Genomic DNA, 45312 nt, shown 5'->3' on the forward strand with positions numbered 1-45312 from the left:
TGCTCAATTACTACTTCTTTCGATAATGCAAAGGTTTACAAAAACCGTAAGCACTTTCAAAAACTACTGGATTTTTTTGAACAGTCTGGAATCGCCTATGAACTAATTTCAGTCGAAAATAAAGGGTAATCTTGTGGCTAAAGGAATATCTCTACCTAAACAAGTAGAGAGTCTTAAATCAGACGTTGGGCTTCTTACTCAGCAACTTGCTAATGCTTCAATTGCTCTCAAGTTCTTAAAAGATATTGGTGTTAGCGAACACGCTGAGAAGTATATTGACGACATTCTAGAGCTATCAGAAAAAACGTTAGCTCAAACAGATAAATCGAAATACATCTAAGTAGAGGCAAAAACAAGCTGCTAAAGTCTGGATTTTTCCAGACTTCAAGTACAAGTAAACCAGTAATGGATAATGAATAAAACCAAAAATACTTAAGAACCAGTTTATTTTACGCAGGTTTTAAGCTGGCTTCTCTGAATACTCGTTCACATTTTTTTGAAATCTCATCTAAAACTTCAAAGCTTGTTAAAGCTGACAAACGGATCGAAAGGAGTTCACGACGTAATGACTCTAACCCTTCTGTATCCAGGTTAACCTTTCGGTTTCCTTGGCCATTGTTTGATACCGGTATGATGGAATCTATATTCAGCGTCCAATCGTAATTAGCGATATCTAACCCTGGGGTGACGGCAATATCGCCTTTGAAGTAAGCGGTACATTCCCTTAGCGATAACATAGTTTCAAATTGTAATTCAATATGGTCGACTTCGGCCTGAATGTGTTCCAAACCAGTGAAGTTAAACTTCAAAATAATGAATTTTTCACTCATAACTTCCTCTCAAATATTTTTACCATCCAATCGCTCGAAGTCTGGATGGTATGGTTAGCAAGCTTAATAAGCCGTTTGCGATCCATCATTAACGTTGTCTTTGTGATGGGCTTTAACTGTTGATGGCCGTTAAGTGCTTGCTCGATTTCCAATAAGCCAATAGTTAACTGCAGGTGGTCCGTGATTATATTGAGCCCAATTATATTGAACTGTCTCAAGGGTACGATTTTGATATGTATCTCTTCAGATAATAATGTTAGCTTATTCCGGCACTCTGCAGATTCGCTCAGTAAATTTTCAATTGACTTCATTTAACCTGCCCTTTTAATCTCTTTCCATGTTCATAGATGAAAATTGATGATGTGCTCGTTCTGCATCGGCTTGAGCATTTGATTGTCGCTGATCCGTTAAATCTCTTAAGTTACTGTCGACTGAATGAGAAATAGCTGCATTGAAGTGTGAGGTAACTACACTGTTGAATTGCTTACTATTTGATGAGTACAGGTGGTTTTTCTCTTTACTGCATCGAATAGTGGACTTGGTGATATCATGCAACTGATTGCTAGTCACTGCACACGCTTCTATTTTAGAGAGCGCGTGATGATAAGCCGGAATATCTAGGCTAGGATCTAACTCAATGATCAACTCCGCTATTGGGGTATCACTCATGGTTGAAAATGCGGGACCCATCATTGATTGAACCAGATTAATTTGCTCCACACCTTTCTTTGAAACAAAACAGTCTATGATTTGCAGCTGTGAATACAGCGGCGCGAGTTTTAAGTTCGGTTTGTTATTCACACTGAAAACACCTTAAATTATACTTACTTTAAACTATATAGTATTTTTCAGAATAGTTCGAATTAGCTTTTAATTACTGATGGTTAAACGACATGTCTACTAAGTGAAAAATTAGTGAACTTGAGACTGCATAATGGCGGAGAAATCATCGACAGATAAGCCTTTGTAGTCTTTACCCGGTGTTATGGTTGAAAAGCCCGTAAATTTAGTACCATCATGGTTAAGCATCGCCCAAGCTAGTTCACTGTCCCTGTATGCTAATTTTGACGGCAACCCATCATACATCGCACTAAAAGCTCTAACCACTTCATCTGCCACATTCGTAACGCTTGTCATATCTGAATCAAAGTTGGTGGATAGGTCAACAATGATGCCAAGGTCATTATTAACTATGTTGTGATAGAAGCTTGTTACTTTTGTTGGGATGGATTTCTTGATGACTTCCAAAGTGGCAACATTTTCATGATTTTGTAGGTAAATGGACATGGGCGACCTCTAATGATTATTGAGAGGTCTTTATATCACATGAGTTATCGTCGATTGGGCGTTTAGAGAGTCTATTTTCCAGAATGGAAATAAAAGTAAAATGAATTAAATACAAACAAATGACCCACCATTATTGCCAACGATCATGCCATCATACAACATGCTATCTGCGTCATTGCCCTCTGCGGCGATATAATGACGACTCACGGTAACGGCATTGCCGCTTACAGAGTATTCTAAATTTGTTTTACGGTAGTTGTAGACTAATTCCGACCTTTGTTTCGCATCTGGCACTTGGGCTACTATTGAAAACAATGTTCGTCCGTCAGCTATAGCTCTATTTGAATTGGCTTCGAATGACACGGTAGGGCGTCGGATAGTAATGATGTAATTGTAATTATGGGGATTGTAATTCATGCCTTCATCGATAAACCCTGTTGAGGTTAATTTTGCTACCGATGTTGGTGGCACTATTCCGTTTTTAGAGCATGCTATTTGAAAGTATTGGTCTAGTCCTTTAAATAAATGCTCTTGTGAATTAACAATGGATTTGTATTGCTTAGCGAAAATTTTACGCTTTTCAACTTCAAGCCACATTGACAAGATAACGGTCAATGAAGCTAGGGCGGCCGCAAAAAACAAAGAAGTGATAAATCCTCTTTGTCGTGATCTCAACATTAAATTACGGTTCGCCCCATATGCCATAGTTTATGGCCCTTCCATCGAGAATGTAGTGCCTGATACCGTGAATTGATGTGGTTTAAAGGAAGACTTAACACGTTCAAGGATACGTACATTAGGGATAGAAATCGTTGTATTGAACTTCGTTGTATCAGTAGCAACGTCTATACCATAGTTCTGACCATTTGCCGCTCTTTGAGAAAAACCTTCAGGTAATAAATTGGTTAAATCTGCAAACTTTATGCCTGTAAAATCTGATACTCGTCCATACTTCGATTTAAACGCAGCTTCATTGATAGTATTCAGTCCAGCAATGATTTCTGTTGCTTCGGACTGTTCATTCATGGATTTAATGGCTGGTAAAAAGAACAAAGTCGCTAGGCCCAATACCCCGACAACGATTACTGTGTACTCCAAAATCCCAAAGCCCATAAAGCCGCCTTGTTTCTTTTTCATGTTTACATTTCGAAAACTAACATTCATAAATTGATCCTCAATAAACCTAAAACTCATTTAAACTACTAATTATAAACCAAGAGCAACTTTACTTGATTTAAATTCATTACTCAACTCGATTACCATTAAATCCCAAGGCTTGCTTGAAATAAAAAAGCTGATGCTGCTCCTACCATCAAAGCTGTCAACCCCGAAATAAATGCACACACAACCAGTATAAAAGTTGACGTATAACTCAACGCTTTCAGAATTAAACTGCGTCCACCTGCGTTAACTACCTCTAACGCTTCTCGAACACCCGTTGCCCCGCCTTCACCTGCAATTTGAAGGGTAAGTCTTAATTGTTTAGGTAATAAACCAGTATCAAGTTGTTCGGTACCTCTTCTACCCTCAGAGAGTCTGTCACTCATAAGTTGGAGGTGGTAGCGTTCGTACTTGGTTGCCGCTGCTCCCAAGACTTTTATCGCATCACTGGATTCATATTGAACGTAACTAATCAGAAGTGTTAAACCTGAAAACACGTTCAAACCGGAAATGTATTTGTAAATAATGAATGGAGGAAAGAACTGGTCCCACTCCATTCGTTTCTCATTAACCCAGTTTTCATTTAACCAGCGGATCGTTAAGTAGGCACTAATGATTATGGCAAGTGACAAATAGGAATAATCAACCACAAAATTCCCTAAGAGATATACATTGTGTGGAATGTCGATGAATCGGTCGATTTCTGGATTTTCCGCCTTTAGAGCAAGGTAATATTCTGAACCTTTTTTTGCTGCCACCATTGAACCCCATAGGCTTAAAATGGAAGCTACCATTTTAAATCTAACACTGCGCTGAACCTTAGCTACTTCTATCGCACTAAACGTCGCTTGTTTAATTGCAATATTAAGGTTTTCTTGGGCGTCAGCTGACTCCGATTGTGATGTAGATGCAGCCGCTCTAATGATCATAGTAAAGCTAGATGAAAAGATATCAGCCATCGCTCTATGTAGTTGTAACCCCTCTTTAGTTCTTTCCAGTAATAATTTCGATACTGCTATAAGTCGTGCTACCCCTATCGCATCTGAATCTTGATACAACCTGTTCATGATGGTCAAAACTTCTACGTTCTCTTTTTTATCTTTCTGTCCTTGGATAGAAAGAAAATGCATTAAAAACTGTGCTTGCTGCTTTTGTGAAAAACCGCGCCTAATTGAGAAAGCTTCGCGTAAAGTGAGCACGCTAGTTATCGACAATGCCGCAGGGATTTTCTTTGCCTTAAAATCACCGTCTAACCAGGATTCGAATTTATCTAACATGCTTCACCTCAAGAATAGTAAGAATAGATGTCGTGGAAGTGAGGATCATATTCTTCTTCTTCCAATAGCCCATCAATTTCACTTGCCGCCATGAAAATATCGATTTCACCCTTTTTGGCTTTAAAAATTGCTACATCTTTCATTGATACCCAGCCTCTCTCTCGTAACCATGTTTCCAACCCTGTCGTTTTGTTTTTACGAATGAAATCTGTCATTGCAAGAGTCGGCTTGATGAACTCAGTGATCCCCACCATGCCTTTTACACCATTAGTGCAAACACAAGCTTTCGGCTGTTGGCTTGCCAAACATGGCGTTTGCTCAATGTTGGCAAATCGGAGCTGGCTATAGTCTTTAAGATCGCCCATCACTTGCTTGACGATTGCTTGACGTTCAGCGGATATTTCCTCGAATACAAGCGCACATTTCTGGCAAGTTTTGGGGGCCAATCGAGTAGCTACCAGTAATTCCAATAACTTCGGTGTTGTTAAATCTTCGAGAGGTACACCAATATCCAACAATCGATCTATGATTCCAATGGCAGAATTGGTGTGTAACGTTGATACGGTAATGTGACCAGTCATTGTGGCTTGTATTAATGTTTCAGCTTGCATTAATGTACGTGTTTCACCAAGCATGATGAGCTTTGGTGCCAAACGTAAAATAGAGGATAGGAATTCATCCCACTTCTCTTTAGGTTGGCTCATCTGCATTATGTTTGGGTTAATTTCGTTGAGTTTCAATTCCACAGGATCTTCTAGAGTTCGTGCGGTTAAATCTTGCGGGAAGTAATATAGAGCTCCACCTAATAAAGTGGTTTTGCCTGAAGAGGTCGGCCCAGTAACCAGAGTCATACCTTGAGGTTTGTTGAAAGCTTTTTTGAACGCGGATTTTACTGGTGCGTCTGCATTCAGCTGGTCTAGCGTCAACGGTGTTTCAGTTTTTACCATTCGAATTACTAGACCTAAAGCATTCTCGACGCCATCTATAACAATAGGCACTTTTTCAGCACGGAGTTGGATTCGCTTTGTATGGTTGTCTTTATCTTTCACATTTGCTTTAAAAGGGATAGATTGAGGTGAGTCATAGTTAATATCACCGCCGCCCTTATTGGTATTGATCGCTTGTGAAATCAGGCGATCACCCATCTCTTGTCCTTTAACAATACGCAAATTTGATCGTACCCGCTTATCGACAATATAATTCACGACAAGATCATGACCGAGTACAAATTGAATATCACTTGCGTTTACGTCATAACCTTTTTGTACTATTTTTTCGAATTCACGCTTTGCAACAGCTGTAGTTTCTTCAGAGTTTCGATTGACGCTATGAATGGCCTTGCTTTCTTCTGCCGTTGTCATTAACGCATCAAAGTCTTCCTGTGTAACAATTTTAAATTTTGCTTTAGTTTGGCCACTTTCGATTAATTCAAGTTTTAATTTTCGTGCAATGTCATTGTGCAGCTTAAGGCTTTCTTTCGTCATAACTAGCACGGCTGATCTAAGCGGTATAATCGGAATTTCATCCGCAGCAAAAGTCAAGTACTTTGCCATATCAATATCCGATAAGGCATAGGTTGTTTCAAGTTTGCTTTTTAGTTCAAGCATTCGGGTGTCAATAGGTTGCTGTTCGGGTCCCAAATTGGAAATTGTCTTTTCTGCAGCGTTAGGTTCTATTAACCAGTCTTTAGACTCAGTGATTAATGCTTCTTCGGCGTCTGGTTCTAAGTTATTGATGGCTTCAAATTGGTCAAAACTAATTGCTTCTTCGACTGGGATATCATTAGACAATGGATCTATATATTCATTGAACACAGCTGGCAATTTCTCTACTTTGGAACTTGTATCTGTCATGTATATTCCCTCTTAATTCCAACAAAGTTTTGCTAATTCAGGTGAGTCCAATTGCTCAAATTGGCCATCTCGTACCATAACGCAGCGCTCATCATGGTCTATAGACATCAGCATAAATCGTCCTGCAAAAGTATGTCCGACTTTGACGTTTTTATAAGGTTCCCCACCAACAGTAATATAAATATATTGATCGATGATGCTTTTAACTCTTAAATCAGAAAAGCCCAACACTTCAGCTTCAGTTACGGATTCAATTCTGAAGCCGTTAGAGTCTGACAAGTCTAGGTCGCCATTATTTGTGTAGTCGCTTAGCGAGCCGCTATTGCTTGGATTTAATGTTTTTTCTGCGTTACCATTATTGGTAACCTCACCATTTTGATAGCGTTTAGTATCAACACTTGCTTTTACTGCTTGGTAATTGTCATTGTTGATGTCTTTTTGAAGGCTTACCTCCATTGCTCGTAAGCGTTTCGCGTGAATCGATAATCTTTGAATACCAAATAAGGTAGCTGCATCTTCATCTTCACTTTTGACTCGTTTTGCTAATAAATGAAGATTGGCTAGATCGTCGTGAGCTACAGCGGTAAGAATTGGTACTTCATTTAGCTTAGGTTGATTAGTAACCGGTTTTTTCGGTATGTTCGTACTTACCCCTGACTGAACTTTCGGGTTAAGTTCTGCTTTAGAAAATACAGATTCGACCTCTGAATTAACAGAAGCAAAATCACTGCTCAGTCCAAAAATTTGTAGCTCGCTTTCAACTCGATATCCTACAAAACAAAGGAATAATAATAGACAGACTAAGGCTGCATTCCGCTTTCTTGAGTCAACCTTATTTGAGGTTTTTTTAGTCGACTTGCTTTGTTCTTTTTTCATCTTCTATTCCTTTATTTGGAGCCGAATACTTTGATTAATATATTCCCGGTGTAGCCAAAATCGCATCCACCTTTTGCTTCTGAAGTTATGTACGTTTCTTCATTTCCAAACGACTCTTGGGTGGATGGGTCCACAGGTTCACTCTTAATAAATTTCGGATTGATTGCTGATACTGAATGAAGCGCGTAATTGCGTTTGGCGAATTGTGTGCTTGCATACAGAAAGTCTTCAGCCATCCAACAATTGAATTCCAACTTTACGAGGTGTACGTAATATTGCCCTTTTCCGTTCCCATTCACTAATGAGTTAGAAGTGGACATTTTAATATCATCAAACATCCAATTCATTGCATCGTGTATGTAATTTTTTTCTTCGGTAACTGACGTTAAATACACACTTTCATTAATTGGCATTTCTTGAAACAGAGCGTCTATCTGTGTTCCTTTATCGCTGTTCCAGTGTCTAAGCTTCATTCTGTCGGAAAATTCGTTCAACCGTTGGTTTGTGCCTCCTGTAGATGTTGGATATAGCTGAATTAAGTTATTCGACATTTCAAACTCCGCGATAGCCCATCCAAGGCTTCGACCATTGAAGTTGGTGTTGGCCGAATTAAACCCTTTAAGGATCGCAGAAACTCTCTGCAACCCGTATTCAAGTTGAAAGTTTTTGTTCTTTGTTATTTCTTCTCTATAGGCACGCCAAGGTGATTCAATTTTAACTTGATTGGCTTTAAGAGCTTCTTGTTCAGCAATTATTTTCTGTTGCTGATGGAATGAAAATAATTGATACGCCCCAAACGCAGCAAACACGCAAAGTGAGTAAACAAACTTGGTTTGGATGCTTCGATTGACGCTATATTTAGCACCGTTCGTACGGCAAAATAGCCCAAAGTCAACATACAAATCCTGAGTCTTATTTATAGAGAGATCGGTTAATATGGCGAAGTGACTTTTAATGGTTGCTGGTGGCCTATTCTCTGAAGGATCGTTATCGGCTTCATCATGAATCGCGTCAAAATCCAATTTAGCCTCACCAAAAGAGATTACATTGCCATCAAGCTTTAACTCGCCATCATTCGCTGTAGAAAGTAGTCCTTTTGTCGCGTCTGAAACTGTGCTGTTATCAGCATTTTCATAGACAAACCGATTTAGAACGGCATTACCATCAACTAGGTATACCGGCATTAGTTCATAATCGACAGCTTGTAGAGACATTTCAATTTCGATAAACGCTGACATAGCGTCATTAATGTCTTCAAGAGTGAAATACTGATCAAAAGCTAACAAACCCGACGAATCAAAAATGGTTACCTGGACCGTGTTACCAAGGAATTCTATATAAGAAAATCCTTGATTCAATTTTGCTTTACCTAACACGGATTTTTTTATCAGTTGAGGTAGGATGAATCCACTTTCTTTAGAGTAGTAACTGTTCGTCGGCTTCTTTAGCAGAATACGCCAGTGTTGAGGGTTCTCTATGTGGCAATGGATATATCCGTCAGTACACATATTCTTTATCTTCCCTGCCCCGAGAGGCTTGGAATCAAAGTGCTTATATTGTTTATAAGTGAGTATTTCTTCGTAGAATGCAAACATAGCTAACCCTTACGAGCGTGGGCGGAAAATATATGGTGTAACGGTAATTATTGTTTCAATACGCTCACTGTTACCATATTCACTGCTTGCTAGGAGTTCAGACACACCTTTACCACGTCGTATAGACTTTGTTTCACGACTTAACCCTGAAAGAACAAGAGTATCGCCTTGTGTGACAGTGAATTTAGAGTAGAAATCTTTTTTGGATGTTCGAGGAGATTCTACGTAGCTTGCCTTAGTGTCTGTTTCTCCAGATTGCTGTGTTGTCGTATCACCATTACGAGTAAGCTCAACAAGAGAACTTATATTGGTAGCCATGCGCATTGTTACGTCATCTTCAAATATGGTAGGCATGACATAAAGTGAGAAACCTACATCCAAGTTATCTTGCGTTATAGAACCTTCGGTACCTACATTTGCCGTGCTTTCCGATTTACGCTCTTTGATGAAGTAGATGTTTTCAAAATCAGCTAACTTAGATGCTGTGTTTGGTTGCATTGTCTGACGTGGCATTGTTCTGTTGGATACTTTCCCGTAAAACGAAAGAGCTTCGGCTAATAGTTTAGAGCCCGCAGCTTTACCTCTAGTTAGTTCAGCAGAGATAATATTTGTTGGAAGTGATGTGGAAGCTCGGCCGATTTGGGCTGCAGCTTTACCCGCTTTCACGCCACTGTTAAAAGCGACACCGCCAAGGTCAGCAATAACCGCCGCGACATCAAATGCTTGTTGACCTTCATTCGTCATTTTTACTTCAATGATATCGATCTCTACGTAAACATTCGTTCTGAACATGTCATTACGTTCATCTACAATAATTTGCATTTCATCTAAGACAGCAGGGGTATCTCTAACCGTTATCGTCGAGGTTGCTTGATTGAGGTAGATAGGGATATCTTTTACATCAATCTCCCCAGCTTCTTTATCCTCTGCTTTACTAGTTTGTGTGATATCTTTGTCTAGGTCGGGAAGATCTTCGATGTCCTGAACGCTATTTTTAGTGAGAGTTGCCGATGTGCGGAAACTTGAATATGTTAGAAGTTCTTCGTAAACACTTTTCAGAGACTCAATTTCACCATCTGCATTCACGTATTCAGTATTCGAGTTGATCGTCGCATCATCTGTATTTGATTCCCCTTTACCTTTACCTTGACCGAAGTAATCACGCCCAGGCCCAGTTGCAATCTGGAAAGTACGAGTTTCGTACATGCTCCAAATTATTTTGTTCGGTTTTGGTATCTGGAAGGAATAGCCTGATGCGGCCGAAATTGATTCAATAGCGTCACCAATAGTTTTGCCTTTGAATGACACTTTAAAATTCTTATCGACATTGCGACCCAGCGATACGTTAACACCGCTTGCGTCCTTGATAAGCACCATGCCTAAAGCGTCTTTTAGTGGTATATCAGAGCCCACAAGCCCTTTTACTGGTTCAAACCACCATACCGGTTTTTTCTGCTCACTCTCTTTGATTGGAGAGACAAACAATGAATCAGAGATCACTACATTACGATAGAGGGGTTTGTCTTTTCTGAGTTTATCAAGAAGGCGTATTTCTTTAGAAACTTCCGCTTCGACACGCGATTGGGTTTCCTCTATTTCGTTATATGATGAGCAGCCCGACAATATAGATATTGTTAAAGCACTTAGTAAAAAATGTTTAATATTCATGAGGACCCTGCTTAGTTTTTAATTCGAAATTCAACAACGTTATTAATGTGTGTTTTTACCCACAATTGATGACTGCTTTCCCAAGGGCGAATCATTTGGTCTATTAGCATTAGAACGTTTTCACCCTTGATATCGAACGAGTTATACATTCGAATTGAGGCAGGGAATTGTTCAGGGAAATAAGAGATCCCTCTATCGGTGTGGCTAAGTAAATGTTTAACATTTTCTTCCAGTGTACCAGCGGTCAGGGTGTATTTTATTTGCCCGTTTGGTAGCACTTTGAGTCGCATGCTTCGCGTTGTGGTAAGTTTCAAATATTCAGGGTATTCATTATCCATGTGAAATTTATATTGCTTGGAGTTCGCGAACTGTAGTCGGTCGTATTCTTCACTGGAAATGCCAGGTTTCTTAGTTGCGTCACCCGCTTCAAAATTTGAAGAATTAGCTGTATGTTCTTGCGCACCTAGCGTGCCGGGAACAGCCGTAGTTTTTTGTACAGGTTCGATTTTCGACGATATTTCCTCAACCTGTGCTAATGAGCTGGAAGAAATTACGCTTCCTAAAAAGGATAATGTAAGTATCGAAAGAGGTTTGAGCATGTGTTCAACTTCCCTATTGTTAGTAGCACTGGCTAATTAGTTGCTGTCGTAGGTCTTCACTTGTTTGGTGAAGTTGCATAAAAATAATACGACTGTCTGGATCAATTTCTGTATAGAAACTTAAGTGAGGGGTATCTCTCGTTAGAGTGCAGGCTATAATCGAGACATCACGTCTTAAATCAGCATCTTTAATGGAGTCACTAAAGCGAATAGGTTGGTTTATTCGTAGTGACTTAAGTGAATCTTCAACAACCAATTCATCTGACCAATTTAATCGGTAATCCCAATGCCTCAAGAGATAATTTGCAATTGAGGTTGCCGCTTTACCGCTTGGTACATAACGCTTTGAGTCTGGAAAATACTTTTGTTGAAGTTCGGCGGCTTGAGCGTTTTTCTCGGTATGTTCGATAAGAGCTGTGTACTCTGCTTTTTTAATCTCAGCCGCTCGTTTCTGTTCTTCAAGGGCAGAGGTTTTGGCTTTGTGTTCTTTATCGATTTGCATCTGACGTTTATTCAAGATCTCGATACGGCGAGCGTGATCTCGTTCGTTTTTAGTCAGGCTGTTAAGTAGGGTTTGATTGTTTTTGGCGATAGTATCTTTTGTTAATTGATCATTCTTAGCTATCTTTTGAGTGGTCAATTTTTTGTTCTGTTCGATAATTCGATTCGTCAGCTCGTTATTCTTAGCAACCTCAGTGTCATATTTATTTTTGTGGTAATTGCGGCTCCAAGTAACTCTTGATTCGATTTCTCTGCGAGTCTCCTTTACCTCTGCAGCTTTGCGTAGGTCAGCTTCGAATTCGATATCGTACTGATGCTGTGAAAGTTCAAGATTGGCTTGTGCAAGTAAATCGTGCCAATTGTAACGATTTTGCTGTTCTAAAATGCGAGGCTGTACGTAATGAATACCAGAATTGATAATTCCGTCATTGGCGCGAGTAATGATTAATTGCTCGTTTTCCATATCCACTAAATACGCTAATCCATAACGCAGTCCTGCGTCATCTATAATCTCACTCCATCTAGGTTTTACTTTTGATTCATTGAAGTGGATGTTTAAATCGCGGTACTTTGAGTCGGTAAATTTTACATCCCACCCGCGCATTAGGTCACGGTTGAGGTTTTCCATCTGGATAGTAGATGCTAAAGCACCACTACTTGCGACGATTAATAAAGCTGTCACAAGCTTTCTCGTAATTTCCATTTAAAAAGGACTCCACAAACACAAAGGCATTAATGGTTTACACTATATATTATTTTTAGGTGTTTTTTAACGATATTTACCGCTTTGTTGCCATTTTTTTAGCCCTTGCCATGTGCTTTCTAAATCTTCCCAAATGACCCTTTATGCTTTTCTTATATTTTTCATGTAGTTGAGGATTATTACCCTTGTAGTGGTAATGATAGTTCGCTGCGGCCACCAGCCATATATTTTCGTTTGGCTTACCTTGAATTCGTAGTTCTTTTAAATACTCTTTTTTTATTAAATATGCTGTCGCGTAAATTGAAAAGCATGGGTCTTCCATTAACTTCTCTGGCGTTACAATAGTCAGGCCATCGCTATGAAAATCTTCAATTCGCAAGTCGTTAATACAACCTACTCCGTAGTCTTTAGACCCATTTGAGTTTTCTAAGTAGCCGTGCAGTGGCCCACTTTCTTGCCTTAGAACCGCTAACAGTATCCATTCGGGGATCTTGTACTTCTTGGCGGAATCCGTACCACACTTCATGTATGGTGTGAGCTGTTCCAATTCTTTCTCGTAAATTAGCGAGCGAATCCCCATTCCATATGCTTTGTTAAAAGTAAGAGTAACAATCAATAATAATCCGATTGTTAAACATTGATTGACGCTTAACATAGGCGGTATTCGTGACCAAAGTGGCCTATAGGACTAATCAGGCGTGGTGGTAAAATAGGTTCTTCAGATAGGTTTAATGATTCCCACATCTTCTTTGTCTTTAACAAGCTCCGCTCTCTTACTGCATCACACTGCCCAGTATCGACATTAATGTAGACCGTTTCTTTAGGTTCATTGATCGATATGTCGACTTGGTACCCTCTTGATAGCTGGGTTAAAATAATTTGCATTGGTTCGCCATTTGCTCGCCAATTAATTTTCATTTCTTTCAGTTCAGGATTAACAAACTCAACGTCCATTTTGTTGTGCGTAATATTCTTCAGTGCCGATTCTAAACGCTGTGACCTTGCTCTTCCTTCTATCAAGCCCAACTCTGGCTTGTTTGGGTTGATTTGCACTTCTTTTGCTATAGCTGGAGGTGCCTGATGTATATGTAAAGCAGCCTGTAAGTACGAACTTAATAGAGAAGTTCCAAGGCCAATCGTTAACAATAATGTTTTTTTCATATATCCCTACTTTTGTTCAAATCCAGTAGATGCTGTCCATATTCTTTGCTTTCTTATGGTTAGCGCTCTTCTTTTGTTTCTTTTTCGCTCCTGGTAGTAAAACCAAGCTTTGAGTATTGGGATGTTCATTTTTTTAAATAACATCCAAACCAGCAGTTCGATGCAGACTAAGAAGATATAAGCTGCAAATGAAGCGGGGATCAAAACAAAAAACAATTGCACCACTATGAGCAAAAAAAGTGGGTATGGGATCATTAATACCGAACCAACATATTTAGTGTTGTCACAGTACGTGTTGCCCTCAACTGGTTTGAACCCCAGCTTATTCATTTCTTCTTGTGCTGTTCCCATTACATAACTCCTTTAGTGGGAAAGAACTGCCATGTTGTACGTTGTTTTAGTAATTAGACCTTCGCTGAGCGCCTTACTAGCACTTTGTTTGAAAGGCTGACCATATTTTTCGACGGCAAGGTTAATGCCTTGAATTAAGTCTTCATTCTGAAGAGAAAGTAATTCATTTTTCAATTCAGCAGAAAACACGAGAATTTCCTGTATAGGGGTCACTTTGCCATCGACCGTCGGTGCTAACCATTGGTAAACCCCCATATGCATGTACTGGAGAGTTTGTCGGATAATTCCGTACATCTGGCTAGGGTCTACTTCATTTCCGATTCGAGTAAATATATTGGCAATGGATTTGGCGTGCATAGTAGTTAGCCCGTGATGACCGGATTCTGAAATTTTTGGTAAAGTTTCGAATGTTTCCTTTTCACGACTTTCACCAAGAAAAATTGATTCCGGTGAGCAACGAAGTGCATTTTTCAACCCTTCATGAAACGTTTTGAAATCACCAAATTCACCAATGGTGTGTTGCCAAATAGGATTGATGCCAGAAATAACATCAAATTGAAATTCAATTGGTCTTTCATAGCTTAATATCACTCTAGGATCTTCATTGTTTTCTTTCATTTCACGTAAGATAGAAGCGCATAGAGTGGTTTTACCGCTACCCGTTTGACCACAAATGACGACTAAACCTTGAACCGGAGCTGCATTCTTTCTGATAATTTCAGGAACATTAAGATCTTCGTAACTTGGCGGTATTACAGGTAAATCTCGTAGCGTTATTTTTAACCCTCGCCCTTTCATCGAATTCATGGTGCAAACATTGACACGATTTCGAAACGGAAGTTCTTCATTACTTGGGTCATCCACCACGTACGCATCGTCTATTTCATGCCCGGGTTCAAACGCATATGACCTCATTTCAGCGCTAAACATATGCTCAGTTATCTCACTTACTTCAGCTTGTGAAATGGGACGTTTTAACAGAGGCATTATAACGGAGTGTTTCTTTCTAAGAATAAATGAATCACTAGCGATGATCAGGTCTGCGTAACCTCCGTGACGATGCAGAATACGGATCAACTCATCGATATCGTTTCCGGTTATTCGATCTAATTTAGCGATGCTTAAATACCCTTCGTCCTGGTAAATTGTTTGGTCGTGTAGTTTTTTGGGTACGTGTGCAAGTTGCCAAGGAATAGATATAGCTTCCGGCATTAGGTTACTGGTGTTTTGTACATCCAAACCAACTTTTTTAAGGAGATCCAAGGTAATACCTATTTAATTCTATTGATCAAATCGTAAACAGATCTTGGTAATAAATTATCAAGTGGTGGGAGTTGTGGTATTGCTCGCCAATTGGTTGGGTCATGAATCATGCGTGGCTCTACTTGAATGGAAATAGAACCACCAAACAACTCTAATTTATCTTTTGTGCCAGATACAGGAAGTGAACTTTCATGGTAAATAGGAGCTGATATTAAACCTGAATCTCTAAGCATTACGTAAGTGATAACACCTTGTACATCATATAAGCCGCGTGTCAGCTGATACTTTGCGTTCTGAATGGCAATTTGGATACCATCATCCCAGCCGCTATGAAACTCTTCTTCCCAGACTTCGATTTCATCACTGGTTTCGGGTAGTAGCTTTTGGCTGCGAATGGTAGGAGATTTTCCATTAAAGCGAACGTAATCTCGCCATGATGGAGGCGAATCAATAAAATAGGGGTAAGATTGGATATAGTAAGTTTTATCAGCGTATGTAAAAGCAGTTTTCGTATTATCCAGGTATGTTTTTCTACCATCAATTTCCGTTACAATCGCTGGCATTACAAGGTAACTCTTGTATGTCATTAAATACGGAGATAGATCATAGATATCATCTAGATATTTTGAGCTGTCTTCTAGAATTTTTTTAATTTGAGACTCTGCATATACAATGCCGGCTTCCACCCCATAGCTTTTTGCTTCTAAAGCCATGCTTCGTGAGATGATGTCTAGCTGGTCTGTCTTGTCAATTATCCAATTGTTTGATTCTGCTGTTTGGAGTGAATCTCCACGACGTAGATTTTTAAAGTAATCGTAAATTTTAGGATTGGTCTGTGCTTGAGCTATTGGAAGTCCGGTGGTCAACAAAGCTCCACACATCAATATCGCTTTTATCACAACCCACCACCATAATTTATCATTATCACGCCTTTCTTATGTTCGTTGGGCGTTTCCCAAACATGAACATCAACACCTCTGTTGTCGATTTGATTTGAGATATCATCAACTATGTCAATCGCACTGCGTGAGTTAGCTTGAAGCTTCACCCAGAGGGTTTCTGTGTTATTTTTAGCTCCAAATTCTTTGTATTCGTAATCTGTTAATTGGGCTATTAGTTGGAGTGGTTCTTCTGCTTTCCCGTAGAACGCATTCATCGGTATGATTCGTTCCAAACCTTCAGGTACATTGAGATTTGGCGTGTATTTCTTAGCTTGAGGGTTTAGTCGGGCCATAGCTACTGTATGAGCTTGAGCAATCTTCTTCGAGGCCACGGCTTTTTCTGCCAATACTGCGAGTGTCGTTTCAAGTTCTTTTGAAATGTATGCTTTATCATCACTGTTACCACTCACAGATGTAGACTGACAACCAGACATTACCATTGAGAATATTAAAACCTGAAGAATCCTTCTCATTTCACCGTTCCAATTACCAAAATATGCGTTTATATTATATAACTTAATCGGCAAGTTCAATTGTATCAAGGCGACTAATCATGGGTGACACTAACGAATTTAAAACATGCCCAATAATTACGGCGTTTGTAGACAAGGGAGAAGTGACTTCATTTGATGGTGGGTATTTCATAAAACCCATGAGTAATTACAATTTAGAAAGGCTAAATGCGATCCTTACTGGGTTCAGTAAGGAGGTGGGATTTAATTCAACCTCATTAGCAATTTGGCGTGAAATTATTACATACACCCTTAAAAATCATGCAGTTAATGTTAAATCCTCAACTTGGAAGCGTTACCGTATCAGTCTCAATAACGTCCTAAACACTGCTCTTTCTAATGATCTTGCCCCTGCTACATTTTTGCGTAACTTACTCGCTGATATTTCTCTTGTGAAAGTCGATGAAGTGGTTTCAAAAAAAAATGAAAAATCAGAACGAATATTTTCGAATGACATCTATAAGTTGAGAATGGCAGCCAAGTCTCATATAGAAAGAATGGCCGTTCAGTGGCTTGAAGTTGGAATATTAACCAACATCCGTCCCAATGAACTTGATGGAGCGGAAATCAATTATGATGGAGATTCCCCTACCCTTGACGTTCTCAATACTATAAAAAGTGATCAATCAAAAAAAATGATTCAATCTGGCTTAATGGCGACGACTCGAAGTATCAACTTAAGTCATCTTTCATTATTGGATATGTTAATGTTAGAAAAGTTTATTATAGAAAGTGGTCGAATTATTACGGCTGGTGGCTACGAAGCCTTTTATGAAGGTATTAGACAAAAGCTTTTCGCTCTATCGAATAAACATCTTGGCTATTCTCTATCTTTATCTGTAGGCCGCACTCAGTATGCCGCTAACCATCGAGCAATGAACCCAGGCTGCAATCGAGAACTTGCAGACCAAATGGGACATACAGATGTAATGAGAGCTTCTAGGAGTTATGGTAAGAAAGCGAATGGTTATGCTAAGATCGCAATTATTCCAAGCGAGGAAGTTGAGAAAATTGAAGGATTGCTAGGTAGTGATCAATACGAATGATGTATGCCTGCAATCAAAAGCCAATCCCCCTACCACTGGTTCGAAACTTAGTACAGTTGTGGCATTATATTCGTTGCACTTTTCATTTCCTTGATACTCTCATCAGATGTTTCAGGAGCTGCTCCATATGCGATCCCATGCTCTTTTATGTGTTTTAAGTTTCGCTCAACTATCGCTAGACCCGTTTCTATACAGTCACACCAGCGTCCTCTCGTTTTGATTTCTACAGGAATATTTTTCACCATCTTCTTGACGGCTACATTCATATTATTCATCACTTCATCGAACACAGACAATGCTCTCTCTTTTGGTATATTAAAGTGGCCCGTAGCGAGTTCAACAATATCCATCTTGCTCGGAAAGTGAGTGCCATTTATGGACAATGCTGAACGGTAAATACCTTTTTGAGTTTCTACGTTTAAGTTACCGGTAATGACTAGCGGCGTTAGTATCACATCATAAATTGGGCTCACTTTATATGCATACGTGCCATCTTCCTGTTGGTTACCTAAAACGGTAATATTTTTTAGGTGCAAATCATTATTATGAAGTAAATACGAACCTATGATTTGCTTATAGATATCATTGAAGACCTCATTGGTAACTTTTTCTGAGAAGCGCTTTTTAACATTGGAAGCTACGTCTTCAAATGAGAGTTCATATTTTTGGGATGAAGTGGTCATGCAGACTGCACCTAAATCTAATGAAATCGTTTTTTGAGGGTTTTCATCAGAAGCGTAGGGAATATCAAAGCGTTCCGAAATAAGAAACGGTACGCTTTGCGAGTTGTCTATAACCTCGGTAACCTGATTAACAGCCGTGGTTAAACTCGACTGCAAATTATCAAAGAAGGCCGTTTCATCCACAAAGTCATCTCCTAGGCTTTGGTTGTTTATCGTCGCTTCGCTGATCGACTTTTCATTAATCAAAGATTCTTCGCCTGTGTATGACACCATTTCATTTTCATAACTCACCATCTGAAATTTACTTACGTTTAGGCCTGACTCTTTAAGAAGTGTTAACCCCAGCCATTCAGCAAGTGTGATCTGGTCAAAATCCGGCATAGGCATTTTAGCAATGTGAGTAAAACCATCGTTACCTCGTTGTCTTTCAATGTGTTTTTCACCATTTTTTTCATAAAGAGTTATCGGTAATTTAAATTGAGCCCCTGAAAGTTTCGCGCTTTTCTCTCCTTGCATAAGATTAACCATGTCACTCTTGAAGTTTTCTTTATCGATATGAGGGATACCTTCAAAGAACCCTTTAAATATTACGGCATCATCGATAGTAGTTGAATGTAAGCTTGTTGAACCACCAACAAACATGGGACTCGATGGCATTTTCCATTCTTTCTCCAATGCATGAATGGAGTCGCTAGGGAACTTCATTCTTGGCGCAATAGCGGTAATAGGAATGCGTTGTATGTTGACGTTACCGATAAGCATTGTTGCATTGGTAATTTTATTCATCGGATTTCTATCTATTCGACCTGCATCTTCAGGGAGTAAGCTATCAAAGAATGAGTTTTCGATAGATTTGACCATTGATGAATTGGTGTATGAAGCCCAGTCGTCAGGTCTGACTTTTATCATTCCGTTATTAGTGACTACCACATCGAATAGGGATTTGTTGTAGTGAGTCAGGCTGAATGCATCTTTTGTGAATGCTCGTAGGTGGTTGACTTCAAGTTCAATATTTAATTGCAGTACGCTCCTTTGATCACTGTTCAAATACGATTTTAATTTAGACAGGTTATCTAGCGTATGACTCAGATTTGGGAAGTGAGCTTTCATCTTAGTGATGTGCGAAGCTGACCGTAAAACAATCGTATCAAGGTCTGTAATTGAGTTTAGACCTTCGATGTTACGAACAGCATTGATAACGATCTTCTCTAACCCTTTCTCTGTTCGATACATTTCTGCTGGAAAAGTTGCTAAGTGCGACAATGGGGTGGGTTTGTAATTATGTAGTGCGGCAAGGCTTCCTCTAACCTTCTCTATATTTTCGCTAGAACTTATTGAGCTAAAGTACTTAAACGCCGACCTGCTAAAAAACTGATGTCTTAATTGATTCTTACTTTCAACAAGCATGGACAACTCTTGCTTGTTGATCAGTTCACTTTCAATTGTAAAAATCACATTCTCGTGGCCATCTGTTAGGGGCGATGTCGAAATATGAATAGTATCCGTATTGTTGAGCGAATAACCTTTGATCGAAGGTTTAGCCGTGCCGGTTTGGGTAAATTGCCCCAATTCATTACTTAATGGTTCCATTAACGATTCAAATCGTTGTTGTGGTGATGGCCACAGTTGAAGCATTTTGAAAATGAGTGGCATTTCTCTTCTAAGAGTATATTCGATCAGGTTGGCGTTAGATGTGTTATTTAAGCTAGTTTGACTGTCAATATACAAACGTGTTGTTTTACCGTTAGCCATTATCGGGAGCACCTCCCCTGTAGCTGTTAGTCTATCCAACTTGACTTGTGAAGCGGTAACTCCAGAAATGTAAATATTGGCATTCATATTCGTCACTCTAAATTAAATTTCTCATTTACAGTATATATTATATTTAAGATATCGATTCTGCAATCAAAGGTGAAACCAGCGCCCGCCTTGGTATCTTAGCTTTTTCGCTCCATTCGATAAGTGTGAAGTTAGCAGCCTTTAATTTGACCTTTCCTGAAGTCTTTTCTAGGGCATATTCTATCGCAGTGTCTTTGTTGCCTATTAAACAGAAAGACCCAGTTTCACTCTCGACTCCTTCTGTGTTAAAAATGGCCACTAAATATCGATTATCTTCTTGTTTCATGTCTTAGTTCCATCTACTTAATTTTTGATATCTTGTAAGGAGTTGGGTGTTATTACTGAAATTCGCGAGGTCTTCCTTTGTAACCAACCCTAACGTTTGTTTCTGATGTAAGAGTTGAGTCGACAATGATTATCACCAAACCATTGCTTCGCCTTTCCCGTATATGAATTGTAATAAGTGTTTTTTCACCTGACTTATTATACTTTTATACAATGGCCAATCGACAGCTTGGCCAAGTATCGCACTCGCCAAATTGATTGAATTCATATTCAAATCAAACTCTTCAGGAACACCCATTATTTCTGCTTCTAGTTCCAAAGATGGCATTAAATATCGCCCTTGGTACTCAATATATATTGCATCTTTAGTCTGTTTTCTTTGGCTTCTTGTTAGTGACGGAGCGTGCAGCGACGACTCGGAGATAGTTCTGATTCTCCCTGTTTCAATTCCTTTCTTAACGCTACTCGTATCCGTTACATCCCTAAGCTGACCATACATTGTCACAGGCTTGTTTCTGATTATTTTGGTTACCGGCTCTCGAATGTACTTGGCCACCAGTTGATCCCATACAGTCGTTGTGGTGCGTGGGGTTGGCTTAGGGAATTCAAATTTTGTTGGGAGTAATGTTGAAAAGTGGAACAGACGAGCACGACTGCTTACCCCACCGTATTCTCTTGCGTCTAAAACTGCCGTTTTAGTCTTATACCCCATTTGGCGCAGTCTTAAATCCCATAGCTTATATAAATCTGAATCTTTGAATCCGGGAACTTGCTCCATTAATACTACTGGGAATTTAAGGCCATCTATAATTCTCAATCCGTCATAAACCATTGATAGGCTACTGTTGCCCGACTGAAACGATGCCTCCCGTTCGGATGCGGATTTAAGGCGGCTAAACTCAGAACACTCTAATGATATTGTAAATAATGAGCTTGGTTTTTCAGCGTAATATTTCTTAAGCATATCAATACTGACATGGGTAATATCTTCATTGAACACGTTACCGACTTCGACATTTGATATTGCAGATAAGATTCCTGACTCTGAAAAATCAGCATTTTTGTCCGATGCATTACGCGGTCTATATTCGAGCACATGGTCTATTTTAAAACCTTCGCTTGCTGCTGCATGGCAATCGATTCCAGCTGTGCAAGCTGAAAAGCACGATAGCGGTTTTTTACTTGTTAAAACCTGCATCAAGCGCTCAGCTAGTTGATTAACAATAGGAACGACTCTAAATTCTCCGTAGGATATGGATACATGTACTTTATCGGTCGCTTCTGGAATGGAATTGAGTATCGCTTTGGATGATGTCTCAAACGTCAATTCAAATGGGTTGTTTTTCCTACCGCTCTTATAGGTCCTAGAATAAATTCTTTTTACTTTGCTTAGTAACGGCAGTTTTTCGCTTAACTTCACGACGTAACCTAGCCCATCACCGAGGTTTTGCTCTACGACTTTACTTCCTTTCTTAAAGCCCATTAGCGCCAAGATATTTGTAGATAGTTGCACCTTACGTTTACCGCAACTGTATCTGGTAATCGTTAATTGCTTGGTGAACACTCCGGCTGGAGCTGTAGCAGACATGGTAATGGCAGACATACTAAATTTCCTGATGGGTAGTACAGTTAGTTGTTGGTATCGTACTACCCGTTAGTTCATAAATACGTCGGAATCATAGAAAAGCAGTGTTTAACTGTATTTCTGCTTAATTAGTTCGGAGTCTTCGATAACTTCAGTACCAAATTGCAAAGTATTCATCGCAACAATTGATTTGTCATAAATTTGTTCTTCAATGCCTTTTTCCATTTGTTCTGCGGCTATATTGGATTCTCGCAAGCTTTGTACTAAGCCATTTCGATAGTTTTCCATAGAGCCGGACGGGAAGGCTTTGCATAAACCCTTAAGCCAGGGTTTACCAGCATGCTCATTCTCCAATCTAAGTTTGTGTGGCAAGTCCTTAGCAGAGGTGTTCAGCCCCCAAAGCATTGAACCTTTGCACAAGAATTCGACTTTTGCTGAACCACGAATACTATTCATATTTGGAAGGTTGACAGTATATAGCCATAGCATTTGAGAACCTTGCTTTCCATTAGGGCCATGTAAAGAAGTCAGAGCTTTAACTTGTGTTTCGCTTAAGCTGAAGTCTTTCTTTAGGGTGTCTATCTCTTTACCTGTAGTGCCGGAGTATATAAACACATTTGTCGCTTTTTCTTTCATCGTAGATGTAAAATCAGAAGCGGAATGACTAGCTTGGTTAATGTTAAGTCTCCACTTAGGCGCTTCTTTTACAAGCCATTCAATATACATTGCTCCCGCAACAGGAACCGAAATCGAATCGCCTCGATCATTATTCATTTTCACGGTTAATGCGTGCCACTCATCGAGGTTCAGGCATTTGTCTACGTTTCGATATTGGTTTATGCCTTTCTTCCAATAGGCGTGATACAAATCATCCATACCATTAAGGATCGTTTCATTGATAAAGAATTTTTTCATGCCAATGTTCATTGCCAGCAAGTATTCAGCAAAAAGTCGGATGCGAGACTCGTTATCAGTCGATTCGCTCACTATTGGCTTTAAGTCAAAGCTGATCACATGCGCGTCGGCAAAGTCCAAGGTCGTATTGGATGTTAAATGCGGCATTAGCGTTATGTGAGCTCTTAACTTGAATGCTATAGTTTCTATACCTTCAGGATAGATTCGTTGGTAACGTTTTTTTATAGCTGCGTCTGTCGTTAAAGTTTGGATTAAATCATCGATCGTTGGCATCGCCATTCGATGTGCAAGTGATGCCCCCTCAATCGAACCTTTCTGAAAGAGTTCATCTCTAATTTCAAAGTAGGATTTATATAAAATGGTTTCCGAGTTAATGGAAGACGTTTTACTTACCACTATTCCATATTTTTTCGTGAGACTTTGGAGTTCAGGGCTTATGGCTGCATTGAATTTTTTACTTTCATTACGTTGCGCTAAGCGTAGGAACGTTGCCTCAATAATACCTTGTAAAATATCTTTGCCACCTTTGCATGGAAAACCTGTTTCCGGTTCAGCGCAGACAGAGGCATAAAAGTTGATAATGAATTGAAACTCCTGATTCGTTGGCACCTTACGTCCCAGTCTTATATCCAGTGGGTTTACTTTCCAATTATCACTAGATGGGTCCCATCTTTGGCAAACGATGAGTCTCTTTGTTTGATCAGAACCGTATTTCTTCTCCATCATAAGGCGTAGATATTGAAAAGCTCCCTCTGAAGATGGACCGATATCCATAGATACAACTAAAGGCATGTGAGTTACACCCTCTGGCATCATCGAAGCTATGGACTTGGCATTCATTGTTAATGACTTCCCCTGTCTTGGACGCGCAATATACAACGTGTAATCATAATCTTGATAAATGTTGTTGGGATTAAGTAGGCAAACCTTGCCACTTTCATGGCGCATAACAATCGGACCATACTCATTTATGGAACTTTCAGATTGATGGGGTAGAATATCGGCCAATTTATCCGCGCCAATTAGAAATCCGTCGCTGTGACTGGCGTTATTAACACCAGCAATAGATGAGAAATACGTCTGGAATGGACTAATGTTATCAAAAGTAACTCTTGCCCCCCCCCAATCCGTCATAGCTTGTTGCAAGCTTTCACCATGTCGATTGATATCTTGCTCAGATTCACCCCAGGTCGTGATTAGGATTTGAACATTGACAGGCGGTGCATCAAACTCTTGATGGAATGAGTCCATCAGAATCATTTTTTGGTAATATTCTCTGTTCTTTTGCGTTAAGCCACCAATGGTTCTATTGATGCTTTCATTTAACTTTGACCACATATCTTTCGATTTCGGCTTCATGATAAATGTAATTCGGCAAGGAACGCCTTTGAGTCGTTTTAGTAGAATATTAAAAGGTATGTTTTGTTTCGGAGGTACATCTACCGTATGCGTTCCAAAATAGCGATTTCCTATCTTGAGAACGCCATCGATACCATCTTCTACGATGGTTTTACGTGCCATTTGAGCAGACAACGGTTCTGCAAGGAACGCTCCAATATTAAGTTGGTTTGTATCGGGGTTAAGTATCCACGCCCCAGGGGTGGGAGTACCTATCCGCTTATCGTCGATAAAATTGAGTTGAGTGTATTTGGGATGAGTCGGATTTATGCGTGTTAGCATCCACTGTGCTGCTTCTTTCGATTCTATTTTGTCACAAATGATATCCGCATTTCGAAGCTGTTGTAGTATGACCTTTACATTGTTTGAGTGTATTTCAACGGCTTGACTATCTGAAAGAAAAGGATTGGACGCGCCTTGAAATAAAGTTTTGTGCATATTGCTAAGTTGCATTTCTTCAGTTTGGACAGGAACAACCTTACCATCAACATATTCCATCTGTGTTGTCGGCGTCGTCCAAATTGCAATCACATTGTCTTGAGCCATGCTGATTTCAGCATTCGCACCGTTCAGTTCTTGATACATTTCTTCGACATCAATCCCTAGCTTTTCACCAGCAATACGTGAAGGTCGCGTAACCTCATTGATAAGGTCTTTAGAGAAATTGGGATCTTGTTCGTACATCCAGGCGACACACACTTTGTCCGAATTAAAATAGCTTTTTAGAATGCTTAAGACATTATTGTATGCCAACGCATATTCCTGCGACTTTGCATCTCCGAGTATGTTCATTGACCCATTCAGGCGAACAAGCGATAACCTAACCCCTTGTGTAGTTAAGATGGTCGCAGGGTCGATGAGACAAGGCGCTTCAAGGTCTATGTATCGAGCACATTCGTCTTGAAGTTTTTTATTTCCTCTCAGCTTGTTAAAAAAATCAAAGAATATCATTGTTATTGCTTCCCTGTATTTGACGTGTCAGAGTCGTTTTTTTCAATTACCGAGGTGAGATAATTAATTCGTAAAGCTGGGGTTGAGTAATCGACAATTCCATCGAGCTGTTCGAGTAATTCAGGCGATAGAATTTCAACTTCACACAGGCTTTGCGCTATTGCGCAGGAGTTAAATTGAGGATGACGATAAGGGTTCATAATTCACCTGATCTTCTGATTTCTTAATATGTTCGTCTTGATGCTGTTTCTGCTTAATTGCTATATATTCTTGCTGGAATTCAGCGTCATATTCCTTTTCTTCCACTTTTAGTACTGCTGCTTTCATTTTGAATACTTCGCACAGCTGGGCAACTTCTCCGGCCCAACAAAAGAAGCTGACGTAGCCATTGCCAAAGCCAGTTGCAATGATTTGATGTGAACGCTGAACTTCACCAATTATTGTTATCCAATTCGCACGCTCTACACATTTCCACCAAACACTTGTCCAGGTTCCTTTGTATTCGTTAACTAAATTTCTTGTTGCTATCCCATGAGTAACGGACAACTGCAGCGTGTCGTCTTCTACCCAATTACTTTGGATATGTTGAACTGCCTTTGAGTCGACAGTGAATACATCTTCAATGGTAAATTTCAGCTTGCTGTCCAAATTACTGATGGCATTCAGTTCAACATTTGACATCCACGTACTTTGTTTTTCAGGCCAATCTAACTTTACGGTCGTACGAGTTACATTAACGAGGACAAACGCAATTTGCTCCACAAGCAATATACGTTTGGGGTCCTTACGGCACACCTTAATGAGAGCTGGATTACGTTTAGGTTCTTGAAGCAACAACCCTTGCTTTAATAATTCAGTCCAGTGTGTAGGAGCCCACCTTTGACAGAATACTTGCTTATCCATGACGACCCCTTGCGGGTAAAGTCGTATGCTTTCCCTTTCAAGCCATCGCCCTAAGAAAGCATGGTTGCCAGTTGGTTTTGGGAGAGCATTTGGGTGTTGGGTTTCACGACGCAGCATATTGAGGTGTCGGTCATATTTGATTAGCCATTTAATAAGGCTGTTATTTCCTTTGATGGCAAAGTTGTCTTGTGAGCTATCTAGTAGTACTGAGTCATCATTTGAGTCTGGATTCCAAATAGACAAGACTGAAAAAAGACTTCTGTATTCGTAGGGCGTCAGCGATAAGCAGTGAAAGCTGCAGCCATCTATTTCCTGCAGTGTGGTTTCGTCGACATTGCAATAGAATCTACCATTGCTTCTACGTCTTAATGATTCTTCCATAGCTAATTTGCTATGGAAGCGACTGACCTTGCCACTTACAGTTATTATCAACCAGTGATCTAGTCGACCTGTTGGGTTAAGCTTCCAAATTAGAACTGGTTCTTTTTTTTGATCGCGTTGTCGTGATGAGTTGAGTCCTGAATCCATCGTTCCCTCTTCGGTAGATACTATGCTTTCAGGCTAGACAGGTTTAGACATCGACTGTAGAGCATTTCGACGTGACCATTGAGAGATACAAAGTTTTCCTTTGAATATATCTTATTGAGTTCATCTGCTAACTCGGTATCCACGAGATAGCGGATAGGTTCGAAAAATTTCATTCGTTTTTCATAAGCATCCTCTGGCATTTCAAACAGCATGGTAACCAATGTTTTTTGATCGTGCAGATTGGCATGTCGATAAGCGTTGGTAACCATTGACACTCTTTGCTCTAACTCGCCAAGGAAAGCTTCAACATGGGTTGAGAAATCGATTAGGCCTTGCTCCTGCTCCGTCATATCCGTTTCTTTCTTATGAATCATTGGGATGTCTGGATGAGACTGATAGTAATGCATGAGTCGCTGCAGGTTGTTTAAGTCGGGTTGAGATATTTCGGGTAGATATACGAAAGTGATCTTATTGTCGAATAATGCGGCGTGGCCAAGTCGTTGCCCTAGAAAGCAAAAAGGGCAAACTGTTACCATATTATCTAAAGTAAAATCACTGTCTTTATAGCAACCATTTTTGGTCACCACTTGCTGCATCTTGGATGCAGAAAAATCGCACAGAAAACATTTTTTATTATCTCTAGCTAATACTTTCTTCGCCAGAGACAAAAATAATGGGTTTTCTTGTTCTAATAAACGATCAACGCATTCAGTACGATTTATAGCAAGTGGTTTCATAAATTGCCTATTTTGTTGTTTGACCCTGATTTAAATTAAGCATATCACTTGTAGATAAGCCCTTTTCGCCGCCCATCATAAAATTGATTACTTCTGTAGTACCGAAAAATGAAACTATGAACATAACTATCAGAGCTGGAGCGCCGATTAGACACAGACCTTTTAAAAAGTCGATTCCAATGTCTTTGCTTGCATTCGGATCTTGCTGTGGCCCTTTAAGTTTGTCCAAGCTGTAACCCACACTTAGCCATTTCATCGCCCCCACACCTATTGATATAATGAATGCGATACCAACGAAAAATGCGATAACACGCACTATGTTAGTGCCTATGACTTCAATTCCTGTTGCTGCAAAAGCCGATGGCGAGGTTACGACGATGCCAGCCGTAATTAACGCCAACAATACAGACTTTTTATTTGTCTCTTGAGTGATATTTTTCATTGTTTTTCCTTATCGAGTTTCTAGCTATTTATTCGTTTAAAAAGGCCATTAAGATAAGACAAATCTGCATAATAACTTTCTGCTAGATTCATCCAAAATTCTGGAAATATAAAAATACAGCCACACACCAAACCCCATATAGCCCTTAAGCGAGCTGACTTTCTTACTTGCTCTTGAGGGTGTCCGGCATATTGCCCGTGCTTAAGACCTACGGTTAAGGCAAAACCACCCATACACCTTGATATAGTGAGTACAAACAAGGCTAACTTCAGTTCTGCGTCTGATGGTACCGCTCCATTCATGTAACCAAGTTGAGCGTAGGGGTCTTTAATGAACTGGCCATCAACCCCTATGGAAGTTGCCAGCATCATGGATACGGTATTTATGGTGATTAACATCAAGCCAAACAATAAACGTACCATTATGTTTGTTACGTTTGTCTCTTGCTGCATTGTTTGTTGATTGGATGTCTTTAATTTATCTAAGCTATGAAACACGCTTAAAATGATCATCAACCCACTTGCGATAGCAAAGAAGTAAATAAAGTACGTAAAATATGATAATAATGAAATAAACGAACTAAGCATGATATAAGAACTCTTTATGGGCAGAAGCCGTTAACAGGTTGATATTGCTTACCATCTTTAAACCGTATGCAACCATATGGGTCAACCGCTAACACCTCTCCTCTTCCTATTAAATTTTCGCCGGTTTGTAACGTGAGCAATTCTCCATATGGCTCCCCGTCTTTAACTTTGAAAAATTTGCCCACTCCATTTGAAACATTGACAAAAAGCAGATGGCGCAATTTTTTATGTGCATCGCGAGAGTTTTTTTCGTCGATAACATTTTTGAATTCTGTTTGGAGTTGGCCAAGAGATTGATTTATATCCATGAGTTCTTTCGAGCGTGAATTAACCAATTCTACATAGCGATTTTCTGCTACAAGTCTAGCTTCCTTCTCTCTTTTAGATATGCGCTTTTCAGCTTCAACATCGATAGATAGCTGCGTATTTATCGATGTTAAGTTAGAAATTTTCGTTACTTTGGAAGTTATATCTTTGTTTAGCCACTTGATATCTAATTTGAGTTTTTCTATCTCATCATTAGCTTTGCTTAATTTTGAAATGGTTAATTCTTTATCACTTAAAACTTGGCGATAGTCTTTTTGTGACTGCTGAAGAGACTCTTTAGTTACACTAAGGTCGCTTTTTAATTGTAAGTTTTCGTTTTCTAACGTCAGAATGGTTTTACGTGTAATAGGGTCTGAGTCTGTATAGTCTCGGTCTTCTAGAGTTTCGCCAACTGCTAAACCATTAAATAATTGATCGACGCCAGATTTTGTAAGGTCGGTTCCGCCTTCTAAAGATGGTTGTTCTCTAACCAGGCTTTGATTGAATGGTTGAGCATTTGCTTGTTGTGGAGATTTGATTGCCCCTTCAGAGGCCGACATAAATGAGTAAATCACCCCTAAAATCATGACCGAGATAATCGAAAGCATGATAATGAGAATAAACCACTTACGGAGGTAGATTGGGGCCTTGTACGATTCTTCCTCCACCATGTTGTCTTGTTCTGAATCAACCTCTTCAATTGATTCTGCTTCAACGTCTTGGCTGGGAGTTTCAAATGTTAGTTGTGATTGAAGCATCTCCATAGCTTGATCTGAACTAAAGGCTTCAGGCGCCTCAAAACCCTTATCAAGTTCTACATTCTCAGTCTGAGTGTGGTTTGACTCTTGGCTTGGCTGGCCAAACATTGCCATTGCACTTTCCGCATCGTCTACGTTAACTTTCTCTTGATCTGATTCAGCATGAAAAGTATCGGAAATATCAAAAGTAGAATCGACCTCAGTCTGTTCTGGCTTAACCTCAGTCATTAAGTTATGCGTATCATCACTCATTTTAGAGTTGGATTGACTATGACTCATAGCCAGTGATAAAGCATCAAATTCGTTATTAGTCCCTATTTGAGACTCAGAGTTAGATTCATGTAGAGAGTTGAGAGCTTCTTGTTGTTCTTGAGCGTAAATTTCATTTAATAGAGCATCTTCGGTCGCGGAGTTCGAATCCTGCATCCCGCTAGAGTCTTCGCTAATGCTTTCCATTTCGCTCAATGCGTTTATGTTTTCATGGGACTCATTATGCGTTCCAGCGGTCATATAAACTTCCTAAAAATAATACTATGTATAAACTAATGATAGCGAGTAAACATATTCCAATCAACCTATTTTAAATGGTGCCATTATTCATAGATGGATTGCTGATTCTTAGGGATAAACGGGAACCACGCAGGGTTAAAATCTTCTGTGATCATAATGCCTACAATATCACCGTTATCCACCCAGACAGTCGGAGGTGTCGCTATTTCTTTTTGAATTAACTCCCTACTTTCATCGACTACGCTACCCGCTCCAACGGCGAGAGCTTCCTTCCATTTAAATTCTCGACCTTCAACAACGGTCGTTTCGTTACCAACAGACACAGCGCCCCCTAACTGACCTATATACTCTTTCGCGCCTGAAGCAAAACCTGCAGCAAGCATCATCGTGACTCTATAAAAAGTATGGTAATCAACGCCACTTCGGTACCCGTTAGCTAAATTTTCATCCGGTGTTACAACAACGCTTTGCAATGTCCCTTTAAACTCATTGAAATTGACACGATCGCTTGCAAATACATAGTTGTCATACTCTAATGTTGGGTTGAACGGGATAATCGCTCCCTTTAATGGTGGCGTTAATATTTCAACCATCATATATTGCGATTTAGATGACGATCTTAGGCTGTTATTAACTTTCCCTAACATGAAATCCCCAAGCCTTAATCCTCGACCTCGCCCTTGGTTTAGACCGTCATCTGTTACTTTTTCACTGGATGGCTTGGTGTCATACTCAAACTCCTCAGAACCATCGTATGACATATCCAATTCGTTACCATTGGTAAATCCGCCCTTCGTCGATGCGACTTGGCTATAGGAGTCCATTTCTAAATTAACAGCTTTGAATCTAGTGTGACTGGGGGGCTCTCCACCAGCAGTAACATCTATTGGCTTCGAGAATTCTTCAAATTGCGCAAGGATATTCTCTCGCTTCACGTCCGATACAGACGAAGTGCCACCACTACCGTTCGTATGATTTCCAGCGTCACTTCGTTGTGACCTTGTGTTAACTCTTGAAGGGCTTACGTGGGGTTTACCACCGTCATCGGCACCTTCAAATGCGTCGTAATGGGCTTCGTTTTCCGTTTCTGCTTCTGGCTGTTCTTCGGCAGAAGTACCGGCTATTTGAGGGGCGCTCTCTAAAGGGGTAATTTCACTTGAAAATGTAGAGATATTTAATGCATCTGAACCTACATATGACGTATAAGAATCTTCGGCTTTTTTTTGTCTCTGTTTTTCGGCCCCGTCCACAGCATTTATTTGCTCTTGGGAAACATTGTCATCGCTTATTGGTATAGAACCTATTGTCGTACTGCTCTTAAATGAATCATTCGATTCATCTTCATTGTCAGAAAACACTGTGACTACAATTAAGGTACTGAAAACCACTACAGAGATAGTAGCTGATATTTTAAATATCATGCTCCCACCCTTAGTCATACTAAGCTTTTTTTTCTCCTTAACTGGCGTTACAGATTCAGGAGTTTTAGTTGTTCCTATTGATTCAGATTTTTCAGGCAACGGAGTCTGTTCGATGTCTTTCACTGTGCGCTACCTCTGTACATAATTGTGATAATCTGGAATGAATAAATTGACTGTTTCACCACTGCGATTTAACGGAACAATTGAGTTCAAAGTAGATGAAATAAAGACTTTCATCTCCCCCTCAGAACTAACCATCCTGTCGAATGAATACAATTGGTTTGGTGTTCTTACTATAAAGTTCCCGTTGTAGAACCAAACCGTTGCTATGCTAGGGTCAGACACCATTACAGGTATTGCCTCCTGTTTTAATTTTGTTTTATCTCTAAATCTACCTGTTGAGGCGAGGTAAGAGAGCTCTCTGCTGTCTAGTTGCTCACGAATTGTGATCTGCCCGTCTTCTTTTGAAGCTGTTGAAATTTCCAAATCAAAGTTCGTATTCGAAGGTGCTTTGTTTACATTTGGGTTTATTGGGCTGATGAAGGGTAATTTAAACGATGCGAAACCATGCCTCTTGTCATTGGAGTATCGAATGTTAAATTGGATAGGAGCACTATATTCACTCAAACTTACAAATAGACTGGTTTTCACATGCTTTACTAACGGGTTAATCCAGAGCATGTTTAATTCACCTTTTCTAGTTTCTAGTGATTTTGTCGGTGAAAAATCAAATATTGGCCAAGGGTGACCCGTGACATCTAGAAACTCCAATAGCGTTTCTCCTGAATCATGTACATAAATGTCATACATCTTAAAGCGGTCAGTGTGATCGACTGAGTATTGGTCATTGATAATTTCCGTTTCAAGCAAGGGGCTATTCTTAGCTCGTTGTAATTCATCGGCCACTAATCGAAGTAAAAATATATCGTTGAACGAGTTGGACAATGGACCTTCTGCTATCAAAGTTTCAAGTATTGATTTAGGGTCATCCGTTTGAGACAGTATCTTTGTTAATATTTCACGCTTCTTGTCATACTCAGCCGTGGAGTACCCATCTTCGTTGATACTTCGAATAAAGTGATTTGCCTGCTTTTTATCTCGTTTTTTTTCGTTTTGTGTCTTATCGCTTTTCATCACTTCAGCTTCAGACACTTCATTATCCTTACTAACTTCGGGAATCGCTTGCTCACTAATAGTTTGAGCTAACAACGAATCAATATCGCCGGATTTTAAATCTTCGTTAGCGAAGGCATTTAGCGTTACAACTAAACCTAGCAGCGCCATTTTGACATATTTAGACATGTCTAAACCCTTACCTAGATGATGAAAGTGAGTAGCTATCGATTGATACGCCATATTCAAATGCGGGGTTATTAGTTCGACTCATAATAACTTTAGCAACCTTTGTGCTAGTGCCGCTTCCCTTTAAACCTTCTTGCTTTCTCAATAATATAGAAAAAGTTAGCTCCCATCGTTTTATAGATTCGCCTGTTTCGCCGTCAGTTATAGGTTGAATTTCACGCAAACGGCCTGGTGATTTAGGGGAGGCATTTAGTGTTACTTCATCTTCTATGATCATGCCGAGTTCAGAGTCGGCATAAATTTCGGAATTATTACTGAAGCTAATCGTCCGATCAGATGTTCCAGCCAAGAGCCAGTTTTGGTAGCTTTTTTTTCCTTGATCACTAAAGCAAGAATTGAGGATTTTATTAATTCGATTGAGGGTGTTAATGAAAGACAAATCTAAAGAGTCGATTACGCATGTCTCTGCCCATATGCGAATGTTCGTAAGGTGTACATCATTCTTATTTAAAGGAACTAAATTATAAAAATGACCGTTTTTGTCTCTACCATAGACCTGAGCTTCAGGCATTTCTCTTGTCGCAGCTACAACCAACCCTATCGATAGTACGATCACGCTCAGAATTAACATTTTGATTGTTTTTCGTTGGCTAGTAATGGTTTCAGCCTGGAACAAAAGAGATTGAATCAATGCTTGTTGAGTGTACTGAATGAACTTGATTGTATCATTTGCTCTTGCGGCTACTTTTTCCGCATTTTTCGCTATTTTTTTAGGGTCGGCCATTTTTCACTCTCAGTTCGCAATTATCTTTTACACTATACATTGTTTTTTGATGTTTTTACGAATCGATTTTAGGTAAATAGCATTTTAACTGTGAGTTTTTTTTTGAAAATTTTTCTTATTTCGCCCGTTTCTTTTGCTTAGCCATGTTAAAATCGCGTAAAGATTTGGCTCTCCGGTTCTCACTTTGTTCACGGAGTTAGCCTGTTGAAATAGGATTAAATAATGACCAACGTTGCTGAATATTACCTCGCAATCCGTAGTGCTCAAATTGCTAAAAAGCAGCATAACCTACAAAATCAGCTGCTAACTGAAACACTACGCATTGAGCAAGAACGAAAACTTCATGCCGAACAGTTAGCTTTAGGGCGTACTGAGCATCTAAATAAGCTGGCCAATGAGCGTCGTGAGCAGCTAAACCAAGTTGAAGTTAATCGTCTTAATAAATTGGCGCTTGAAACTAATTTGTTAATCCGAAAGCAAGACTTAACTAATGCGGCGGTTATCTACCCTCTAGCGAATTATATTTCTCGTTCATACACAATGACTCAACAAAGTGTACCGTATATTTTTGCTTTACGTTCTTTGGGGATGACCTCTTACCCGCTGCTAGGTTCTATCTCAAACGTTGAGCCAGCCAACTCGAAATTATTTGAAAATTACCACTACCGTACCTACAAGCACCTTTCCTACTTGGCGCTAGACGGCAATAGACACTATCAAGCAACCGTAGTTGCTGGGCTTCAGTTGTTTTTAGTGCAATTGGGGTGTGATGCTAATGATCACCAAATTAAAGGTTTGGAAGTAATTAAGAATCAGAGGGTGGACGGGCAAATTCCTCAAGGTTTTATTCGGTACTTCTCTAAGCTGATGTCCGTTGCGATTGCTTCTATCAGCCTTATTGGGGAGCGAAAATCTCAGTACCAATTTTCAACGGCAAAATCGTTTAATCGAGAGCACTATGAGCATTTGAAGCAATCAAAAAGCTTTGAGTCTCTTTTGTTTAATACGTATTGTCCATCTGACTTTTCTTGTGAGAGTGAATTAAACGCATGTGCCGGAATTAATTCCTTTTTGCATTCACACATAGATATACATTTGGGCAACTTCCGTACAACCATAAATGAAGATAACAGTGCCTTAAGAGCAGGAATCTTCAATCCGTTAGACGTGCTAAAGAGTCAATTGGGGGATTCTGAGTTTAAGTATGTTTCTCGATGTTTTTCTCTTATCAAGCATGATTTTTCGGGGACTCTTAATCGAGAGGATAAGTTAGCCCTGCTACAGTTCTCTGAGGTATACCCAATCTTGTATATTGTTGGTTACACTTTGGCTCTATCTCTACGTATGAATCCATCATTAATCAAGGGTGTATCTATCCGACTGACGGATATGCTGACCGCAAAGGAATGTATCGTAAAGCGTGCAACTCGTTCAATTAACAATGTGAACATGCCTGATGTTAAGGCGGTATTGGACCTAAATAAATACTTCCCTGAATTAAATGGCTATGCAAAGAAATTTAACATTTCAGAATCTTATGTCTTAGGGCATGAGTTATATGAAATCCTAGAAATACTTGGGGTCGACCTTGATGACACTTACAAGATTGATGGCAATACCGGTAATAGTCTTCAGATGCGTTCGTATTGCAACATTATTCTTAATGAAGGTCATTTCCCTGCCTTCAATAAGTTAATGATTGACCGACGCGCTCATGTTCCTAAAAACTTACCAATGAATCCGTTAGCTGCAATTTTCAACAAGCGTTTAAATATGAAGCTTTCGGAATCTTTTGAAGTAACACCAGCTAATAAGGAGGATAGATAATGAAAATCAACACTTCTGATATCAACATTGAAATTGATAAGCTTAGTATTAACACCGCTAATGGTTTTGGTGATAGCAAGCGTAAGTTACAGCAGAAATCATTGATTGCCGCTGTAAATATCATAAATCAACACGATACTTGGCTACGCGAGATATCGTGTAAATCTGGATTAGATTTCATTACAAAATCATTGGTTGAATCATTAGCTAAACTACACACTGATGAAGGGTTAGCCTCTTTTGCAAATGCTATGGGTTGGAGTGTAGAAAATAGCTTTAGTGAATTCCCAAACTTCCTTACACGCTATGAATCTTTAACGCGTTGGTTAGGTAAAGGCTTAAACCAAGAGCAAATCAACGCGATGGTTAGTAAAGGTGGGTTTAATGATGAGGCTGAGCTGTTCAGCGACGAGGTTAGCGCTCCTCTCGTTGAGTTAACTGATTCTTTGGGATGTTTTGTTGTTAACTATCCTTACGGATCATATGAACACTTTGCGCAAACAGCTCCGTTGAAAGGGTATAAACTTTTGACCGGGCAAGATTCCATTACAGGGAGGCCCGTGTTAACACCAAAAGGCTTCAGCCCTTTAATTGAGTCACTTCCTCCTGCATTTGATTTAGGCGAAGTACTTTCATTTAACCAAAACCCGTCGGGTTCTTATGAAAAGTTACTCTTGAGCACTTTTATCTCGGCAGTTAAACCTATTGCAGAGTTCTTCAAAGAGAATGAAAGTGAGGGTGCCTACTGTGATGGTGTCATTAAGTCGTCAGTGTACTTTTATATTAAAGCACTTAAGCAGATTGAGGTAATGAGAGCAATTCCCTTTGAGCCGACCATGAAATCTTTTCCTCTCGAAAGTAAATCAAAGGCTGCTAAGAGCAATCAGGTATCGTTGAACTTATTGTGTGAAGTGGTACCCAGTATGGTTACTGAATACCACGCTCAAGGGTTATTTGATTTCGATATTTACATCGAGTATTTCGCCAATCTATTACACCCTGTTACCGGTTCTCACCACTTTTCAAGTGTAAGTGAATTAAGTAGCATTCTGGAGGCGGAGTCTATTCTACCTATGACTGTCGCATTAGAATTTGCTAAGAAATTCATAGATAAGAACTTTGAGTTTACTGATGAGAAAGAGCGTAACGAATGCCTGGTGCTACTAGAATTGCAGTTCACAAGGAATAGTTCTGATAGAGGTTTATACTTTTAAAATACATCCAAATTAGTGAGTTAGTCCATAGCTCACTAATTTTTTTTGTTTCGTTAGCACACTTTGTATAACCGATTGCCTATTATGACGTTACCTGTTGGAAAGGCGACCTCTAACACCCCAGCAGCGTTAGCATTAAAAATTGGCCCAAGATCGTTTAAGCGCACCACACCACTTGAGATATCGATATCCAACTTCCAGTTAGCCTTCAGTTCACTAATGATCTTATACACCTTGTCGGTGCTATTGGCGTTTATGAATCGTTTAACTTGGTTGATCGATTGACCGTTAAAGAGGACGAGTACACCAACTAAACTCTGTGTTCGTTGCGCTCCTGTTCTTGCATTGTTGAAACCATTGATACGACACCTCTCGTCATCTATTCCTGTGGACTTATGATGGTCATCGCCTCCGTTAGCATTAAAAATCGAATCAAATGGCATCAGGCTCATTTTTGACCCTCAGTAATGTTGATATTTACCTTTAAGTCTTTATTCAAAACAATAGATAGTCTAATGGCTGCGGCTTTCATCTGGTTGAGTAATAACGACCTTCCTATTGTTTGAGGCTCTAGTGTTACATCGCTCTTAAATTCCTCTGGGTTATAAAGGTAATTCATTATCGATTGATTATCTTTAAATACCGCGTCCCACGTAGTCGACGACGCGTATCGTTTTAGCTTACCACTCATATCATTAAATAGTGACTCCGAGGCTGCTACCGTCTGACCATCATTCAATGGTTCTGTAACCGCTCCACTCTGAATAAAATGGTACATAGTTAAATTGCAATTAAGGAGTCGATTGCGGGTTAAGCGATCAACTTTCATCGCATTTATATCGTCTTCCATATACCTTCGTACTAAGTTCAGGTGTTGCTTTGAAGGGTTTATACGTTCTACCCATTTATCTGCACATGTCAGTAAGCCATTGATGTCGGATACGCACTTATTATTAACGTAGGTAAATGTCGAATTTGGTACGTGAAGCTTGAGGTAGAAATGTGATTTCAAATACAGTAAAGCTGCTCGCGCAGGCATACCTATCTTTAACGAATCGGCACTATCAAACAAAGCGACAATTGTGTTGTAGATATCTTGGTAGTTTTTCTTATAAGTAGGGTTTATCGAGGTAAGGCACTCCTTTGCTCCACTTTTCGCTTTGTTAAAAGCTAAATTTAATGGACCCGTATATTTTAGTGGAATGGAGTAAGCATCAGAGTCAATACCTGCAGCAATAATCGCATCTTCTGAGATTATTTCACCTCGCTCATATAGTATTTGTTCAATGCTTTGCGATAACCAGTAGTTAACCAAATACATGTAGCTAGAAACCTTTAACTGCTGGTGGCCGATCAATGAGGTCGACTCTTTGGTGTTTAGTGTCTTATAAAGAGATTCTGTATAGCTAATCAAGCGCTCTTGCTGAATGATGTTTAACTCTCTTACCGAACTATTAAACAAAGCAGCTTGAATGGCAGGTGTGAATGCGACGCAATGATTGCTAAAAATTACTGTAATTGTAGCTAGAGAGCAAAGCGCCCATTTAGATACCTTAAGTCTCACGGGCTATTTCCTTACTAATTAAATTTATACATATTTTTCAGACCACCCACTCCAAGTACATCTGCAGCATCTACAAATTCTTCCTCATTGACGGTTTCTTGGAGGTTCATACTTTTGTCGTCCAGACTATTATCATCTACCTTGTTATCCGATTCAGGGGCTTCCAACCGTGTATCTTTACGGTCCGGTTGGCCAATACCTTCTGAATCGCTCCTTGGTTCTAATTGGGGGCCCTCTATGGTTGGTGAAACGTGCGGTTGAGGTATTGAAGCCTGTTCAGCTGGAATTGAGTAGTGAATGGCTTGCTGATGCTTTTTACTTAAGTGCATCAACTTTAAGTGTGTCACGACTTCATCAATCTCTAGAGTAAATCCGAGAGATTGTTCTAGGTCTTCTTGTAAGTCGAAAAGCTTCGCTAAGGTGCTTGTTGTTAAGTCGCAGTTAAGCCTCCCTACTTGCTCCGCGTATTTATTGTCGAAAGATAGACTTAATCTTCGCTGAACTTTCTTGGTCATTGGTGAAACCTTTTATTATGCCGCTGACTTTTTAGACTTAGATTCGACTTCACTATACGCCATAAACAACGAACCTAGTGCATTAGCATAAAGAGGATCGCTAACCATTTCAGCTTCATCAATATACAGTTTGATTTCTTTTTCTATGGTTAAAACTCCTCCACCAGCAATCAGCACTCGATCAAATTCGCGCGTTGGGGTACGGCTGTTGATTTTGTCCATCGCAGTGCTCAGCACATCTTTGATGATTTTCTGTACTTGGTCGCTTACATCAATCTTATTTTTGCGTTTTTTATCAGTGTAGAAAATACCTGTTTCGATGATCTCGGCCATTTCTGTACGAGAGATGTTTTTTCGATAAGTAGAAAGGTAGCTAGTTAGATGCTCGTAAATTTTCAGCATCCCCATCCCTTCTTCAGTGTAGCTGCTGTTCGTTACCAATTGACCGTTACTAATTACAGCAACATCGAGAGTTTGACCGCCGAAGTCCAGAATTAGGATATCAAGCTGAGTAACACTGATGTCTACACCCATTCTCTTCTTGTTCTTATTTGGCTTCAATAGAACAGATAGGTATGTGGCGAAGCCTTCTGGAACTTGAGTTGTGGAGATGACTTCTACTGACTTCCCATCTTTCGACTGAACGGGCTTCATTAAGTTTTCATTGCGTTTATTGATATAACCTTCGTTAAGAGTGCCGCCCAGGTGGAAGTAGCGTTGCATTGGTGAGGTGGCATAAAGGATTACTTTCTTACCTGCCAACCCCATCTTATGAAGCATAGCGTGTACTAACACTCGATTTGCTTCACTTGTTTGGAAATCTTCATTACCTGTATCGACCAAATAGCCATTCATACCAAACGACATTTTTTCTACAACGTTATAGTATACCTCGTTACCGTCCTCATCTAAGGTATTGAAATCTACTGGCGTTGCATGATCAACGCCGAACTGAGCTGTCGAGTGTCCCTTCATTACCATAGTTGGCATTAAGTAGTGGACGGGCTCATACGAATCTGAGAGCAGTATGCCTTTAGCGTTAAAATGCCCATCATCAACCACAACTATTACAGGTGTTTCCTTCTCTGACATAATTCAATTCCTCACAAAAGTTTAAATTAAAATATACAGTATAAATTAACTATCATCAATCTAACAAAGCAATAAGAGAGGGTGCTGATATATTCGAGAGGATTAAAGCGGTAAGCATTTGATGGGGGGTGAGTTTGAGTTAAGCTAAATAACTTACTGGTACCTAGCTTAACTTAATTGGGGGTTACTTATTGTCTTCCGAGTAAACTAAGTTGATTCCTTTAACTACATAGTTAATGGCTTTTAGTGTCTTCGTTAGATCGGTGCTCATTCGCTTTAAACCCGATTGGAAAGTATCAGTGCGGCGTGCCAGTTCTGAAAGAGATACGCCTTTGATAAAGTGCTCTTTCAGGATGAGTCTGTTGATTTCCAATCCACGCTCTTGTGGTTTACGACAAAAAAGAACTATTTCTACCCATAAATCTTCATCTAATTTTGAAGGCTTCGCTTCGACGTCTAAAAACAGACCACCAGTATGGTATAGAAACTCATAAAGGACCTCAAAAGTAGGATTGTTGTGATTAAAGGAACGTTGAGCACTTCCTGGAGCTCGGTCATAGTCGAGCTCGCCGCTGTATATCGCCAATAAGTCTGCAAATATCGCATCATTTCGAGAACTGCTAAGAATGTTATCGATAAGTTTAATTACTTCTGTGTTAATTCCTATTCCTAGCTCCTTCGGTGCATCACTGCTAAAGATTTGGTGGTCTGCAGCGTCATAGAGCGTTCGAATGTTTTCTATCTGTTTTTGGATGTATGGCTTATCAATTTTCATAGTATTCTCGCTTATCGCTATCAGAAGCGATGATAGTGCTTGCACGCTGAATTTTTTCCACGAGTATTTCCATATCTTTTGTATCCAATTTGGAAAGTTGTGCAGCAATTTCTAATTCGGACATTTGATTGTTTATAGAGAAGTTTACCGTAGCTTTTTTTAGATGTCTCTCTGCTAATGGGAGCGTAAGGCTTTCCAGAGCCAATCGCTCTTTGAATAAACGCATTACTTTTTGCTTTGGATCTTCGCTATCTAGGATTTCATTAGCTAATTCAATCGAGCACCCTAAATCCTCTGCCATATGTTCGACATTAGATTTGTAACGATGTTTGAAGATTTGCTGCGTATTAAACCTATGTCGCTCCGAGCGAGTCATCTTTTCGAAATCTAACCATTTTATTTTTTTAAGATCAGATTTTGACAGTGGTTTTGTGCGGATATCTATTTTTTCAAACCTAGCTTGTATCTTCTTGGCAAGGTTTTCGTAATAGCGGCCATCAGCAATTCCAGAAATCGCCTTAATAAGCCCCGGCTTTTGAATTGAGAAAGTAGCTGTGAATGCGTCTATAGCCTCAGATTTGCAAGAGTAGTTTTCAGAATGATTAGGTTTAAGAGTGCATAAAATCGATTTTATATTGTCAGAAAGTATTGATTTATTCATGAAAACCTTTGGACGCTTTAACAAAACTATGTTCATACTAATTCATTAATGATGAATTCTACACTGTTTCCTAGGTATAAATTGAATAAATCGTTAATTTTTTTCTGGCGAGATGTTTCGGTAGGTAAAAGGGACCGTTGACATAGCCCCTTTTTATTACATGGTCATTTCATTGGCTAGCTGATCTTGCATATCTTTGATGTTGTCTAAGTACGTTAGAGGATCGATGATGGCGCTTTCTAGGGCCGTCTTCGTCTTCTTATCATTACCGACATTTAAAAGAGCTTCACCATGTGGGTAATCTTTGCCGTACTTTTCGGCTGATTTAGTCAGCAAGTTGGTTAGTAAGCTGGAGGGGATGTATGTCCCTTTATCATTGGTTCGACCGAACATACCTGAATTATCGTTTTCTTGCTTTGAGTGGTCGACTAGATCAACTAATAAATTGTGGTAAGTGTTTGCGATAATATTCAACTTACCTCCCGAGACAAGTCCCGTTGTAAATGCGGCTTTAGCGATTTTATCTGCACTTTGGAATAGAGCTTTAGACGCTTCCATTTGTTCTTCTTTCGAAACCGGCTGAAAGTTAGTGTATTTCTTCATCTCGTTAAATACACCACGCTGAACCTGCTTTAAGAAACCCCTAGATAGTGATTCTGACTTAGAATCAAAACCTTGAGAAAAGGAATCATGTAGGGACTCCCTCATAGAGTCGCTTAGTTCACCTTTCGAAAGTAATTCCATAGCTGCTGGTCGAGCTAGCGTTAAAGCGTTGGTATAAAATACGATAAGTTGTTGGCCAACTTTATTTCCAACATGACCGGGCAAGAGTGTGGATAGCTTGGGCATAATAGGCTTAGGTGTCATCCCCTCTTTAATTTGTTGGTCATGTTCCTCAAGCACATTCCTCATATCGTTGATTAAGTCATCCCACTTTCTTGATGTTGGACGTTGACCTCGGTATTTTTTCTCTACTGCAGGGTAAAATGACTCGGGGTTATCCATTAGAAACTCATCAATAAAACCCATGCCTATTTCATCCTGAAAACGAGCATCACCTCGCTCTAGAAAGTCCCCCAAGGTATCACAAGCCAATCTAACTTTTGCTCTATTCAAAAGAGCGGCGGAATCTCTACCTGTATTGGTACCGTCGATTTCTCCGAGGTTTCCGGTTACGCATACATAGCAACTATCACCGAGCTTAATGTCATTCAGTTGCTTATCTTGAACCACAGGCATTGCTACTGATTTGACGCCATCGTTAGCATTATCTAAGTCATCAAGTAGTAGAAATCGAAATTTTTTATCCACCATCTTTGCGATGCGACTCGGTGGACAATACATGGTTTGTCCGTTCTCCGTTGTTGGAACACCTTGAATGGTCGAGGGGGAAATCGCGCCACCCAGTTGCGAGACAACGGCAACTATATCATTCTTTTCTGGTTTAGCATGTAAGTCTGGATCAATATAGAGTTTGACCCCTAATGCATTAGAGATATCTTTAAGAGCAGCTTTAAAGACTGTTGTTTTACCCTGACCAGGTGGCCCCTTTAAATAAGAACCCTTGATTAAGTCACTTTTATTTACATATGAAAAGCCAAATAGTTTCTTCCAAGCCACCTCTACCATTTCATCTTGAGATTTGTCACTACCTCTTGTATGCCATGTTCGTAGTATCTCTTTAGTAACGTCTTCCTTGATCTCGGAAACCCTAGAAATAGGCATACCGATTTTTTCGGCCATGTCCATAATCGCTACGGGAATAACTTTATATCTTTCGTATTTACCGGTCATAAATTACACCTCACTCCCTGAGTGTTCGCTTATAACTCTTTTAATGCTCTCTTTAGAGGGTTCCAAGATAGATGTTCGCGCACTTTGAAGTAGTTGACTGTCATTCGAGATGAATTGTGAAATCTGATCGTCCTCACCTAGAGACAGTTTTGTATCTGTTGTAAGGAAAACGCCAATATTGGTATTTCCAAATAGAGTTACGGCAAAGCTTCTAATGATGGATGGTGCAGTAAGGAAGTCATTGAAAACGACGATGGATACGGGAGCTACCGCTAGTTTTTGCTCCATTTCTTCTAGCATGCTTTGAGCTACGCTGTTTGGGATGTTGTTCCAATCCGTCGAATTAACTTTAAGAACTGCTATTTCTTGGCCTTTACAATCTTTAGGTCGATAGGCAACCGGTAATTTTAATTTGGAAGCGAACAGAGAAACAGATTCATTGATAATTTCAAATACATTGTAATATCCATCAGGGTTAAAAATGTAATGAGCTCCACCGCAACCAGCCACATTGACTTGATGTCCTTTAACCTCCATCTGCTTCGCTCGAAATTGCAGTCTTTTCTCTTGTGTAGACAGCAGAGAATTCCAGCAAAGACTATCTGCCGTTTCCCTCAATGTGATTGTGGAATGTACAGGTATTCCTAGTTTATTTTCGATAAACACAAGTTCATCAATTGGCACATTTTTCATTTACATCATCCCTTTGAAGGTTCCAATTTTTAGAAAAAACTATACACTATAAACAGACAATGGGACAAGGAAGATATACGTAATGAAAGTCATAGATCACCCAAAACAATTGCTATTAGACTTCAAGCTGAAAGGTATGAATAACCCTGAACTATTAACTAAATTTGCCAATGCTAGATTAAAGAAAATTAATACTGCATTTTTTAGTAACTTCAATGCTCCGGCATTTGCAGGGAACATACTCGATAAGACCAAATCTTTGCGAAGTGGTGATTCTGACGAATTACCTCTTATCGCAGGTATACCTATTACCGACTTCATTAATTACGCCACTAGGCGCATAGAGGAGGCCAAAGATCCTAAAAATAATGAATGTTTATCTAAGCTTGTAGAGGTCAGCTTTGATTTACTTCAAATCGGTGATATCCCCGTTATGCCAAGTTCTATAGCTCTTGCATCCAATTCCAATGACTGCGGAGAGGTGTATGTACCGACGTTCGGTGAGATCTTATTGTCTGAGTTTGCCGAGCGCACCTATAGTTCCCTTAAAGATTCCTCCTCTATGATTTTACCTTTAGTTAATAGGCTTAATGAGATTGACCCTCGATATGGGAAAGACTCCCCTCACTTAGCCGCTCTTGGTTTAAAGCTTAGCGGAGGCCGTTCAGCTCCTATCAATGATATTTTTAGTGAGGCATCTCTAAATTCAGGAGTTGCCTATCTTCTGGAAAACAGTATTACGACAATTAATGACTTCCGACTTAAAAATTTAATCAACTCAGCGAAAGAGACGAACCTCCCTCTCGGCAATTTGTGTGTCAAAGACTCAGATTTAAAGATATCTACTTATCTAAAAAATGTAGGGAGTTCTGATATGTATGATTTGTTTGATGTTGTTACGCAAAGGCAAGGCGCTTTGAGCTCTATAGAATCTCAGTCACATCGAATATCAAATGATTATGATCCATTAGCTTACTTCGACATGTAAAATAGGATTTATTTATGAGTACAAGTTATAAGGTTTCAAACAAACTTTGCAGTGAACCTAAATACAACATCATATTGCAGAAGTTCGTAAATCACATCCGTGACGAGCACTACGCAAGTAATACTAACTTTCCTCGTTTTGAGATGTATTCACTCCTATCAAGGCGACTACCATTTTGCGTTTATGATAATGAAGTTTTTACAAGAATGACTACTGACACGGCCTTTACTACAGGTGATGCAATATTCATTAACAAAGGCTTATTTCAAAAGTTGATTGAACTTGATAATGATCTCATCTCCCAGGGTCGTTCTAAATATGCTAACAATGTTCTTTTCGTTTTATTACACGAAGTAGCTCACTGTTTAAATGATGATTTTACGAGGCTAATCGGTATAAAAGAACCAGTACCTAACATAGCTGCTGATATAGCGAATAACCAAATTCTCTTTTATCAATTAGGGTTACTAATAGACGTCGATGCTTTCAAAGAAAAAGTTGGTTTTGATCTGCTTGGTTTGTCAAATGATGATATGCAATACATGGGAATGTCGACTGAATCGATTGCTATTGATTTGATAAAAGATGCTCTAGCTGAGATTAAAAACCAACAACAAGGGCAGCAGCAAAG

General features: G+C 39.6%; 44 protein-coding genes. 6 read left to right on the plus strand and 38 right to left on the minus strand.

Annotation, left to right across the window (positions count from 1 at the left end; genetic code table 11):
• Positions 1-133: 133 nt before the first annotated feature.
• Positions 134-340, plus strand: a complete 207-nt coding sequence (locus AB4513_RS12470; protein ID WP_102579934.1) for a hypothetical protein — start codon at positions 134-136, stop codon at positions 338-340.
• 109 nt (positions 341-449) lie between these two features.
• On the opposite strand, the gene AB4513_RS12475 is transcribed toward AB4513_RS12470, so the two are convergent.
• The 18 genes from AB4513_RS12475 to AB4513_RS12560 all read right to left on the minus strand — a co-directional run bounded on the left by AB4513_RS12475 (position 450) and on the right by AB4513_RS12560 (position 16539).
• The gene (locus tag AB4513_RS12475) at positions 450-830 is read right to left on the minus strand and encodes a hypothetical protein (protein ID WP_102257472.1); all 381 of its coding nucleotides are present in this window, start codon (positions 828-830) and stop codon (positions 450-452) included.
• Between the two features lie 324 nt (positions 831-1154).
• On the minus strand, positions 1155-1631 hold the full coding sequence (locus AB4513_RS12480) for a hypothetical protein (RefSeq protein ID WP_102257470.1): 477 nt from the start codon (positions 1629-1631) through the stop codon (positions 1155-1157).
• Between the two features lie 111 nt (positions 1632-1742).
• Complete coding sequence (locus AB4513_RS12485) at positions 1743-2117, minus strand: hypothetical protein (RefSeq protein ID WP_102257469.1); 375 nt, start codon at positions 2115-2117, stop codon at positions 1743-1745.
• A 105-nt stretch (positions 2118-2222) separates the two neighbouring features.
• On the minus strand, positions 2223-2822 hold the full coding sequence (locus AB4513_RS12490) for a hypothetical protein (protein ID WP_102257468.1): 600 nt from the start codon (positions 2820-2822) through the stop codon (positions 2223-2225).
• A gap of 3 nt (positions 2823-2825) precedes the next feature.
• Complete coding sequence (locus AB4513_RS12495; protein WP_102257467.1) at positions 2826-3281, minus strand: hypothetical protein; 456 nt, start codon at positions 3279-3281, stop codon at positions 2826-2828.
• A gap of 98 nt (positions 3282-3379) precedes the next feature.
• Positions 3380-4555 (minus strand): hypothetical protein, encoded by a 1176-nt coding sequence (locus AB4513_RS12500; RefSeq protein WP_102257466.1) that lies wholly within the window; start codon positions 4553-4555, stop codon positions 3380-3382.
• 8 nt (positions 4556-4563) lie between these two features.
• On the minus strand, positions 4564-6408 hold the full coding sequence (locus AB4513_RS12505) for a GspE/PulE family protein (protein ID WP_102257465.1): 1845 nt from the start codon (positions 6406-6408) through the stop codon (positions 4564-4566).
• Positions 6409-6420: 12 nt separating this feature from the next.
• Positions 6421-7284, minus strand: coding sequence for a hypothetical protein (locus AB4513_RS12510; protein WP_102257464.1), 864 nt, complete (start codon positions 7282-7284; stop codon positions 6421-6423).
• 11 nt (positions 7285-7295) lie between these two features.
• Positions 7296-8660 carry a hypothetical protein gene (locus AB4513_RS12515; RefSeq protein ID WP_133151959.1) on the minus strand — a complete coding sequence of 455 codons (1365 nt, stop codon included), beginning with the start codon at positions 8658-8660 and terminating at the stop codon, positions 7296-7298.
• Between the two features lie 228 nt (positions 8661-8888).
• A complete protein-coding gene (locus AB4513_RS12520) occupies positions 8889-10547 on the minus strand; it encodes a hypothetical protein (RefSeq protein WP_102257462.1) in 1659 nt (552 codons plus the stop codon).
• Positions 10548-10558: 11 nt separating this feature from the next.
• The gene (locus AB4513_RS12525; protein WP_102257461.1) at positions 10559-11146 is read right to left on the minus strand and encodes a hypothetical protein; all 588 of its coding nucleotides are present in this window, start codon (positions 11144-11146) and stop codon (positions 10559-10561) included.
• 19 nt (positions 11147-11165) lie between these two features.
• A complete protein-coding gene (locus tag AB4513_RS12530; protein WP_102257460.1) occupies positions 11166-12350 on the minus strand; it encodes a hypothetical protein in 1185 nt (394 codons plus the stop codon).
• 76 nt (positions 12351-12426) lie between these two features.
• On the minus strand, positions 12427-13005 hold the full coding sequence (locus AB4513_RS12535; RefSeq protein ID WP_102257459.1) for a hypothetical protein: 579 nt from the start codon (positions 13003-13005) through the stop codon (positions 12427-12429).
• Positions 12999-13511 carry a hypothetical protein gene (locus tag AB4513_RS12540; protein WP_102257458.1) on the minus strand — a complete coding sequence of 171 codons (513 nt, stop codon included), beginning with the start codon at positions 13509-13511 and terminating at the stop codon, positions 12999-13001. The genes AB4513_RS12535 and AB4513_RS12540 overlap by 7 nt, the downstream gene beginning before the upstream one ends.
• Positions 13512-13517: 6 nt before the next feature.
• Positions 13518-13862, minus strand: coding sequence for a hypothetical protein (locus tag AB4513_RS12545; protein ID WP_102257457.1), 345 nt, complete (start codon positions 13860-13862; stop codon positions 13518-13520).
• A 12-nt stretch (positions 13863-13874) separates the two neighbouring features.
• On the minus strand, positions 13875-15125 hold the full coding sequence (locus AB4513_RS12550; RefSeq protein ID WP_102257456.1) for an ATPase, T2SS/T4P/T4SS family: 1251 nt from the start codon (positions 15123-15125) through the stop codon (positions 13875-13877).
• A gap of 8 nt (positions 15126-15133) precedes the next feature.
• Positions 15134-16024, minus strand: a complete 891-nt coding sequence (locus tag AB4513_RS12555; RefSeq protein ID WP_133151958.1) for a type IV secretory system conjugative DNA transfer family protein — start codon at positions 16022-16024, stop codon at positions 15134-15136.
• On the minus strand, positions 16021-16539 hold the full coding sequence (locus AB4513_RS12560; protein ID WP_133151957.1) for a DotD/TraH family lipoprotein: 519 nt from the start codon (positions 16537-16539) through the stop codon (positions 16021-16023). The genes AB4513_RS12555 and AB4513_RS12560 overlap by 4 nt, the downstream gene beginning before the upstream one ends.
• Positions 16540-16619: 80 nt before the next feature.
• Between AB4513_RS12560 and AB4513_RS12565 the strand changes: the two genes are divergently transcribed.
• Positions 16620-17624 carry a hypothetical protein gene (locus AB4513_RS12565; protein WP_102257453.1) on the plus strand — a complete coding sequence of 335 codons (1005 nt, stop codon included), beginning with the start codon at positions 16620-16622 and terminating at the stop codon, positions 17622-17624.
• A 47-nt stretch (positions 17625-17671) separates the two neighbouring features.
• Here AB4513_RS12565 and AB4513_RS12570 read toward each other — a convergent pair whose 3' ends face one another.
• The 12 genes from AB4513_RS12570 to AB4513_RS12625 form a co-directional block, all read right to left on the minus strand.
• A complete protein-coding gene (locus AB4513_RS12570) occupies positions 17672-20059 on the minus strand; it encodes a HipA domain-containing protein (protein WP_157936393.1) in 2388 nt (795 codons plus the stop codon).
• Positions 20060-20192: 133 nt separating this feature from the next.
• Complete coding sequence (locus AB4513_RS12575) at positions 20193-20432, minus strand: hypothetical protein (protein ID WP_102257451.1); 240 nt, start codon at positions 20430-20432, stop codon at positions 20193-20195.
• Between the two features lie 132 nt (positions 20433-20564).
• Entirely contained in the window at positions 20565-22034 is a 1470-nt protein-coding gene (locus AB4513_RS12580) for a DNA cytosine methyltransferase (RefSeq protein WP_102257450.1), read from the minus strand.
• Between the two features lie 90 nt (positions 22035-22124).
• Complete coding sequence (locus tag AB4513_RS12585) at positions 22125-25280, minus strand: hypothetical protein (protein WP_102257449.1); 3156 nt, start codon at positions 25278-25280, stop codon at positions 22125-22127.
• A gap of 171 nt (positions 25281-25451) precedes the next feature.
• Positions 25452-26711: a hypothetical protein gene (locus AB4513_RS12590; protein WP_102257448.1), complete on the minus strand. Its 1260-nt coding sequence runs from the start codon at positions 26709-26711 to the stop codon at positions 25452-25454.
• Positions 26712-26731: 20 nt separating this feature from the next.
• A complete protein-coding gene (locus AB4513_RS12595; RefSeq protein WP_102257447.1) occupies positions 26732-27448 on the minus strand; it encodes a hypothetical protein in 717 nt (238 codons plus the stop codon).
• A gap of 7 nt (positions 27449-27455) precedes the next feature.
• Positions 27456-27890: a hypothetical protein gene (locus tag AB4513_RS12600; protein ID WP_102257446.1), complete on the minus strand. Its 435-nt coding sequence runs from the start codon at positions 27888-27890 to the stop codon at positions 27456-27458.
• 20 nt (positions 27891-27910) lie between these two features.
• Complete coding sequence (locus tag AB4513_RS12605) at positions 27911-28477, minus strand: hypothetical protein (protein ID WP_102257445.1); 567 nt, start codon at positions 28475-28477, stop codon at positions 27911-27913.
• Positions 28478-28491: 14 nt separating this feature from the next.
• Entirely contained in the window at positions 28492-30051 is a 1560-nt protein-coding gene (locus tag AB4513_RS12610) for a hypothetical protein (RefSeq protein WP_102257444.1), read from the minus strand.
• An 83-nt stretch (positions 30052-30134) separates the two neighbouring features.
• The gene (locus AB4513_RS12615) at positions 30135-31595 is read right to left on the minus strand and encodes a TrbI/VirB10 family protein (protein ID WP_102257443.1); all 1461 of its coding nucleotides are present in this window, start codon (positions 31593-31595) and stop codon (positions 30135-30137) included.
• A 6-nt stretch (positions 31596-31601) separates the two neighbouring features.
• Positions 31602-32774 (minus strand): DotH/IcmK family type IV secretion protein, encoded by a 1173-nt coding sequence (locus tag AB4513_RS12620; protein WP_157936392.1) that lies wholly within the window; start codon positions 32772-32774, stop codon positions 31602-31604.
• 10 nt (positions 32775-32784) lie between these two features.
• Positions 32785-33558, minus strand: coding sequence for a hypothetical protein (locus tag AB4513_RS12625; protein WP_102257441.1), 774 nt, complete (start codon positions 33556-33558; stop codon positions 32785-32787).
• A 222-nt stretch (positions 33559-33780) separates the two neighbouring features.
• Here AB4513_RS12625 and AB4513_RS12630 point away from each other — a divergent pair, with 222 nt between their 5' ends.
• Complete coding sequence (locus AB4513_RS12630; RefSeq protein ID WP_102257440.1) at positions 33781-35385, plus strand: hypothetical protein; 1605 nt, start codon at positions 33781-33783, stop codon at positions 35383-35385.
• On the plus strand, positions 35385-36599 hold the full coding sequence (locus AB4513_RS12635; protein WP_102257439.1) for a hypothetical protein: 1215 nt from the start codon (positions 35385-35387) through the stop codon (positions 36597-36599). Before AB4513_RS12630 ends, AB4513_RS12635 begins: the two co-directional genes overlap by 1 nt.
• A 53-nt stretch (positions 36600-36652) precedes the next feature.
• Here AB4513_RS12635 and AB4513_RS12640 read toward each other — a convergent pair whose 3' ends face one another.
• The 8 genes from AB4513_RS12640 to AB4513_RS12675 all read right to left on the minus strand — a co-directional run bounded on the left by AB4513_RS12640 (position 36653) and on the right by AB4513_RS12675 (position 43693).
• Positions 36653-37051: a hypothetical protein gene (locus tag AB4513_RS12640; RefSeq protein WP_102257438.1), complete on the minus strand. Its 399-nt coding sequence runs from the start codon at positions 37049-37051 to the stop codon at positions 36653-36655.
• On the minus strand, positions 37048-38163 hold the full coding sequence (locus AB4513_RS12645) for a hypothetical protein (protein WP_102257437.1): 1116 nt from the start codon (positions 38161-38163) through the stop codon (positions 37048-37050). The genes AB4513_RS12640 and AB4513_RS12645 overlap by 4 nt, the downstream gene beginning before the upstream one ends.
• A gap of 14 nt (positions 38164-38177) precedes the next feature.
• On the minus strand, positions 38178-38678 hold the full coding sequence (locus tag AB4513_RS12650) for a hypothetical protein (RefSeq protein ID WP_102257436.1): 501 nt from the start codon (positions 38676-38678) through the stop codon (positions 38178-38180).
• Between the two features lie 15 nt (positions 38679-38693).
• The gene (parM, locus tag AB4513_RS12655) at positions 38694-39770 is read right to left on the minus strand and encodes a ParM/StbA family protein (protein WP_102257435.1); all 1077 of its coding nucleotides are present in this window, start codon (positions 39768-39770) and stop codon (positions 38694-38696) included.
• A 184-nt stretch (positions 39771-39954) separates the two neighbouring features.
• A complete protein-coding gene (locus AB4513_RS12660; protein WP_102257434.1) occupies positions 39955-40545 on the minus strand; it encodes a hypothetical protein in 591 nt (196 codons plus the stop codon).
• A complete protein-coding gene (locus tag AB4513_RS12665; RefSeq protein WP_133151956.1) occupies positions 40535-41206 on the minus strand; it encodes a hypothetical protein in 672 nt (223 codons plus the stop codon). Before AB4513_RS12665 ends, AB4513_RS12660 begins: the two co-directional genes overlap by 11 nt.
• A 156-nt stretch (positions 41207-41362) precedes the next feature.
• Positions 41363-43000: a hypothetical protein gene (locus tag AB4513_RS12670; protein ID WP_102257432.1), complete on the minus strand. Its 1638-nt coding sequence runs from the start codon at positions 42998-43000 to the stop codon at positions 41363-41365.
• 3 nt (positions 43001-43003) lie between these two features.
• A complete protein-coding gene (locus AB4513_RS12675) occupies positions 43004-43693 on the minus strand; it encodes a hypothetical protein (RefSeq protein ID WP_102257431.1) in 690 nt (229 codons plus the stop codon).
• 82 nt (positions 43694-43775) lie between these two features.
• Between AB4513_RS12675 and AB4513_RS12680 the strand changes: the two genes are divergently transcribed.
• Positions 43776-44681, plus strand: a complete 906-nt coding sequence (locus tag AB4513_RS12680; protein ID WP_102257430.1) for a hypothetical protein — start codon at positions 43776-43778, stop codon at positions 44679-44681.
• A 14-nt stretch (positions 44682-44695) separates the two neighbouring features.
• Positions 44696-45312 (plus strand): hypothetical protein (locus AB4513_RS12685; protein ID WP_133153730.1); only part of this gene is annotated, 617 nt, incomplete at its 3' end.

Source organism: Vibrio sp. 10N.222.54.E6 (assembly GCF_041473955.1).
Classification (GTDB): Bacteria; Pseudomonadota; Gammaproteobacteria; order Enterobacterales; family Vibrionaceae; genus Vibrio; species Vibrio tasmaniensis_A.

Excerpts from the sequence above, each read along its gene's own strand:
- AB4513_RS12565 (WP_102257453.1), top strand. The coding sequence starts at position 16,620 with ATGGGTGACACTAACGAATTTAAAACATGCCCAATAATTACGGCGTTT.
- AB4513_RS12490 (WP_102257468.1), bottom strand. The coding sequence starts at position 2,822 with ATGGCATATGGGGCGAACCGTAATTTAATGTTGAGATCACGACAAAGA.
- AB4513_RS12495 (WP_102257467.1), bottom strand. The coding sequence starts at position 3,281 with ATGAATGTTAGTTTTCGAAATGTAAACATGAAAAAGAAACAAGGCGGC.
- AB4513_RS12610 (WP_102257444.1), bottom strand. The coding sequence starts at position 30,051 with ATGACCGCTGGAACGCATAATGAGTCCCATGAAAACATAAACGCATTG.
- AB4513_RS12670 (WP_102257432.1), bottom strand. The coding sequence starts at position 43,000 with ATGACCGGTAAATACGAAAGATATAAAGTTATTCCCGTAGCGATTATG.
- AB4513_RS12485 (WP_102257469.1), bottom strand. The coding sequence starts at position 2,117 with ATGTCCATTTACCTACAAAATCATGAAAATGTTGCCACTTTGGAAGTC.
- AB4513_RS12575 (WP_102257451.1), bottom strand. The coding sequence starts at position 20,432 with ATGAAACAAGAAGATAATCGATATTTAGTGGCCATTTTTAACACAGAA.
- AB4513_RS12580 (WP_102257450.1), bottom strand. The coding sequence starts at position 22,034 with ATGTCTGCCATTACCATGTCTGCTACAGCTCCAGCCGGAGTGTTCACC.
- AB4513_RS12630 (WP_102257440.1), top strand. The coding sequence starts at position 33,781 with ATGACCAACGTTGCTGAATATTACCTCGCAATCCGTAGTGCTCAAATT.
- AB4513_RS12585 (WP_102257449.1), bottom strand. The coding sequence starts at position 25,280 with ATGATATTCTTTGATTTTTTTAACAAGCTGAGAGGAAATAAAAAACTT.
- AB4513_RS12510 (WP_102257464.1), bottom strand. The coding sequence starts at position 7,284 with ATGAAAAAAGAACAAAGCAAGTCGACTAAAAAAACCTCAAATAAGGTT.
- AB4513_RS12590 (WP_102257448.1), bottom strand. The coding sequence starts at position 26,711 with ATGGATTCAGGACTCAACTCATCACGACAACGCGATCAAAAAAAAGAA.
- AB4513_RS12595 (WP_102257447.1), bottom strand. The coding sequence starts at position 27,448 with ATGAAACCACTTGCTATAAATCGTACTGAATGCGTTGATCGTTTATTA.
- AB4513_RS12525 (WP_102257461.1), bottom strand. The coding sequence starts at position 11,146 with ATGCTCAAACCTCTTTCGATACTTACATTATCCTTTTTAGGAAGCGTA.
- parM (WP_102257435.1), bottom strand. The coding sequence starts at position 39,770 with ATGTCAGAGAAGGAAACACCTGTAATAGTTGTGGTTGATGATGGGCAT.
- AB4513_RS12530 (WP_102257460.1), bottom strand. The coding sequence starts at position 12,350 with ATGGAAATTACGAGAAAGCTTGTGACAGCTTTATTAATCGTCGCAAGT.
- AB4513_RS12505 (WP_102257465.1), bottom strand. The coding sequence starts at position 6,408 with ATGACAGATACAAGTTCCAAAGTAGAGAAATTGCCAGCTGTGTTCAAT.
- AB4513_RS12675 (WP_102257431.1), bottom strand. The coding sequence starts at position 43,693 with ATGAAAAATGTGCCAATTGATGAACTTGTGTTTATCGAAAATAAACTA.
- AB4513_RS12635 (WP_102257439.1), top strand. The coding sequence starts at position 35,385 with ATGAAAATCAACACTTCTGATATCAACATTGAAATTGATAAGCTTAGT.
- AB4513_RS12650 (WP_102257436.1), bottom strand. The coding sequence starts at position 38,678 with ATGACCAAGAAAGTTCAGCGAAGATTAAGTCTATCTTTCGACAATAAA.
- AB4513_RS12625 (WP_102257441.1), bottom strand. The coding sequence starts at position 33,558 with ATGGCCGACCCTAAAAAAATAGCGAAAAATGCGGAAAAAGTAGCCGCA.
- AB4513_RS12545 (WP_102257457.1), bottom strand. The coding sequence starts at position 13,862 with ATGGGAACAGCACAAGAAGAAATGAATAAGCTGGGGTTCAAACCAGTT.
- AB4513_RS12520 (WP_102257462.1), bottom strand. The coding sequence starts at position 10,547 with ATGAATATTAAACATTTTTTACTAAGTGCTTTAACAATATCTATATTG.
- AB4513_RS12660 (WP_102257434.1), bottom strand. The coding sequence starts at position 40,545 with ATGAAAATTGATAAGCCATACATCCAAAAACAGATAGAAAACATTCGA.
- AB4513_RS12540 (WP_102257458.1), bottom strand. The coding sequence starts at position 13,511 with ATGAAAAAAACATTATTGTTAACGATTGGCCTTGGAACTTCTCTATTA.
- AB4513_RS12640 (WP_102257438.1), bottom strand. The coding sequence starts at position 37,051 with ATGAGCCTGATGCCATTTGATTCGATTTTTAATGCTAACGGAGGCGAT.
- AB4513_RS12570 (WP_157936393.1), bottom strand. The coding sequence starts at position 20,059 with ATGGCTAACGGTAAAACAACACGTTTGTATATTGACAGTCAAACTAGC.
- AB4513_RS12665 (WP_133151956.1), bottom strand. The coding sequence starts at position 41,206 with ATGAATAAATCAATACTTTCTGACAATATAAAATCGATTTTATGCACT.
- AB4513_RS12535 (WP_102257459.1), bottom strand. The coding sequence starts at position 13,005 with ATGTTAAGCGTCAATCAATGTTTAACAATCGGATTATTATTGATTGTT.
- AB4513_RS12475 (WP_102257472.1), bottom strand. The coding sequence starts at position 830 with ATGAGTGAAAAATTCATTATTTTGAAGTTTAACTTCACTGGTTTGGAA.
- AB4513_RS12560 (WP_133151957.1), bottom strand. The coding sequence starts at position 16,539 with ATGAGAAGGATTCTTCAGGTTTTAATATTCTCAATGGTAATGTCTGGT.
- AB4513_RS12605 (WP_102257445.1), bottom strand. The coding sequence starts at position 28,477 with ATGCTTAGTTCGTTTATTTCATTATTATCATATTTTACGTACTTTATT.
- AB4513_RS12680 (WP_102257430.1), top strand. The coding sequence starts at position 43,776 with ATGAAAGTCATAGATCACCCAAAACAATTGCTATTAGACTTCAAGCTG.
- AB4513_RS12620 (WP_157936392.1), bottom strand. The coding sequence starts at position 32,774 with ATGTCTAAATATGTCAAAATGGCGCTGCTAGGTTTAGTTGTAACGCTA.
- AB4513_RS12600 (WP_102257446.1), bottom strand. The coding sequence starts at position 27,890 with ATGAAAAATATCACTCAAGAGACAAATAAAAAGTCTGTATTGTTGGCG.
- AB4513_RS12500 (WP_102257466.1), bottom strand. The coding sequence starts at position 4,555 with ATGTTAGATAAATTCGAATCCTGGTTAGACGGTGATTTTAAGGCAAAG.